The 57671-nt window shown below is 35.3% G+C and carries 52 protein-coding genes and 2 pseudogenes (2 of these 54 cut by a window edge); 29 read left to right on the top strand and 25 right to left on the bottom strand.

Features of this window, described 5'->3' with window-relative positions; genetic code table 11:
* The 3 genes in view from EG242_RS05420 to EG242_RS05430 are tightly spaced (at most 11 nt apart) and all read right to left on the bottom strand, a layout consistent with a single transcriptional unit that may run on beyond the window.
* Nucleotides 1-502 carry the start of a TraG family conjugative transposon ATPase gene (locus EG242_RS05420; protein ID WP_124898885.1) on the bottom strand. Its footprint begins 2003 nt before the window's first position, so only the first 502 of its 2505 coding nucleotides appear in the window; its start codon is at nt 500-502; the stop codon falls past the left edge of the window.
* Nucleotides 499-828 (bottom strand): DUF4133 domain-containing protein, encoded by a 330-nt coding sequence (locus EG242_RS05425; protein WP_124898886.1) that lies wholly within the window; start codon nt 826-828, stop codon nt 499-501. The genes EG242_RS05420 and EG242_RS05425 overlap by 4 nt, the downstream gene beginning before the upstream one ends.
* Nucleotides 829-839: 11 nt before the next feature.
* Nucleotides 840-1145, bottom strand: a complete 306-nt coding sequence (locus tag EG242_RS05430) for a DUF4134 domain-containing protein (protein ID WP_124898887.1) — start codon at nt 1143-1145, stop codon at nt 840-842.
* Nucleotides 1146-1374: 229 nt separating this feature from the next.
* Between EG242_RS05430 and EG242_RS05435 the strand changes: the two genes are divergently transcribed.
* The 4 genes from EG242_RS05435 to EG242_RS05450 all read left to right on the top strand — a co-directional run bounded on the left by EG242_RS05435 (nt 1375) and on the right by EG242_RS05450 (nt 5310).
* A complete protein-coding gene (locus tag EG242_RS05435) occupies nt 1375-1719 on the top strand; it encodes a YciI family protein (protein ID WP_124898888.1) in 345 nt (114 codons plus the stop codon).
* Nucleotides 1720-1774: 55 nt separating this feature from the next.
* A complete protein-coding gene (locus tag EG242_RS05440; RefSeq protein ID WP_124898937.1) occupies nt 1775-2953 on the top strand; it encodes an RNA polymerase sigma factor in 1179 nt (392 codons plus the stop codon).
* A 123-nt stretch (nt 2954-3076) separates the two neighbouring features.
* Entirely contained in the window at nt 3077-4900 is a 1824-nt protein-coding gene (locus EG242_RS05445) for a hypothetical protein (RefSeq protein WP_124898889.1), read from the top strand.
* Nucleotides 4901-4914: 14 nt separating this feature from the next.
* Complete coding sequence (locus EG242_RS05450) at nt 4915-5310, top strand: hypothetical protein (RefSeq protein ID WP_124898890.1); 396 nt, start codon at nt 4915-4917, stop codon at nt 5308-5310.
* Between the two features lie 69 nt (nt 5311-5379).
* On the opposite strand, the gene EG242_RS05455 is transcribed toward EG242_RS05450, so the two are convergent.
* From EG242_RS05455 to EG242_RS05475, 5 genes and pseudogenes are all read right to left on the bottom strand, one after another.
* Complete coding sequence (locus tag EG242_RS05455) at nt 5380-6015, bottom strand: conjugal transfer protein TraD (RefSeq protein WP_124898891.1); 636 nt, start codon at nt 6013-6015, stop codon at nt 5380-5382.
* A gap of 2 nt (nt 6016-6017) precedes the next feature.
* A pseudogene (locus tag EG242_RS05460) lies at nt 6018-6272 on the bottom strand (DUF3408 domain-containing protein); the annotation flags it as partial.
* A 20-nt stretch (nt 6273-6292) separates the two neighbouring features.
* On the bottom strand, nt 6293-6574 hold the full coding sequence (locus tag EG242_RS05465; protein WP_124898893.1) for a DUF3408 domain-containing protein: 282 nt from the start codon (nt 6572-6574) through the stop codon (nt 6293-6295).
* 11 nt (nt 6575-6585) lie between these two features.
* The gene (locus EG242_RS05470) at nt 6586-7023 is read right to left on the bottom strand and encodes a DUF3408 domain-containing protein (RefSeq protein WP_124898894.1); all 438 of its coding nucleotides are present in this window, start codon (nt 7021-7023) and stop codon (nt 6586-6588) included.
* 4 nt (nt 7024-7027) lie between these two features.
* Nucleotides 7028-7795 (bottom strand): ParA family protein, encoded by a 768-nt coding sequence (locus EG242_RS05475; protein WP_124898895.1) that lies wholly within the window; start codon nt 7793-7795, stop codon nt 7028-7030.
* Nucleotides 7796-8546: 751 nt separating this feature from the next.
* On the opposite strand from EG242_RS05475, the gene mobA reads away from it, so the two are divergent.
* From mobA to EG242_RS05490, 3 genes are all read left to right on the top strand, one after another.
* Complete coding sequence (mobA, locus tag EG242_RS05480; protein ID WP_124898896.1) at nt 8547-8981, top strand: conjugal transfer protein MobA; 435 nt, start codon at nt 8547-8549, stop codon at nt 8979-8981.
* Between the two features lie 8 nt (nt 8982-8989).
* Complete coding sequence (mobB, locus tag EG242_RS05485; protein ID WP_124898897.1) at nt 8990-10282, top strand: conjugal transfer protein MobB; 1293 nt, start codon at nt 8990-8992, stop codon at nt 10280-10282.
* A 612-nt stretch (nt 10283-10894) separates the two neighbouring features.
* Nucleotides 10895-11074 carry a hypothetical protein gene (locus EG242_RS05490; RefSeq protein WP_124898898.1) on the top strand — a complete coding sequence of 60 codons (180 nt, stop codon included), beginning with the start codon at nt 10895-10897 and terminating at the stop codon, nt 11072-11074.
* 457 nt (nt 11075-11531) lie between these two features.
* Here EG242_RS05490 and EG242_RS05495 read toward each other — a convergent pair whose 3' ends face one another.
* Nucleotides 11532-12533: a hypothetical protein gene (locus tag EG242_RS05495; RefSeq protein ID WP_124898899.1), complete on the bottom strand. Its 1002-nt coding sequence runs from the start codon at nt 12531-12533 to the stop codon at nt 11532-11534.
* The gene (locus tag EG242_RS05500) at nt 12530-12916 is read right to left on the bottom strand and encodes a hypothetical protein (protein ID WP_148090572.1); all 387 of its coding nucleotides are present in this window, start codon (nt 12914-12916) and stop codon (nt 12530-12532) included. Before EG242_RS05500 ends, EG242_RS05495 begins: the two co-directional genes overlap by 4 nt.
* A gap of 182 nt (nt 12917-13098) precedes the next feature.
* On the opposite strand from EG242_RS05500, the gene mobC reads away from it, so the two are divergent.
* The 15 genes from mobC (at nt 13099) to EG242_RS05565 (ending at nt 32615) form a co-directional block, all read left to right on the top strand.
* Entirely contained in the window at nt 13099-15096 is a 1998-nt protein-coding gene (gene mobC, locus EG242_RS05505) for a conjugal transfer protein MobC (protein WP_124898901.1), read from the top strand.
* A 769-nt stretch (nt 15097-15865) separates the two neighbouring features.
* Nucleotides 15866-16090 carry a hypothetical protein gene (locus EG242_RS05510; RefSeq protein WP_124898902.1) on the top strand — a complete coding sequence of 75 codons (225 nt, stop codon included), beginning with the start codon at nt 15866-15868 and terminating at the stop codon, nt 16088-16090.
* Between the two features lie 81 nt (nt 16091-16171).
* Complete coding sequence (locus EG242_RS05515; protein ID WP_158608845.1) at nt 16172-16894, top strand: GLPGLI family protein; 723 nt, start codon at nt 16172-16174, stop codon at nt 16892-16894.
* Between the two features lie 13 nt (nt 16895-16907).
* Nucleotides 16908-19544, top strand: coding sequence for a carboxypeptidase-like regulatory domain-containing protein (locus EG242_RS05520; RefSeq protein ID WP_158608846.1), 2637 nt, complete (start codon nt 16908-16910; stop codon nt 19542-19544).
* A gap of 299 nt (nt 19545-19843) precedes the next feature.
* Nucleotides 19844-21334, top strand: a complete 1491-nt coding sequence (locus tag EG242_RS05525; protein WP_124898905.1) for a Fic family protein — start codon at nt 19844-19846, stop codon at nt 21332-21334.
* Nucleotides 21335-21769: 435 nt separating this feature from the next.
* Nucleotides 21770-21928 carry a hypothetical protein gene (locus tag EG242_RS14920; RefSeq protein WP_203227682.1) on the top strand — a complete coding sequence of 53 codons (159 nt, stop codon included), beginning with the start codon at nt 21770-21772 and terminating at the stop codon, nt 21926-21928.
* A gap of 136 nt (nt 21929-22064) precedes the next feature.
* Nucleotides 22065-22226 (top strand): hypothetical protein, encoded by a 162-nt coding sequence (locus EG242_RS14820; RefSeq protein WP_158608847.1) that lies wholly within the window; start codon nt 22065-22067, stop codon nt 22224-22226.
* 100 nt (nt 22227-22326) lie between these two features.
* Nucleotides 22327-23634 carry a hypothetical protein gene (locus EG242_RS05530; protein WP_124898906.1) on the top strand — a complete coding sequence of 436 codons (1308 nt, stop codon included), beginning with the start codon at nt 22327-22329 and terminating at the stop codon, nt 23632-23634.
* A 14-nt stretch (nt 23635-23648) separates the two neighbouring features.
* Nucleotides 23649-26054 (top strand): TonB-dependent receptor, encoded by a 2406-nt coding sequence (locus EG242_RS05535; RefSeq protein WP_124898907.1) that lies wholly within the window; start codon nt 23649-23651, stop codon nt 26052-26054.
* Nucleotides 26055-28250, top strand: a complete 2196-nt coding sequence (locus EG242_RS05540) for a peptidase domain-containing ABC transporter (RefSeq protein ID WP_124898908.1) — start codon at nt 26055-26057, stop codon at nt 28248-28250.
* A 65-nt stretch (nt 28251-28315) separates the two neighbouring features.
* Nucleotides 28316-28753, top strand: a complete 438-nt coding sequence (locus EG242_RS05545) for a hypothetical protein (RefSeq protein WP_124898909.1) — start codon at nt 28316-28318, stop codon at nt 28751-28753.
* 94 nt (nt 28754-28847) lie between these two features.
* Nucleotides 28848-29933, top strand: coding sequence for a serine hydrolase domain-containing protein (locus tag EG242_RS05550; RefSeq protein WP_124898910.1), 1086 nt, complete (start codon nt 28848-28850; stop codon nt 29931-29933).
* Between the two features lie 254 nt (nt 29934-30187).
* Nucleotides 30188-31456 (top strand): aminotransferase class I/II-fold pyridoxal phosphate-dependent enzyme, encoded by a 1269-nt coding sequence (locus EG242_RS05555; RefSeq protein ID WP_124898911.1) that lies wholly within the window; start codon nt 30188-30190, stop codon nt 31454-31456.
* Nucleotides 31457-31565: 109 nt separating this feature from the next.
* Complete coding sequence (locus EG242_RS05560) at nt 31566-32165, top strand: TetR/AcrR family transcriptional regulator (RefSeq protein WP_235830368.1); 600 nt, start codon at nt 31566-31568, stop codon at nt 32163-32165.
* Between the two features lie 84 nt (nt 32166-32249).
* The gene (locus tag EG242_RS05565; protein WP_124898938.1) at nt 32250-32615 is read left to right on the top strand and encodes a DUF1304 domain-containing protein; all 366 of its coding nucleotides are present in this window, start codon (nt 32250-32252) and stop codon (nt 32613-32615) included.
* A gap of 32 nt (nt 32616-32647) precedes the next feature.
* Here EG242_RS05565 and EG242_RS05570 read toward each other — a convergent pair whose 3' ends face one another.
* The 3 genes from EG242_RS05570 to EG242_RS05580 form a co-directional block, all read right to left on the bottom strand.
* The gene (locus EG242_RS05570) at nt 32648-38071 is read right to left on the bottom strand and encodes an N-6 DNA methylase (RefSeq protein WP_124898913.1); all 5424 of its coding nucleotides are present in this window, start codon (nt 38069-38071) and stop codon (nt 32648-32650) included.
* On the bottom strand, nt 38058-38495 hold the full coding sequence (locus EG242_RS05575; RefSeq protein ID WP_124898914.1) for a DUF1896 domain-containing protein: 438 nt from the start codon (nt 38493-38495) through the stop codon (nt 38058-38060). Before EG242_RS05575 ends, EG242_RS05570 begins: the two co-directional genes overlap by 14 nt.
* 110 nt (nt 38496-38605) lie before the next feature.
* A complete protein-coding gene (locus EG242_RS05580; RefSeq protein ID WP_034727136.1) occupies nt 38606-39193 on the bottom strand; it encodes an MT-A70 family methyltransferase in 588 nt (195 codons plus the stop codon).
* 179 nt (nt 39194-39372) lie between these two features.
* Here EG242_RS05580 and EG242_RS05585 point away from each other — a divergent pair, with 179 nt between their 5' ends.
* Both EG242_RS05585 and EG242_RS15210 read left to right on the top strand, forming a co-directional pair.
* Nucleotides 39373-39549: a histone H1 gene (locus tag EG242_RS05585; protein ID WP_034727134.1), complete on the top strand. Its 177-nt coding sequence runs from the start codon at nt 39373-39375 to the stop codon at nt 39547-39549.
* 71 nt (nt 39550-39620) lie between these two features.
* On the top strand, nt 39621-39812 hold the full coding sequence (locus EG242_RS15210) for a DUF6597 domain-containing transcriptional factor (protein ID WP_397258076.1): 192 nt from the start codon (nt 39621-39623) through the stop codon (nt 39810-39812).
* Here EG242_RS15210 and EG242_RS05590 read toward each other — a convergent pair.
* From EG242_RS05590 to EG242_RS05600, 3 genes and pseudogenes are all read right to left on the bottom strand, one after another.
* Nucleotides 39772-40050 (bottom strand): annotated as a pseudogene (locus tag EG242_RS05590) (class I SAM-dependent methyltransferase); the annotation flags it as partial. The gene EG242_RS15210 and the pseudogene EG242_RS05590 sit on opposite strands and share 41 nt — an antisense overlap.
* 55 nt (nt 40051-40105) lie before the next feature.
* Complete coding sequence (locus EG242_RS05595) at nt 40106-40588, bottom strand: dihydrofolate reductase (RefSeq protein ID WP_124898915.1); 483 nt, start codon at nt 40586-40588, stop codon at nt 40106-40108.
* A gap of 8 nt (nt 40589-40596) precedes the next feature.
* Nucleotides 40597-40932 carry a 2TM domain-containing protein gene (locus tag EG242_RS05600; RefSeq protein WP_124898916.1) on the bottom strand — a complete coding sequence of 112 codons (336 nt, stop codon included), beginning with the start codon at nt 40930-40932 and terminating at the stop codon, nt 40597-40599.
* A 176-nt stretch (nt 40933-41108) separates the two neighbouring features.
* On the opposite strand from EG242_RS05600, the gene EG242_RS05605 reads away from it, so the two are divergent.
* From EG242_RS05605 to EG242_RS05620, 4 genes are all read left to right on the top strand, one after another.
* Complete coding sequence (locus EG242_RS05605) at nt 41109-42314, top strand: ISL3 family transposase (protein WP_124898917.1); 1206 nt, start codon at nt 41109-41111, stop codon at nt 42312-42314.
* Nucleotides 42315-42575: 261 nt separating this feature from the next.
* Nucleotides 42576-43430 (top strand): SDR family oxidoreductase, encoded by an 855-nt coding sequence (locus EG242_RS05610; protein WP_124898918.1) that lies wholly within the window; start codon nt 42576-42578, stop codon nt 43428-43430.
* Between the two features lie 2 nt (nt 43431-43432).
* Nucleotides 43433-44020, top strand: a complete 588-nt coding sequence (locus EG242_RS05615; RefSeq protein WP_034727126.1) for an ASCH domain-containing protein — start codon at nt 43433-43435, stop codon at nt 44018-44020.
* A gap of 95 nt (nt 44021-44115) precedes the next feature.
* The gene (locus EG242_RS05620) at nt 44116-44292 is read left to right on the top strand and encodes a histone H1 (protein WP_124898919.1); all 177 of its coding nucleotides are present in this window, start codon (nt 44116-44118) and stop codon (nt 44290-44292) included.
* A 35-nt stretch (nt 44293-44327) separates the two neighbouring features.
* Here the strand turns inward: EG242_RS05620 and EG242_RS05625 are convergent, their stop codons facing one another.
* The 7 genes from EG242_RS05625 to EG242_RS05655 all read right to left on the bottom strand — a co-directional run bounded on the left by EG242_RS05625 (nt 44328) and on the right by EG242_RS05655 (nt 53175).
* A complete protein-coding gene (locus tag EG242_RS05625; RefSeq protein ID WP_124898920.1) occupies nt 44328-45206 on the bottom strand; it encodes an ORF6N domain-containing protein in 879 nt (292 codons plus the stop codon).
* Complete coding sequence (locus EG242_RS05630) at nt 45206-47290, bottom strand: type IA DNA topoisomerase (protein WP_124898921.1); 2085 nt, start codon at nt 47288-47290, stop codon at nt 45206-45208. Before EG242_RS05630 ends, EG242_RS05625 begins: the two co-directional genes overlap by 1 nt.
* 6 nt (nt 47291-47296) lie before the next feature.
* Nucleotides 47297-48781 carry a DUF3945 domain-containing protein gene (locus EG242_RS05635; protein ID WP_124898922.1) on the bottom strand — a complete coding sequence of 495 codons (1485 nt, stop codon included), beginning with the start codon at nt 48779-48781 and terminating at the stop codon, nt 47297-47299.
* Nucleotides 48782-48879: 98 nt separating this feature from the next.
* Complete coding sequence (locus EG242_RS05640; protein ID WP_124898923.1) at nt 48880-49161, bottom strand: helix-turn-helix domain-containing protein; 282 nt, start codon at nt 49159-49161, stop codon at nt 48880-48882.
* Between the two features lie 25 nt (nt 49162-49186).
* The gene (locus EG242_RS05645) at nt 49187-49540 is read right to left on the bottom strand and encodes a helix-turn-helix domain-containing protein (RefSeq protein WP_124898924.1); all 354 of its coding nucleotides are present in this window, start codon (nt 49538-49540) and stop codon (nt 49187-49189) included.
* 265 nt (nt 49541-49805) lie between these two features.
* The gene (locus EG242_RS05650) at nt 49806-50657 is read right to left on the bottom strand and encodes an RteC domain-containing protein (protein ID WP_124898925.1); all 852 of its coding nucleotides are present in this window, start codon (nt 50655-50657) and stop codon (nt 49806-49808) included.
* Between the two features lie 511 nt (nt 50658-51168).
* Complete coding sequence (locus EG242_RS05655) at nt 51169-53175, bottom strand: N-6 DNA methylase (protein ID WP_235831876.1); 2007 nt, start codon at nt 53173-53175, stop codon at nt 51169-51171.
* 155 nt (nt 53176-53330) lie between these two features.
* Between EG242_RS05655 and EG242_RS05660 the strand changes: the two genes are divergently transcribed.
* A complete protein-coding gene (locus tag EG242_RS05660; protein ID WP_124898926.1) occupies nt 53331-54254 on the top strand; it encodes an Abi family protein in 924 nt (307 codons plus the stop codon).
* Nucleotides 54255-54964: 710 nt separating this feature from the next.
* Here the strand turns inward: EG242_RS05660 and EG242_RS05665 are convergent.
* Both EG242_RS05665 and EG242_RS05670 read right to left on the bottom strand, forming a co-directional pair.
* Complete coding sequence (locus EG242_RS05665) at nt 54965-56185, bottom strand: MFS transporter (RefSeq protein ID WP_124898927.1); 1221 nt, start codon at nt 56183-56185, stop codon at nt 54965-54967.
* 28 nt (nt 56186-56213) lie between these two features.
* A protein-coding gene (locus EG242_RS05670) for an ATP-binding protein (protein WP_124898928.1) crosses the window boundary here: on the bottom strand, nt 56214-57671 show its 3' portion. The gene runs 1014 nt beyond the window's last position; 1458 of the gene's 2472 nt are visible here — the last part of the coding sequence; the start codon falls outside the window, past its right edge; the stop codon is at nt 56214-56216.

A 57671-nucleotide genomic window follows, 5' to 3' on the forward strand; every position in this document is an offset into this window, starting at 1 on the left:
TGAAACCGCTATCATTTACGATACGCTCAAACTGTGCTACTGCTTCCATAAAGCGGTGTATGGCTTCTTTATCCCTTATTTCCTTTGGAATAAGCGAACCTTTGCAAAGCGAACTGAAGTTGCTTTGCATACGCATACGCTCTTTGGTCGTTTTGGTCAGAAACAAATAGCAATAGTGATTAAGGAATGGTCGCTCATTGAAATGGCGTTGATAGGACTTCGCTAAAAAGCTTTGGTTATCCGCTGCCAAATCGGGAGCATAATTTTCCTTGATGTACCAGTCTTGTTTGTGGATGACCGTAAAGTCCGGCAGGGTTTTGATTGCCTTATGCCAGGCGGAATGGATTGCTTCGTATTCCGCAGAAGCTACGGTAAACAGTTCCGGCAAACGCACTTCAAAACAAGCGGTAATATCTGCATCTTTGGAAAGGATGCAGTTGTTTTCTACTGCCAGGAGTGGAAACTTACTTTCCAGTGTGGTGGTCTTTGATACATTTCTCATACGGCTTTCGTTTTAGAAGTGAATTTTAAATAGCGGTATACGGGTTTACGGCAGATGATGTAGCGGGGATGCCTTTTGTTGGTAGCTATTTTCATCAATCCATGCTCACCGTATTTGCTATTCAGTGAAAAGGTCTGCCACACAATCAGCGAAGCACCACCGGCACCGAGGAACAGGCAGACGTAAGAATTTACGCCGGCCATATACAGTATCATCACGAGAATAAGCGTACCGAGAAGACCCCCTGCAAAAATGAACAGGTACTGTGCTTTCAGTCCTTTAAATTCCACCGTTCTTCCGATGCCTTTGTTGATATTGTAATTCATAAGGCAAAGGATTAAAGGAAGAATGAACGCAGGATGGTAGCCGCTACGATTAAGAAAATACAGGCTCCGAACCACGAAGCTGCCGTTTTACTCGTGTCGGGATCACCTGAGCTGAATTTGTTGTACACTTTAACCCCTCCGATCAATCCGACGACGGCACCGATGGCGTAAATAAGCTGGGTTGCGGGATCGAAATAGGAAGTTACCATTTGGGTAGCTTCGTTGATACCTGCCGAACCGTTTCCCTGTGCGAACACGCCAATTGCTGACAGCATAACCACGGCTGTCAGCAAAACTTTTTTTCTTTGTTTTTCCATAATTGAAACACATTAATTTGTTACGTTTATCCCACACCTTGCGGGCTTTCGGAACAAAGGTGTTTCGGAAATCAAAGCACTCTGATAAAGTGGCTGTCAAAGGCATCATTTGGCTGTCATTGGCTTTATAGTGATTGTTTTTTTAACTTAGCATTGAAAAAAACGGGTTGTTTTGTCCCCAATTATAAAAGTCAATCGTCATTAGGTTGAACATTAAAATTTTTAAACAATGAAAGAATTTGCATTAATCTTCAGACTGAAAGACATTGCCGACTTTAAACCATCTCCTGAACAGATGCAGGAACGTATGAACTGGCTGGCTGGCATTGCCGCTCAAAACAAATTGGTGGACAAAGGCAATACGCTTTTGCCTGTTCCCGGAAGTGCTAAAACCATTAAAGCTGATAAAGCAGTTACGGACGGACCTTACACCGAAATCAAAGAATTTATCAGCGGTTATATTGTTGTGAAAGCCGACAGTATTGATGAAGCCGTAGAAATGGCAAAAGCCAATCCGATCTTTGAGCAGGTTGGAGGAAGTATTGAAGTGAGAGAAGTTTTAAAACGTGATTAGTAAAAATTCACATAAAGAACTTTTACCTCACTTATTCCGACAGGAGTATGTGAAAATGACGGCTGTTTTATGCCGTCATTTTGGCTTACGCCATATTGAGATTGCTGAAGATATAGCCAGTGAAACTTTTCTGAAAGCGTCCGAACATTGGGCAATAAACGGCGTTCCCGAAAACCCTACTGCGTGGCTTTACACGGTTGCCAAAAATAAAACCAAAGATTACTTTAGAAATTTATCGGTTTTTGAAACTAAGATCAAAAACGAACCGGTAATCAATATTCAAAACGAACACGATTTTGAATGTAGTCCGGAATTTATTTCCGACAGCCAATTGGCAATGATTTTTGCGGTCTGTAATCCTGTAAATTCAAATGACAGCCAAATTTCATTGGCACTCCAAATTCTTTGTGGGTTCAGTGTAGAAGAGATTGCGAATGCTTTTCTCACGAAAACAGAAACGATTAAAAAACGATTGCAACGGGCAAGAACCAATCTTCGGAATGATAATTTTGAAATCTCGAGATTGAACGTAACTGAAATAAAATCAAGATTAGAAACGGTTTTAAAGACCTTGTATTTATTGTTCAATGAAGGATATTTTTCAAAAACCAATGACAAGCAAATCAGGATTGGGCTTTGTTCCGAAGCTACAAGACTGGCTTTGGTATTAACAGAGAATCCGTTGACCAATACAGTTAAGGTAAACGCTTTGCTGGCTTTAATGTGTTTTCAAAGTTCACGACTGGAAGCGAGAACGAATGATAAAAATGAAGCTGTTTTGTTTGACGAACAAGACAAAAACCTATGGGACAAATCGCTTATCGAAAGAGGAAATTATTATTTGGTAAACGCTACCAACGGAAACGAAATTTCAAAATATCATTTGGAAGCAGGAATTGCTTACTGGCATACAACCCCAACGGACGAGAATAAATGGCAACATATTTTACAGCTTTACAATCAGCTTATTTTAATGGAGTATTCACCAATTACAGCGTTGAACAGAACTTTTGCATTTGCTAAAGTGTACGGAAACCAAACAGCCATTGGTGAAGCGGAAAAAATAAACCTGGTTGATAGTAATTATTATCACGAATTGTTAGGATACCTATATTCAGATACCCATAATGAAAAAGCTATTTTTCACTATGAAACAGCTATCCATTTGACTAAATCTAAAACGGAAAAGCAAACATTGAAAAAGGAAATCCAACGGCTGAAGGGCACTTTTTAATAAAAATCCCTATTCAAAGAAAAAAGAGTAAAATAAATCCGTACAAGATATTGTTTTCATATATTTGCATAATATTTCTTCGATTAAAGAAATAAAAAACAACCTAATTATTATTAATCTTATATGAAAACAAAAGCACATTTTAAGCTGTTTTATCTCGCAATTTTAACTCCAATATTTTTATTGATTGGATGCGAGAAGGAAGATTTTCTAGACGACCTTTCTGAAAAGAACACATCAACAGAACTGAACAGTTTTATTGGAAAAAAACTAGAGAATCCCTATAGTGTTACTAATATGCGTAAGGCATATAATAACCTAATGAATAACAGTAAATCTAAACAAAAAAATGATCAGGCAATTGGTAATGAAAGTGACATCAAAGTAACTGATTTGTATGTGAGATTTTTTATAGAAGATGCAGATCAGTTGGAAAAGCTTGAAGCGGATTCTTTAAATTTTTCAATTCTTCCGCTTGATTATGAAATATTGAAAGAAGGAGATCTTGAGATAGAAGAAAAAGATCTTGAAGGAGAAGGTTACTGGTTATATACATCTGTACCTGTAAGGTATCAATTACCCGGAGAAATAAAACATGAAATTCTTGAAGAATTATTTTTACCGGAACTGGAAGATGATCAGGATGAAGATGAAAATACCAGACAAAGAAGCAATTATTTGAAATCGGCATTTTCTGCTTCATTCTTAGAAGAATTAGAGGATGAGTCTTTAAGGCTAACGGGAAATTTAGAAGAGGCTAATGAGGAATCTGATAACTCAATAAAAGCACGAAAACCCAAAAGACGTCCACAAGGACATATAAGAGTGCAAAATACAACTACAGGAGCAATTGACCCTGTAATTGGTGTAAAGGTAAAAGTTAGAAGATGGTTTAAATGGGGTAAAGGCTACACAGACAATAATGGCTTTTACAGTGTTGATAATACATTCAGAAGAGATGTGAACTATGAGGTTGTATTCAAGAATTCAAGAGGATTTAAAATATGGCCATCTATGATCAGTGTTTCTTCTGGTCGTTATAGCGGCGGTAAGCACGGCAGTGGTGGTCATAGTATTACGTTCTCTACCAATTCTAAAGGATGGCGTTTTTCAACTGTAAATAATGCAACTGTACATTACAATAACTATTGCGACCAGTTCGGTATTGGAAAACCACATAATAATTTAAGAATTGTCGCTCAGGACAAAACAGGTTCCAGCTCTGCACCCATGTTAAGAAGAGTATGGGGCAAGGTTGGGTTTACAACCAATTCGCAATTGGTTACTTTTCTTTCAAAAGCCAATGGTATAACGATTGCCGCTAATAGTTTGTGGATTGTAACAAAACTTATTTTACCAGATGTGATTATCAAAGCGGCTCCTTCACAGGGTACAGCAGGGGTTTTTGAAACAACCTTTCATGAATTGGCTCACGCATCACATTGTAAGCAAGTTGGTAGTGCTTATTGGATTAAGTATATCAACTATATTATTACTTATGGAGCCTATGGCGATGGACACGGTATGAATAATGGCGTAGTAGCTGTTGGTGAAATGTGGGGATACCATATGGGATATTTTTTAACTTTACAGCATTTTGGTAATAATAACCCGATTGTTAGACCAGTAGCAATGGAAAATTTCACGCCTTTTTCTAGACCTGACAACAGAGATATTGTGAGACCAAGAGATGCCACAAATAGAATATTTAGAATGGAAGGTTGGATACCTGTGGGCATTATCCATGACCTGATGGATAATAATGCTGATGTGGTCAGAGCGGGATTTACAGATAATGTGAGTGGATATACTCTTTCACAAATATTCGGAGCTTTACAAGCTAATGTACAGACACCCCAGGCATTCAGAAACCGTCTTTTATCAAACAATGGAAACTGGCAACAAACACAGGTAAACCAATTGTTTGAAGCTTATTTTTATAACTAATTAAATTAAAATCAATGAAAAAATTAAAATTATTGTCAATAATAGCCATTGTTACTTTTATTTTTTCTAGTTGTGATCCCGAGTATTGTTCTGATTATTCTATTTATAATAATACACAGAATGATATTGAGTTATTCTTTTATGGGGAAGAGAATTCAAATAAGTTAATTGAGAAAGGAGAACAATTCATGCAATCATCTTTTTGTGGTATGGGTAAGTCATATTTGGAATATTATCTAGTTGATTCTGTTCAAATAAAAAGAGATGGGGTGCTTAGAAAAACTTACTATCCGTCTGACGAAGGGAAAAGTATATATAAAACACAAGACCGCAATTTTTGGAAACTTGTTCAAGCTAATGGTAACTACAGTAAGTTTGTTTTCGAAATAAACGAAGAAGATTTACAATAAAAATGTAATCATATATATTATTGAAAATCATATAAAATAAGTTGCTAATTTTTAGCAACTTATTTTATTTCATACAAACTCCCCAATATCAAAATCCTCTAAATCATTTTTCCGCAAAGTGGAAGAACCAGTTTCCGTTTCAGATGAAAGGGTACTGTCCAAAAGCTCGGCAATTCTTCTGGAAGCACCCTCCATTGAACTTTCCAACAAGCTGAATAATTCGGTCCCCTGTAATCTTTGAACTATATCTACCGCTGTTTCCTTTTGGGCTGGTTCCAAATTTTCTTTTTGAAGCAACACCCCCACGGAACTTAGTTCTTCAAAGGTAACCCCCTGGGCATAACCGTTATCACTGCCGGATATTCCGTACCTGTTCCATTCTTCTTCCTCTTCCTCCAAATCAGGCATATTACTGAAAACTTCGTCCAGCTCTTCCTGCGGAATTTGAATATTGACTTCTTCGTTCTCATCGTATTCAATGTCTAAATTATCAGGATTTATCTCAGATTCCTGAATTTGGCTTTCATTGGCAGTGTTTGGCTGCGAATGGCTTTTTACGGGCTTTGGTTTACCCATAATTTCGGGCAAATCGGGTGCGGAAGATGTAGTGTCTTCTTTCTTATAGGTTATCTTTTTAATGACGATTTTCTCACTCACTAAAAGAATGATAACCATAAACAGGCATATTACTATTGCAATTTCCATAATCAAAGAATTGGTTTAAAATGTTCATTAAAATAATCGGTAATGTCGTTCCCATACTCCTTGAAATGGTGTTCAAGAATATTATCAATGTAAGCGTAAAGCGTTATTTTTTCTTCCCTTGTTAATTGCACAATGCGAAGCAGTCTTTCGTGATATTCGGGGCGGATATAAACAACTTTACCGTTACGTCCTGATGGAAAGTGATTAACTAAAAATTTACTGCTGTATGGCTCTGTATTCTTAGGTTCCGTATTCTTTTTAAATAGATTTTTCATGTTCAAATGCTTTTAAAAATGGATTTGCTACTCTTGTTATATTCTGCGATAATTTCATCGGAAAACAGCTCAAAGTGATGCTTTAAGATGTTGTCCAGATACGCATACAGCGGGATTTCTCCTTGACCGACAATCTTTGCTATCCGCATAAGTCTTTGATGGTATTCGGGGCATACGTAAATGAACTTATCGCCTCTTTTTTTCATAGCGTTCCTTTTAAGAAATTTAGAAGAATAGGTTTTTCCGCTCTTCTTTGCTGTGGTTGTTTTATTGTTCTTTTCCATAATTGATATGATTAAATGGGTTTATATTTATCGTTATAGCTTTTGGTAATCTGCTCGGCAAATTCCTGAAAATGGTAATCCAGCAGATTGTCTAAATAGGCGTAGATGCTGATTTTGTCTTCGCCGATCACTTGTATAATACGTGTCAGCTTTTCGTGAAACTCCGGTCGGATATAGACCGTTTTTCCGTCACGGGCATTGGTCTCCGACTTTTTGAAAAATGTATTTTCATAATCAGTTTCATTAGTCCGTTTAGTTCTGCTCTTCTCCCTGACTACAGGTTTCTCCTTTGTCGGTTCTTCAACTTTATCCTCTTCCTTTTCAACTGCTTTGGCAGGCGGTTCGGGCGGAAGCTTTAATCCTTCTTTTTTTACGCCATCAACCATCAGGTTCATCATCAATTCCTCATCGATGTCGGGTGTCGCTTTTCTTTTATTATCTTTTTCCATACGTTTATAATTTGATAATTTTTAAAAATTCGTTGATGAATAGATCCAGCTGGCAGGCTTTCATCAGGCGTTCGTCAGGCGGTATTAAAGTCGAGCGAAAAATGGTTTTACTGTTCACTTCACTTTCTTTACGAAAACGGGTGCTGTTCTTAATCCGGCTCCGCATCAGGCTCAATCCCAATTCGTCGATAAGGTTGTCATATACATTGTATAAAGGCGTGCTTTCCCTGCCATCCACCTGGTTCCAGAACAGGTTAATGCTTTCTATGGAAGTTTCTCCTTGTTTCATAATTATATTCTGCAATAGCTGCGAGAAAACAAGTGTACTTTCCATAACAACACGGTCAGCCGTAATGGGTGTAAAAATGTGGTGCATTCCTGCCAGTGCTTTTAGTATGCCGGGTGTGTTGACGGTTCCGGGCAGATCAAAGAATATTACATCCACAGGAACGGAAGAAGCATTTATAAATTCGCGAGCTGCATCCAGTACACTATCTGCCTTGTGCTGCATAATGGAATAGGCTTTCTTGTTGATAGTAGTAAATTGTTTGTAAGCCAGCTTTTTCAAAGCCTCATTATCCATTACCATTTTCAGATCACGGTCTTTCATTTTCATCAGACTGTGTTGCGGGAAATCCGCATCGAATACGGCTACATTATAGCCCAAACGATAATGCATCGTACTGGCAACAAGCGTTGTGAAAGTGCTTTTGCCTACACCGCCTTTTTGGGAAGAAAAGGCGACAAATACTGTTTTGTGTTTTGCGTTCATATTTTAACTGTTTTTAATTATTTATATACTCATCTACTTATTTCTGTGCATCTACAGGTAGTTACGTGTGTATTCTTGCACCTGTGTATGTTTATCTGCAATTAGTTAAGCAGGTACTTGATTACCTCTGTGCCAAACTGTTTATGTACCTGAACACTCATCTATATAGCTATTTAGATAAGTGGGTTTGCACAGGTTCACCTACCGATATATCTACCTGCCTACTTGTATATTTACTTGCCTTTGTCAATACCTCACTACATAATCAGGTATCTGAACAGGTACTTCTTCACGTCTATATACCGATACTTTTCTGCATAGCTGATTGCGTACTTATGTTGTTACCTGCATAGCTAACTATGTCGTTATGCCTGTTTGTAGGTACAAAGAAAAGCAGGTATTTATCTGCTTTTATCAATGTGGCACTGTTTGGCTGTCAAAGGCAGTGTTTGTCCAAATACGGTATAGCAATACTCTGTTAAATAGGCTTTTACTTTGTAAAATGAATTTTACTAACAGATTTATGCAAGCATCTTTTGACAAAATGGAAGAAATCGGGAACGGCACGGGGTCGTTTTTCCCCGCTACTTTTAATCCGTCCCGCAGGGCGGATTATTGTGTTCAACAGAACACGGCAAGTTGTGTTCTCAGCATCTCAAAAGTATTTTTCGATGCAGAACAACTTGCCCTGCCGGGGGCTGAAAAACACTCTCCGAAGTCGAGGTTTTGTGTAGATTAAAATGGATTAATTATGAACGAGAACAACAAAAGAAAAGTGAAGAAGACCATAGGTCGTCCACTTAAAACAGATCCTGCAATATTCCGGTATTCCCTTTCCTTAAACGAGGAAGAAAACGCCCGTTTCCTTGCCCTTTTTGATAAATCAGATATGCAGGTTAAGGCACATTTTATCAAGTCCTGCCTCTTTGACAAGACGGTAAAGACCATTCAGATTGACAAAGGAACGGTTGATTTTTATATGCGGTTGACATCGTTTCACACCCAGTTCCGAAATGTTGGGGTTAACTACAACCAGATTGTAAAGCTATTGTACAAGAATTTTTCGGAGAAAAAGGCATCTGCTTACCTCTTTAAACTTGAAAAACAGACGACTGAAATGGCGATGTTATGCCGACAGATCATTGAACTGATTGATGAATTTGAAGTAAAAAACCTGAAAAAATAGAGGTAATAATGATAGCAAAGATTGGAAGAAGTGCAAATTTATACGGTGCATTGGCATACAATAATCTAAAAGTTGAGCATGAAAACGGACAGATTTTGCTTGCCAATAAGATTATTGAAACCGCAAACGGGCAATATTCCGTTGCACAATTAGCCCAATCTTTTGCTACTTACCTCATTGCTAACCGCCAGACTGAAAAGCATACGATACATATTTCCTTAAATCCTGACCCGAAAGATACAGTCAGTGATGATAAATTTCGGCAAATGGCAGAACAATATATGAGGGAAATGGGTTATGGTGAACAGCCTTTTGTCGTATTCAAGCATACGGATATTGACCGTACACATATTCATATCGTATCGGTCTGTGTGGATGAAGAAGGTAAAAAGATTTCGGACAAATTCGAAAAAATGCGGTCAATGAAGATATGCCGGGAACTTGAAAAGCAACACGGATTGATACCCGCAACGGAGAAAGAGCGTAATCTGAATGATAAGATTTTTCGTCCGGTAGATTATAAAGCAGGCGACGTAAAAAGCCAGATCGCTTCAGTAGTACGACACTTACCTAACTACTATAAATTTCAAACTTTGGGAGAGTACAACGCTTTGCTTTCACTATTTAATATCACTACCGAAAAAATAGAAGGGGAATTAAGGGGAAAACCTAAACAGGGTTTGCTATATATTCCATTAAATGAAAAAGGCGACCGAGCCGGACATCCGTTCAAGGCTTCGTTATTTGGTAAAGATGCAGGACTTCCTGCGTTAGAATTGCATTTTGCGAAATGCAAAACAGATTTGAAAGACCATCCAACCCAAAAGACTTTACAATCTGCCGTTACTATTGCTCTGCAAACTACAAGTGATGAATTGAGTTTTAAAAAACAGTTAGGGGAACAGGGCATTAATGTAGTAGTACGGAGGAATGATAGAGGTCGTATTTATGGAATGACCTTTATTGACCATAATTCCAAAACAGTTTGGAACGGTTCACGTTTAAGCAAGGAACTTTCTGCCAATACATTTAATGATTACTGGAACAATAACATCAAACCGGAAATAAAAGAGGCAGTACAACCTCAGCCTAAAGTATCGCAATCTAACAATACGGAAGATTTGCCTGATGAAAAACCTCATCAATTATTTGACTTCGTAAACACGACCAAACACGAAGACGGTTTAATAGAAGGGTTAGGCGGTTTGCTTATGCCTGAAACACTAAGCGAAGATTATGAAGCACAGGCTTTTGCCAATAAGATGAGAAAGAAGAGAAAACGAAAAAGAGGTCAGAAGTAAAATAAATGTATTGATATTTTACATTCAGAACTTTATATACAGCAATAAAACAGAATGGTTCTTTTTAACAAATAATGACAATAAACAATTTTTCAGTTAAGGGTAATATTGTTTCATATTTTATGTCAAATCATTAGCTGATAGATTAAGTCTTAATTAGACCACAATTCAACAAATTTAAAATATTTTGTTGCATATAATATTAAATAAAATCAAAAATAGTATTTTATTTTTTATAACACTTCCATATTTTCTACCAAATATCAATTGTAATTTTTGAATCAAAAATCTTTATAATCAATCAATTACTCATAAAGAGAAGTCTAATTAAGACTACATTTTATACAGATTGATTTCATGGAACATTTAAAGACAATACACATCGGTAACTATATATCTACCCGATGGAAAGAAAAGGCTCTTTCGATGGAGCGTACCTGTAAATCAGGGAAAATAGTAACATTTGAAACTGTTTTAAAATAGAATTTAAAGGATGTAAAACTTTAAAATCCAATATTTTTAACTCCAAACAATTACCTTTTTATTATTTATATTTCCTCGAAAAGAGAAAAATAAATTCAGTATATTTATCAAATAGAAAAGTAATAAAGCATGAATTGGAGTGACCCTAATGAAACCGAAGAAGAATACTTAGCTAGAAAGGATGAAGAAGTAAGAGCTTCCACGGGGGTAATGCTTATGCTTATAGGCTTTTTGGTGCTGTTTTTAAAGATTGCAGCTGTCTTTGGTATATTTTTTATGCCGGATATTTACTATCTCAAAAATTGCTGAAAGGAGAAACTAACCAATTCAAAATATGGGGCTTGTCTTTGATCTTTGCCTATCTTATACTTTGTATAGTTTATTTCCTGAAGGGTATTATCATTGGATTGCGGGCAAAGAAAAATACTTTATGGATATTGCCCTGGATTATCTGTATAATCTTATGTTGCATCTTTCCGGCATTTGTTATCAAATCGATAGTTGCCGGTATGTTTCACATTACAAAACGTCAGGATGTATGGTGTCTTGCACTTAGCTGGGGAGCATTTCTATTTTCTTCATTCTACATTTATGGTATTTATCAATTTAAAACGCCTTCGGCTCCAAAATTTTTGTATTGGAGCTATGCTTTAGGATTGAAGCTTTCGGTATGATGGTACAGAATACATTTCTAAATATCGATTAATGATGTAAATTTATGAATATGAAAAACGGACTACAAAAGAGTCCGTTTTTTATTGTTAATTTAAGGTAACTCACGATTCCAATGAGATATATCCATTAAAGAGTCATCATCACCATCTACCACTAAAAAAGAATTTTCAAGCGGAAATACGGCTTGTTTTAGTGAAGAAACTTTATCTACGGTTTCATCAAATATCCATATTTGATCAGGTCTTGTGTAGGCTTGAAAAAAGTGATAATATATATAACGTAAATTGGTTTCAGAAGGATTTATTGATTCTAAAGTTTTAGATGTTTTTTTTAACCGCTCTATTTCTACTTCCTGTCCGTCATATGTTTCCATCCCAACATGAATAACGCTCTCGGATTCCGTATTAAATTGTTTAATAGCACCCATAATCTGTGTTTTTGTGTCGCGGGCTTTAGCTGTAACTGCTTCTGGTGCCATACTTCTACAATTCACACCAAAAGCATTTGCAATTTCTGCGATATATAAATTATTAGCTTCTCCTTCTCCTACACGAAAAAAGTTACCAGAAAATCCTGAAGTAAATCCTGAATAGTCAACAGCTTTTTGAGCAATCAAATCGCATAATTGAGGTGAATTGTTTTTTACAAAGTTCTTTTCAAGATACTTGTTTATTCTATTTATATCTATAAACGAAGCATAAATAGTAACTTCATTATTAGAAACTATTAGTCCAGCTTTCTTTATTTCCTGAATTTTATTAAGAAGTAAATCTTTTAAATATGTATCGGGAAGTGAAATAAGCTCTACATGAAATACTAAATCAAGTAAAATGTTATACTTTAAAAGCTCCTCTCTCAAATACGAGACCATTTTTAGCCTTTTTTCAGTTTCTTTATAGGTGTAATCTGCTGTTTTTCGTTGTCTTTTACATTCTACCTGTAATTCATTATTATTTTTAGATGCCAAAATATCAGGCGATTTACCACCTTTCCCTTCTTCTAAGAATTTTACCTGCCAACCGTTTCTTACCCACAATAAAGCAGTTAATATCTCAAATAAAATAGCATCTGCTTCTGCTCTTCTTTTTTTCAAAAGATCTCTAACCTTTTTTTGGATACCTTCATATTTTTCACTTCATTGAGGTTCATACCTAAGCGTTTGAAAATCGGTATTATCCTAGCTCCCTGAAAATATTCATACTTATGAGGTTCATACAGTAAGGTATGTACAAGATACAGATACCAACCTATCTGATCATTATTATCTAATAATAAAGTTCCTTCTGTTAGTGGTTCAGAGAACGGATTTGATATTCTAAAATCATAACTTAACTTGTTTTCAATCGCTTCTTTTCTTTGGTTCCAATCTTCATCTGATAAAAAACTTCTTAACCAAAGAAATGCATTAATTACATCCTGATCTTCATATTTGAAATTTGGAAATTCTGAAACTGGTATTCTGTCAATCATTTTCATTTTTGTTTTAAATTAAAATCTTCATATCTAGGTTTATTTCTTATTGCAAATTTATAAAATTCGTTATGTATGCTATTAGAGTTTAACGACAAACACTGCCTTTCACAGCCAATGACCGCCACATTCTTATAGCCACTAAATACAACCTCTAAATTCACGCCCGAACATTAATTTTTATAAAAGTGCAGGGAGAAGACGATTTAAGAGGTTTAGCCAAGATAATGGCATTTATGCGTGCAGTAAGTATCCTTTTGGTACTGATGCATCTTTATTGGTTTTGCTACGGTTTCTTTTTAGAACGTGGCTGGACACTGGAAATCATCAATAAGATATTAGGCAATTTTGACCGGACGGCAGGATTGTTTTCGCACACACTTTACACCAAAGTTTTTGCAATTATACTGCTGGCTTTGAGTTGCCTCGGAACCAAAGGCGTAAAGAACGAGAAGATAACCTGGACTAAAATATATGTGGCTTTAGGAATTGGTTTTGTACTGTTTTTTCTCAATACACCACTATTAAAACTTTCGCCAATTGTTGGCACGTTCTTTTACATTCTTACACTTGGTCTGGGCTACATCGCTTTGCTGATGGCGGGTGTTTGGATGCACCGATTATTAAACAACAACCTGATGGACGACGTTTTCAATAACGAAAATGAAAGCTTTCAGCAGGAAACCAAACTGATGGAGAACGAATATTCCGTCAATCTTCCTACAAAATTCTATTACAAGAACAAATGGAACAACGGTTGGATAAACATCGTCAATCCATTTAGAGCAACCATAGTTTTAGGAACACCCGGCTCCGGAAAATCGTATGCCATTGTAAACAACTACATCAAACAGCAGATTGAGAAAGGCTTTAGTATGTACATCTACGATTTTAAATTTGATGATCTTTCCACCATCGCTTATAATCATTTATTAAAACATAGGGATAAATATAAAGTACAGCCACAATTTTACGTCATCAATTTTGATGACCCACGCAAGAGCCACCGTTGTAATCCGCTTAATCCGGATTTTATGACGGACATATCCGATGCTTACGAAGCGGCTTATACCATCATGTTAAACCTTAACAGGTCGTGGATCCAGAAGCAGGGGGATTTTTTCGTCGAGTCACCAATTATACTATTGGCTGCCATAATCTGGTATCTGAAAATCTATGAAGATGGTAAGTATTGCACATTCCCACATGCCATTGAATTGCTGAACAAAAAGTATTCGGATGTTTTCACTATTTTGACTTCCTATCCTGATTTGGAAAACTACTTATCACCGTTTATGGATGCCTGGCAAGGCGGAGCACAAGACCAGCTTCAAGGACAAATTGCATCGGCTAAAATTCCGTTATCAAGAATGATTTCGCCAAGTTTGTACTGGGTAATGACCGGAGATGATTTTTCATTGGACATCAACAATCCGAAAGAACCAAAGATTTTGTGTGTAGGGAACAATCCAGACCGTCAAAATATTTATTCCGCAGCTTTAGGATTGTACAATTCAAGAATTGTAAAGCTCATCAACAAAAAAGGGCAATTAAAGAGTTCGGTAATCATTGATGAGTTACCCACAATCTACTTCAGAGGACTTGACAATCTGATCGCCACAGCGAGAAGTAATAAGGTCGCAGTTTGCCTGGGATTTCAGGACTTTAGTCAGCTAACAAGGGATTACGGCGATAAGGAAAGTAAAGTAATTCAGAACACGGTAGGTAATATTTTTTCCGGTCAGGTAGTTGGAGAAACAGCCAAAAGCCTATCGGAACGTTTCGGGAAAGTATTGCAGAAGCGTCAGAGTATGACCATTAACCGCAATGATAAATCTACTTCTATATCCACACAATTAGACAGCCTTATTCCGGCTTCCAAAATTTCAACGCTCACACAGGGAATGTTTGTAGGTTCGGTATCGGACAACTTCGATGAACGAATAGATCAAAAGATTTTCCACGCTGAAATCGTAGTAGATAATGAGAAAGTAGCCGCAGAAACGAAAGCCTATCAAAAGATACCGCAAATTCTATCCTTTGTTGATGAACAGGGCGAGGATAAGATGAAACAGCATATAGAAGGCAATTACAGACAGATAAAATCGGATATTCTGCATATAGTGGAAAATGAATTGGAACGAATCAAGAACGATCCGGATTTACAGCATTTGGTGCAGGAGTAATTCTATGTTACATAAAAATCACTAATACTGATTATTTATCTCGAAACAGGGAATTTAGCTGTATTAATTTTTGTAACTATGATACACGTTGACTTTGAAGAACAATACCGTCACACAGCAGACTAAGTTCTGATTACAGGCAGTATCAGTCTATTTTCCCCTGATTCATATTTTACAATACTCACCTAAAAGGCAATTCAATAATACTATTGAGTTGCTTTTTTATTTGTCTTAAAACAATACTTTCTACTACTACTTATGATCTGCAAACACCTTAAGTGTTTTTAAATTTCTCTATTTAATGAAATGTTTTTAATAATAACCACCTTATAAGTGTTAAAATTTAAAATTTTTATTTATGTGTTTTTTATCAAGAATACATACTGTAAAACATTGTAAATACTCGATTTTTATACAATAAAAAACTTGTTGGGTGCTATCCTGTCATCATTCATTTTTTATCGTATTCATTTTTATGTTTGGTGGATTAAAAATAATTTGTTTTCTTTGATTAGAGAAAAATAATAAAAAATTGACGTTTCAAAAACATCCATTGATTCAAAAGTGACAACAATATTATCGGCATTATGTCAGAAAATAAATTACCTGAAGATTGTATGCATTCGTTAAAAACCAGACACCTGAACTGTGTAAGTTTTAAAGAGTAAAAGAAAGGGTTTGCTACCAATGTAGAAAATATACAGGTAATAAGGTTGTCAGAACCGCAAAACTGACCAATCAATTATTATTAATTTTTATTTTATTCAAAATGAAAAAGTTATTATTTACATTGGCTTTAGCAATTACAGGAATTTTTGCTCAAGCAAACACTACAAACTCATCAAATCCTAAAATTGAGTTGACCAACAACATGGTAGTTTCTGAAAATGTGCTTTCAGGTGAGGAAGCTAGAGAGTTAATCTATTTGGGGGTTTACGATGTGTACGTTGATGGTGTTTACATTGGTACTTACCATGTGTATTTAGAAGTTTAGTTGATAGACTTATTACTTATTTAGCCAACGTAGAGAAATATGAAATTTTTCTACGTTGGTTTTTTCCAAAAATTATTTATTATGAGAAATTTATTATTAATACTTATTACAATGGCAAGCTTAAACGCAACGGCACAATCCGTAACAGTACTTTACGAAGAAAGAGCCAATATAGAGAATCAGTTGAAAAACGTTACCGACCCGGAAACACGGAAGCGTGTTTCTGCCCACTTGTCAAAAGCAACTAACTACACACTTTACTATGAAGATGGTGTTTCATTTTATATTCAGGAACAACAATCAGATTCAAAAAATGAATTAAGCCTAAAGGAAGACACTGAAACCAAGAAGGTTGAGATAGGAAAAAACAGTGGCGGATTGTATAAAAATCAGAATACGAATGAGTACCTGCATGAAGCGGATGTTTTAGGTAAGAAATTTCTAGTTACAGACAAGTTGGTAAAATACGATTGGACATTGACAGATGACGAGAAAACAATTGGTTCCTATAAAGTAAAAAAAGCTACGGCAAAAATTAATGGTGAAGATATTATCGCCTGGTACGCTTCTGAACTTCCCGTACAGGATGGACCGAAAGACTACTACGGATTACCGGGGCTTATCATTGAACTTATTGCCGAAAAGAAAACCTATCATGCCATAAAAGTTACTAAAAATAACTCAAAGCTTAGTATTACCAAACCCTCAAAAGGTGAAAAGGTAAATAAAGAAAAATACCTTAAAATTTTGAATGAAAAAGTAAATGAATTGAAACAAGGAATTGGCAATTCGTTAAGACCTTAAAAACATAGAAAGTGTGAAGTATATCTGTTTTGTTTTAGTTTTCTTTATTCAGCATTTATGCTATTCTCAAAACATTGTTATTGAGGGTATTGTTGTGGATAATTTCGACTCACCGGTTTCTGCGGCAAGCGTACAGTTGACCGATACACTTACCAATAAAACCATATCTTATACCAGTACTGATAGTAAAGGGAAGTTTGAATTATCATTTTCAAACAACAAGGACTATTTACTTACAGTAAACCACCTTTCTTTTGAAGAATATAAACAGGAGATTAAATACGGGAATACTACAACCCGCTTAAAAATCATATTACAGGAGTCATTTGAAGAGCTCGAAGAAATTGTAATCATTTCACAGGCTGCGGTAGCTAAACAGAACGGAGATACTATAAGCTATAACCTAAAGTCATTAACAACCGGCAACGAACAAAAACTGAAGGACGTTATCAGTAAACTTCCCGGACTTGAAATAAATGACAATGGTAAGATCACGACAAATGGTAAGGTGATTAATGATTTAATGGTAAATGGCAAAAAAATCTTTGGGGATAACCATCAGATGGCAACTGAGAATATAAATGCTGAAATGTTAGAAGGAATTGACTTGCTCAATAACTACGAAAGCTTTGAGGCAATTAAAGAGATTGAGGGTAGTGACAAAACCGCACTAAATATTAAAATCAAAGAAGAATACCTTGGAAGAATTACAGGAAATGTAGATGCATATGGTGCATATAAGGAAAGATACAAAGTCCATAGCAATCTTTTCAGGTTCGGGACAAAATCAAACATTACTGCCATTGCCGATCTTAATAATACCGGTGAACAGGCACTATCATTAAAGGATTATGTAAACATGAGCAAAAGCATTAAACAGGATTTGAGAAATAATGATGCTTCTCTTTCCAGTTTTATAAGCCTGCCATCCATACCTGATTTTCTTCTGCAAAATAACAACGTAGAAACTAAAAAATCAGAATTTGTTTCTTTCGATTTTGCATACAATGCCAGTAGTAAACTTTCGGTTAATGGATTTAGCATATTCGACTTTACAAAATCTAGTGAAGCAGTCTATTCTCAAAAAACATTTTTAAATCCAGGTCAGCACATAACAACATTTGATAATCAAACGGCTACCAACAGATTCTTTTTTAATCAGACCAAACTGAACCTTGATTATAAACCTAACAGAAACAGCCTCCTTAACTATTCTGTTATCTTTGATCCAAGCAATACTAAACGCAATAGGTATACTGGTAGTGAAGCATTAGGAATGAATTCTGTTTACGAAGAAGACAACAATCGTTTTAATTACACCTTTGGACATCAGTTGAGCTACATTATACGTATAGCGGAAAATAAGCTTCTTTCGTTTAACGCCTTTCAGGAACTAAAACAAAATGATGATGATTATTCACTTTACAGTAACCAGTTTTTATTTAACCAATCTATAAACAACTTAGAGCAGACCAAGGAATTAAAGAAAAATGAAATTGGGGTATTTGCAAAGTACACACAGAAACTTAATCAACATATACTTAGAGTCAATTCGGGTTACTTTTCAACAAGGAATCGGTATTCTTCAGATTTGGTAATTAATGCTCCATTGGCAGAAGCATTACGAGTGGATTTGGACTATCAGTTCCTTGATGCGTCTGTTATGAAAAAGACAGGATTTTTTCAATACCGTTTTAAAGCCGAACTGCGAAATTCTACTACTAAAAGTAAAGATGAAAAAGAAAATGTATTCCAATTTTATCCATCTGCACAATTAAAACTTGCATTTTCGCAGACACATAATCTTACTTTCTCATATAACAGAACCCTTGATTTCCCAAAAATTGAAAACCTGAACGATTTCTTTTATGCCAAGGATTTCAGAAATTTGGTAATGCCCTCCCATATAGCTTTTTCAGAAGTTTTCACACAAAATATCTTTTCGCTGAATTATTTCAGATTTGACCTTTATCACGGAACTGTTTTTATGGCTAATACGTCATTAACCAAAGCTGATAAATCAGTAACAACAAATACGTTAAACTACTCGGATTTTAATGAAATAGAAAACACTATTTCACCCTCTTATGTAAGCTGGAATTCGAATGTAAGCTTTGAGCAGCGTATCAGTGCTTTGAAAAGCAAATTCAAAGTAAATGCAGGACATATACTGCTCAAAAATTACAATTTTATCAATCATTTAGAGAATGAGAGCCGCACCAATATTTATACAGTCAGAGTTTCTATAATCAGTAACTTCAAAAATGAAATATTTAATTACGAAGCCGGTATTTATTTCTCTGAACAGAACGCTGAATACAGCTTATTTGATAACCAAAACAATATAAAACGTCTATCTCCCTTACTAAACATAAATGGTCGAATAAAAGAAAATTTCAGATATTACATCAACAATTCTTACGAAACGTTCAAAACCACCTCTTCAGACAGAAGCTTCTATGATCTTGGATTCAAACTTCTTTATGATAAGAACGAATCTAAATTTCGCTATTGGATAGAAGGTGTAAATATTCTGAACATGAACAATCCGGAAATTATTGATATTACTTCGGGTAATAACCTGTTTTCTATGGATGTGATAAGAAGAATGTCCGGTTATATAGGGATAGGGGCTTCTTACGAATTCTAAAAATCACCTGACAATCTGAATGTAGCAAGCAAAAGTATCTCCTCCTTTAGTAGTTACGCTAAAAAATAAGTGCCGTAAGGCAGCTCCTTTCCGTTATTGGTTTGTCCTCACCATTCTTTTAGACTTTCTTTATAATCATTTTACTTTTTTTAAGAAGTAAAATAATCTGTTTACTGCACCGATATCCGTTTTACTGCAAGACACCTTGCAATCATAAAACACAAAAAAATAATCATTTTACTGCAAATAGATTTATTTTTAATACTTTTACATCGTATAAATATAAATTACTGCAAAAAATGGCACAACAGGCAGCAGGTTTTCAATGGTTAGTACAGCATTTGGGATTCAGCCAATACAAGCTGACACACCGCTCTTATATCGGAACAAGAAACAAAACAGAAGTTGCTCTGGACGGAGCAATAGAGGAAACATACGGACCCAAATATGCTCCTGCCGAGGACAGCATAACAGCCCATCTTGAATTTGCTCTCAAATACGACGACCTGAACCTTGATCTAATCCAGGCAGTGTTTAGCAGTATGGATAAAGATGAGCTTCGCTCTTACATCCTCAATAATCCTTCGGGCAGGTATTCCCGACGGATCGGTTTCTTATACGAATGGCTTACCGGAGAATTGCTGGAAGCTGAGTTTGAAGTAAACGGAAACTATATAGACCTGCTGGACAGTAGCAAATACATTACGGGAACCATTCAGAAAAACAGCAGATGGCGTATTAACGACAATTTGCTTGGTGGGGTTGATTTTTGCCCTGTTATACGCAGGAATGCTTCTATAATAGAGTTGTTACAGATGGATTTCCGTAAAGAAGTAGATAATCTGAAAGCAGAATATCCTCCGGAAATTTTTAACAGGGCTACACAATACCTCTACCGGAAAGAGACAAAATCATCTTATGAAATAGAGAGCGAAAAACCTACACCCGACAGGATGAACAGGTTTGTAAACCTGCTCTATGAAGCAGGCAAGGAACCGGCAGATAAGGTACTGGAAGAGCAGTATCTTACCGTGCTGCAAAATGCCATTGTAGATCCGAGGTACAAACAAAATGGGTACCGTGATTTTCAGAACTATATCGGGCAGAGCAACTACCGCCTGGAAGAAATCTACCACTATATATGTCCGCAACCGGCTATGGTGCACCCTATGATGAGCGGACTGGCACTTGCAGAGCAAAAGACCCGGGAGCTTTCGCCTGTTATCAGAGCGGCTATTGTATCTTTCGGCTTTGTGTTCATTCACCCGTTCCTTGACGGCAACGGACGTATCCACCGTTTTCTGATACACGATATGCTCATACGCGACGGCTTTGTAGGTAAAGATGTCATCATACCGGTATCGGCACACATGGTCAACAATCTGCAAGCTTATGATGCTGTATTGGAAGCTTACTCAAAGCCCCTGATGAAAAGGATACAGTTTACTAAAAACGACAAGGGAGAGTTGGTCATTACCAATCCCGAAGAGGTAAAAGCCTATTTCCTTTACCCTGATCTTACCCTGCAAACCGCATTTCTTGCCCAAGCCATACAGGAAACCATAAGGCACGATCTTTCAGAGGAATTACTATTCCTCGACAGGTACGATGAGTTTAAAAAAGAGCTTTTGCAACTGATAGATATGCCCGATAAAAGAGCCAATGAGATAATTGTCTTTATTCATCAGAATAAAGGAACATTTCCAAACCGTAGAAAAAAGCATTTTTCCGAAATTACGGAAGAAGAATTTCAAGAGATAGAACGTATCTATCAGAGCGTTTTTTCCTGATTTTTTCTCAATAAACAACATTTAAAAAAAGCAACTCAATAGCATTATGGAGTTGCTTTTTTTATTACCAAACCTTTATTTTTATCAATATCCTGTTTATTTATTCTTTATTCGAGGAATATTTTAAGCTGTTTTTTGTCAATAATATAATTCTTTTTAAGAGGTAAAAAATATACAAAAAGGTCATCAAATCCCTTGAGTACTCTCATATTTTTATTAAAAACTTGGTATTTCAGCTTATTCCATATAGCTCATTATTACAATTTTGCAATCAAATGTTTGGTCAATTAAAATTAATTAGTTTTCTTTGATTAGAGAAAAATAATAAAATTTAAAAATAAGAGGATTGTTTGTGCCTCTTTAAAAATCACAAAACGTCTAAACAAAGAGGGCGAAGGTTCTTTGTGTTTCGTTTAATCTTCAAAATTCTTTATTATGGAAGAGAGAAAATTCAATCCAGAAGAATTCTTAAGAGCAAAAGTGGTTTCTCCGTTAGAGCAGGAAAAATTAGTAGGTGGTATTGCCGCTGCTGAGGATCCTGTAATTGTTGTTTCAACAATTGTTACGATAGTTGTAAGAACCGTAACTCCTTAATATTCGAACCTCTAAATTCATAATGAAATTAGATAAAAATAAGAGGATTGTTTGTGCCTCTTTAAAAATTACAAAACGTCTAAACAAAGAGGGCGAAGGTTCTTTGTGTTTCGTTTAACATTCAAAATTCTTTATTATGGAAGAGAAAAAATTCAATCCAGAAGAATTCTTAGGAGCAAAAGTGGTTTCTCCGTTAGAGCAGGAAAAATTAGTAGGTGGCATTGCTGCTGCTGATGATTCTGTAACTGTAGAAACTGTTGTTACCACTGTTGTGAAAGTCGTAACAGTTACTCCTTAAGATTAAAGCTTTTCATTATTCTAATGAAATAAGCTAAAATGAAGATTACCCCTTTATTGGGGTAATCTTTACATCTAAATATAAATATCAAATAAATATTATGAATACAGTAATTACAACATCTGACTCACCAATGGCACAACCTGAGTGGTGGGATAATTTTTTAACCGTCAGTAATAATCTTACAAGGACAACCATATCCAAAAATGCTTTTTCAATAGAGGATGCTAATATTTTATCTACGGAAATTTTAAACGTTTTAAAACAACTATGCAGATTAAGAACAAACAAATATGGATACAGAGCCTACATTGATGGAAAAATTGTAGGAGACGATAAACTTAACTATATATTTGACAATCCTCCGCTTGAAGGAGAAGATGTTGTGAAATACGCTGAACGTGTTTTTTCAAATAAGGAGTTCGGAATGATAATAAATGGCTGTGAAAAATTCTCCGATCCTCTTTCAAGAAAACTTTTACAGTTACTAACTCCTTTAATTGAAAAAGTTGGCATCCCTTTAACAGGCCTTAGTGTTCATACATTTGTAGGAAATTATGCATACACACCTTTAGGTATTCATAAGGATCATAGAGGTGAAAACGTTATTCATTTTCATTTGGGACCTGGCGGTAAAGAAATGTACAACTGGACAGATGAGGTATATGAAGAAATAGATGGAAAAAGAAAAAATGAAGATAAAGAATATGAAGATTTGATTCAACATGCAGAAAAATTCCCTTTTGAATCTACTGATATTTACTTCATGCCGTGGGATAAGTATCATTTAGGAAAAACAGATGGATTGTCAATTGGCGTCACAGTGTGGTTCAATAATCCTCCCAAAGCAAAACTATTCGATAGTATTTTTTCTTCATTAACTAAACAGTATATGATTACCGATGACAGATTGAAGGAAGTCTTCTCACCTGTTAAAGATCCTAATAGTCAAGAAACATTACATGAATTACTTGGGTTATTTCAAGATGAAGAAAATCTACTTGATCTTCCTTTTTCGGAGCTTTTCAAATTATTGCATGATGATTTCAAATTAGCTTTATTTAGTAATGCTGGATGGAAAACAAGAACAATTTCGTTATCCGATGAAAATTTATATGATGTAAATAATTATGAAACCCTAAGAGATACAGTGTTGAGATTAGTTGAGCCTTTTAAAATCTACTTTAGGAAATCACTAGACGAGAGTGAAATAATTATCTTTGCTAGAGGATCTAAACTAAAGTTTCGCTATCATAAAGGAATTGAAACGTTACTAGAACTACTAAATTCTGGAAAGGAATTAGAAACAAAGGAACTCCTAAAAGCACTTCCAAATGAGTGGCCAGATTCAGTTGGCTTATATATCCTAAGTCTTCTTTATGACAAAAGAACTATTGAAATTGTATAATTAAAAAAAAAACTATGCTGCTGAAAAAGATTTTATTTATTATCACCCTTTGTTGTATGTGTTCTGTCAAATTAATAGCTCAGGATAGTACATATCAAGTGTCAGGGATATTACAAGGAGACGACGGTTTCCCGATAGACTATTCTGAAGTTTCTGCAACAGATTCCACAGATGTAGTAGTTCAAAGAGTCTTAACAGATTCATTAGGTTACTTTAATATAACCCTAAAGAAAGGGTTTTATAAATTGTCATCCAATAGATATGGTTCTGTTTTATTTGAAGAAGAAATAGATGTAATAAACAATTTGGATTTAGGAATAATAACTGTAAATAGTTCTACTGTTTTAGAAGGAATAACTATTACCGCAACCAAGAGACTAATTGAAAGAAAAGTTGACCGTTTTGTATTCAATATTGAAAATAGCCCACTTCTCTCAGGAGGAAACGCATTTGATGCTATAAAAAATGCACCAGGAGTTTACCTTGGCAATAACGAATCCATTAATATAATGGGAAAGTCAGGAGTAAAAGTCATGGTTGATGATAGAGTATTACATTTAAACCCAAATGAACTTACAGCTTTTTTGAAAAGCATGGGTGCGGATAATATAAAATCTTTAGAGGTAATCACAACCCCTTCATCTAAATATGATGCACAGGGGAATGCTGGAATAATTAACATAATCACTAAAAAGGGAAGGCAACCTGGATGGAACGCTAACGTAGGACTTACCGGCTATCAAGGAAAATATAGTAGGTTAATTGGTAATGCAGGATTTAACTACAAAAGTGACAGGATTGATTTTATTTCAAATTATGCTGTTGGTGATGTTCGTTCTTTCGAAGAAATTGAACAAACTAATAGTTTTGTCAACCCTAATACAGGGGATATAACTAAATATTCTTCTTTAAATTATGAAAAACGTAAGGAAGTTTATCATACTCTTACAGGGCAATTAGATGTAAAATTAAGTGAGTATTCTAACATAGGTATTTCAGGGAATCTATATTCTAATAATAGCCCAAGACCTTCAGACAATGAAACAGAATCGACGAACAACACTTCTTTTTCTTCTTATAATGATCATAAGTTAAATCTTTTCAATTATGCTATAGATTTATATTTCAACCAAAAACTAGATACCTTGGGAAAGGTAATGAATGTTAATGCAAGTACATCAAATTTTAAGGTTGATGACAAGCAAAACCTTACGAATAGGTTTTATACAAACCAAGTTTTCGAAAATGAATCCAAACTAAGAAGTTTCTTTGATAACAAAACAAAAATATACTCAGGAAATATAGATTTCAAATTACCTTATAATAAGTTCTCTTTAGAAACAGGAATAAAGATGGCTCATACTGAAACGGAAAACGACTTCCTATTTCAGAAATTTTTATCCGGTCAATGGGAGAACAATAATTCATTAAGCAATCAATTCGATTACAAAGAAACGAATACTGCCGGTTACTTCTCATTTAACAGTCAGCTATCTGATCAAATGTCTTTTCAAGTTGGTTTAAGAGGGGAATATACTAGAACAAAAGGTTTGTCAAGAACTACAGGAACGGAAACAGATTACAATTATTTTCAATTATTTCCAACAGCGTATTTTCAATATAAACCAGATGAGAAAAACTATTCATTGAATTTGTCATATTCCAGACGTATCAGTCGTCCTTCTTTTGATTACTTAAATCCATTTATATCCTATCAAAGTCCACTTTTCTCAAATGTAGGAAATCCATTGTTAAGACCTTCATTTACTAATTCTCTGGAAATAAGTAGTATATTTAATAATAAATATATTTTAACAATATTTGGAAATACTACCTCAAAATATTTTTCAGAATTCCCTATACGAGTAAATAATACAGATGAAACACGTTATACATTCGATAACATTGGAAAAGGAAATAACATTGGTATACAAGCTATTATACCAGTTAAAGTAACACCATGGTGGGATATATCTAATACATTTTTGGTAATGAATCAAAATTATAATTTATCTTATGAAGATATTGAACAAAAACTTAATAAAGTATTTTGGCTTCTAAATACCTCGAATACTTTTAAGATTAATGAAAATATCTCCGCAGAGTTGTCTGGAAGATACCGTTCTCCATCAATTCAAGGATTTTACCAAATTGGTAATTTCTTTGATATGAGTGCTGCAATCAATGTTAAGTTACTTCAGGATAAAGCAACATTATCATTTTCAGCACACGACTTATTATACACAAACAGAAGTATCGTTAATATACAATACCCTAATCAAGATTTAGGGTTTACAAGGTATAATGATACTCGATTATTTAAGTTGTCATTTAGATATAAATTTGGAAATACGGACTTAAAAAACAAACAAAAACAACAAAGCGGAAGTATAGACGAACAAAATAGAGCAGGTAAATAAATGAAATTAAAGTTCATCTCTCAACATGACCAAATGGACTGCGGTCCAGCTTGCCTAAGTATGATTGTGAGATATTATGGAAAAAAATGTTCACTTCAATACATAAGAAATAAATCCTTTTTAAATAAAGAGGGAGTCAGTGTTGCGGGGATTAGTCATGCTGCAAGATCAGTTGGATTAATACCTGGTGTTTTTAAATTGAATTTACAAGAGCTAGAAGAAATTTCAAAGCAAGGACCATCTATCTTACATTGGAATCAAAATCACTTTGTAGTATTAATTGACATAAAACACAAACGAGGTAAACGTGTTTTTAAAATAGCTGATCCTGGATACGGAATTATGTCAGTTAAAGAAAGTGAATTTGTAAAGCATTGGCTAAATACGAATGAAGAAGGTATAATGATTACTTTTAAGTTATCAGAAAATTTTCATAGCATCAAGTGTAATTACGATGGTCTTAACACTTTAAAATATATTAAGGGGAAACTCAAAACATATCGCTGGCGGATAATCACAATCTTTATTGCGGTCTTTATTACAAGTTGTTGCACTTTAATTTTTCCCTTTATAACCCAAGCAGTTGTTGATAAAGGAATTAGCCAAAAAGACATTAGTTTGGTTGCAAGCTTACTATTGGCACATGCATTTATATTTATTGGTGCAACAGTAGTGGATGTTATAAGAAACTGGATAACACTATATTTAGGTACAAAAATAAATATAGAAATAATTTCTGATTTCTTAAAAAAAGCACTTCGTCTTCCAATCTCTTTTTTTGACTCTAAACAAAAAGGAGACTTTAATCAAAGGATCTTAGACCAGCAACGAATAGAAACATTTTTAACCACGCAGAGTATAATTACAATTTTTTCGATTGTTAATTTCGTTGTATTCCTTGGCGTCCTACTTTATTATAGTAAAGTTATTGTATTGGCATATTCTCTACTTACTGTATTGGCAGTAGTTTGGTCGTTATTGTTTATTAATAAACTAAAGACTTTAGATTACAATAAATTCCAGCTACGATCTGAAAACCAAGACACAATATATGAATTTGTAAATGGTATTGAAGAAATTAAACTCAATAACCTAGAAGAGTACAAAAGGTCTATTTGGGAAAAAGTACAATTAAAACTTTTTGGAGCAAATATCAGAGTTTTAAAGACAATTCAGTTTCAAACAATAGGATTTGATCTCATTAACCAATTAAAAAATATTCTTGTGACATTTCTTTCTGCAAAAGAGGTAATTAACGGAAGTCTGAGTCTAGGAGCAATGCTGAGTATAGCCTTTATTGTTGGTCTTATGAATTCTCCTATAAGTCAATTAATAACATTTATAAGAGGATATCAAGAAGCAAAACTGAGTTTAGACAGGCTAAATGAAGTTCAAAACATATCAGAAGAGAGTGAAGTTAATGAAGTTCAGAAGGGATTAGTTCAAAAAGTAATAAAAAGAGATATTTGTGTAAATAAATTGTATTTCCAATATGGAAGTCCTACATCAAAAAAAATACTATCAGGACTATCCTTTACTATCCCACACGGAAAGGTTACAGCTATTGTTGGTGGTAGTGGAAGTGGGAAAACAACACTATTAAAATTATTATTAAAATTTTATCAACCTACTGAAGGGGAAATTTTGTTTGGGGAAGATAGCTTAAATAGTTTTGACCCGAATGAATGGAGAGCTCAATGTGGTGTTGTACTCCAAGAAGGTTACATTTTTTCTGATACAATTAAACAAAATATTATTTGTGGAGAGGAAAATCCTAATATAGAGAAACTTAAAAACGCTGTTAGATTAGCCAATATTGAATCTTACATCAACGAATTACCGTTAGGTTTTAATACTAAAATTGGTGCCGCAGGAAATGGCTTGTCTGGTGGACAAAAGCAACGACTTTTAATAGCAAGAGCAATTTATAAAAATCCACGTTATATTTTCTTTGACGAAGCCACTTCTTCTTTAGATGCAGAAAACGAAAAGATTATTCATGATAATTTACAGTCTTTTTTTGTTGGGAAAACAGTTGTTGTAGTTGCTCACCGACTATCTACTGTGAAAAATGCTGACCAAATTATTGTTTTAAAGGATGGTGAAATTGCCGAAATAGGGACACATGGAGAATTAATTGACAAAAAAAGCGTGTATTACAAATTAATAAAAAATCAATTGGAATTAGGAACTTAAATAGAAAAGCATTTCGAAATTAAGTTACCTTATCTTGTATTTTAAATTTTTTAAACTATATTATTATGAAAACATTTTTAATCTTTTTAATTATGACAACAATTACAATTAATGCTCATTCACAATCCACTTCAAATAGTGAAACAACAAAAACATACTCTAAAATTTCTGAAAAAAAGGAAGAGATTACTAAAAATAAGACCCTTTACAAGAAATCAACAATCTCTGTTGAGTATGATGGAGGTGATAATAATACGTATGAATATTCAATGAACTCACCCTCAGGTAACGAGTTAGAGATTAGCATCAATGATAATTCTAATGAAATTACTTTTTTCATTTTTGAAAATGATGATAATTCCAAAAGTAACGCTGACATCAAGTCATTTAGAGAATGGAAGGGTGTATATAAAAATGACATTACAATTAAAGTAAAAACAAAAGAAAAAGGAAAAAAATATAGTTTTTCTTTAATTATAATGGAGAAAATAGAAAAGAAATAAATAATCAAGTGGGTATCACTAACTGAGAGCATTGAAAAACGAATATTATAATTTAGTAAAGAATCAATTGGAGTTAGGCAGTTAAATAAAATGTATGAGAAGGTTTAGTGAGAAGTTTACACAAAAAATCATTTACTCAATGATGTTGAAGAAATTCTTTCTTCCCATATTTTTATTAGTACCCCTACTTGTATTTGGGCAAAATGACATTCAAGAAATCGTAAACAGCGAATTTGAAAAAGGATATTTCAACGGCACTGTTTTCTATGCAGACGGAAAGCATTCTGCAAAAATCAATAAAGGATTTTCTAACATTCAGTTTGATGTAGCAATTGATAATAATACTCGTTTCCAGATTGCTTCTGTAACCAAATTATTTACATCACTTGCAGTTTTACAGCTTCAGGAAAAAGGACTGATTGATTTTGAAGATAAAGTCGGAAAATACATTCATAGTCTACCCAAAAACTGTAACGACATAACTATTCGGGATTTAATGACACATCATTCGAGATTGGAAAATGAACCAGTTAGTGCAGTTATGAATAAGTATTCTTTAGACGATTACATCAGGAACTTTGTAAAGAAAACGTCAAGCGATACGTTGAAATTCAACTATAACAATGTCGATTTCGTTTTACTCTCCAAAGTCATCGAAAGCATTACAAAGAAGACGTTTACAGAATCAATCGAAGATATGATTATCCAACCGCTGAAACTGGAAAACACAGGATTTGTAAGCGAAAACGACATCATCAAAAACTTAGCTTATGGCTATCATAACTATTCGTTTGGAGAAGGCGAAAAAGACGAACCTCTTTTTAACGACAGAAGATATATTTCTAATTATTACGGAGCAGGTGGAATGTATTCGACTACCGAAGATTTATACCAACTTTTATTAGCTTTAAAAGACAACAAACTGATTTCAGAAAAATCAAAAAATGAATTTCTTCTCAAACCGCAAACCGATGATTTTGTAGATTGGCTTTCCGGCAAACCTACATTTGGATTTTACTTTGACAACAAAAAAAATGTGTACAGAAGAAGCGGAAGCATTGACGGATTTAATTCCGAAATCATCGTAAACAAAGTTTTTGACAAAGTTTTAATCATCTTTTGTAATACCGATACCGCAGATTTGATGAGATTAGCAAACAAGATATATTTTAAAAAGTAAAAGAATCGGATTAAATAACCTTACAGCAATTAAAAGCGAATACTGCAACTTAATATGAATCCATTGGGATTTGGCGGTTATATATTACCCCGAACAGAGATAAATAAAAATATTTCGTATTGTTTTTTCTCATCAAAAATACTTATTTAATGTTTATATCAGTAATTTAAGGTTGAATTTTATGTTCTTTTATTTCCCCGTAAAAGGAAAATAATATAAATTTATACCTGTTAACTTTTTATAAAACATTAGGCATGGATATTGACTTTACTAAAGCAAGTTTTAAAGATTTTGAAAACATTCCAGATCTTGACATTTTTGAAAGAGCAAAAGCTCACGAGGGATACCTGAACTACCTGCGTGAAAACGAATTTATGAACTACCGTCTGCTTGCCACTTCGGGCTGTGGTCCCGAAATAGAACTGGCGGAAGATGGTTACATCAAGAAAGGAGATTACATCAGCTTTGTCTGCAACGATTATCTGGGCTTTACCCAGCATCCCGAAGTAAAAAAAGCGGTGATTGCCGGTATTGAAAAATACGGAACAGGTGCGGGAGCTTCGCCACTTATTGGAGGCTATTTTGATTACCACAAAGAGCTGGAAGATAAAATATCCGCTTTCTTCAAACGTCCGCAAGGTTCGTCAATTGTATATACTACCGGTTATACCTCAAACAGTGCTTCTCTGCTTTGTCTGCTAAAAAAAGAAGATATTGCTATTGTGGATATGGCTGTCCATTCTTCCGTATATGAAGGTATCATGGGTACTACAACCAAAAGATTTATTCATAACGATATTGAATCGCTGGAACGGATTCTTTCACATGCAAAGGATAGTTACAGAACCAAGATGGTCATCATAGACGGAGTTTATTCGCAGGATGGCGACATTGCCAAGCTGAAAGAAATATTAGAGATAACACATAAATACAGTGGTGTATTATTGGTAGATGATGCACATGGTATAGGTGTTCTGGGAGAAACAGGAAGAGGTGCCATGGAATATTTTGATGTACTGGATCAGGTAGATATCATCACCGGTACATTTAGTAAAACATTTGGTAATGTAGGCGGTTATTTGGTGGCTAATAATCCTGATCTGATTTCTTATTTACAGTTCCAGTCACGTCAGTATGCCTTTTCAGCATCAGCATCGCCCAACGTAATCGGTGTAAGCCGTGCCATGGACCTGATAGATGAAGAACCACAATGGCAAAAGCAATTATGGGAAAATATTAATTATTATAAAAAAGGACTTTTGGATATTGGTCTGGAAATCGGAGATACCGAATCAGCGATTATACCGGTAAAAATCGGAGATGTTTACAAAAACAGCCTTGCCGGGAAAATGTTGCTCGAAAATGGTGTCTATACCAATCCTATCATGTATCCCGCAGTATCATTGAAAGATTCACGCATACGGATGAGCCTGATGGCAACCCATACAAAAGAACATCTTGATAAAGCGCTGAATGTATTTGATTATGTCAATAAAAAGTTAGATATTGCAAAGTCTGTATAAAAGAGAAATAATGGGACGAAAGAAAAAAACTGAAATAGAAAATACAGAAGATACAACCCCTAAAACAAGAAAAACCTTATCAGGTCCCCTTCGGGACAAATCCAGAACAATGGCAAGGATGGTAGCTGCCGTAGGGAAAGTAATTCAAAAAAAGGGCTATCCGGGGCTTACTGCTCCCAACATCGCTATTGCTGCCGGTGTGGATAAGAAATTAGTATGGACATATTTTGGTGGAATTGACAATTTGATTGAAGAATACGTTCGTCAGAAAGATTTCTGGAAATTTGCAGCAAAGGGATATATAGATGATTTGTTGAAAAATCCGGAGGATATAGGCAAAAATGAAATTGAAGGTTTATTACAAAATCAGTTGGATGTTCTTTTAAAAGACAAAGTGCTGCAAAAGATTATCCATTGGGAATTGGGTGAAACCAATAAAATGTTACGAAAAATAGCTGACCGACGTGAAGACATTGGTGAACAATTATTTTCACTTATCATGCCTGATTTTGAGAAATCTAATACTGACCTGAGAGCTCGTTTAGCTTTGCTTATTGGTGGTATCTATTATCTTTCGTTACATGCTAAAACCAATGGTAGTGCGTTTTGTGGGATTGACATCAACGAAGATCCCGGAAAGGAACGCATCGAAAACGCCATAAGAGATATTATTTTTGAAGCTTACGAAAAAGCGGGAGTGAATAAATAGATTTAGAAATCCGGCTTTAAAGTCGGATTTTCCTTTTTAACATCAAATATCATACTACAGACACTATTTTAAATGGAAGGAATTATAGGAACAATAGCCAAAGTTGTGATTGGTTTGGTCGCTTTGGAACATCTTTATATTTTATGGATAGAGATGTTTGCCTGGGAAACAAAAGGCAAAAAAACATTTAAAACGTTACCTCGCCACCTGTTTCACGAAACAAAGGGCTTGGCTGCCAATCAGGGGCTTTATAACGGTTTTCTTGCAGCAGGATTATTCTGGTCGCTTTTAATATCGGATATTATTGTATGGCAACATAATATTGCTTTGTTTTTTCTGATATGTGTTTTTGTAGCGGGTACTTTTGGATCTGTTACTGCATCAACGAGTATATTTGTAAAACAGGCACTACCTGCATTAATAGGTATTGTACTCGTACTGCTGAGTTAAAAAAACATCTTGATAAGAGGTGTGTGGCTTTCTTACAACACACCTCTTGGCAAGTGAACACCTTTTGTCCGTACTATACTTTCCGAAACTTTTGGAGCCTCTTCCTTTTTCTCTGATTTTTCAGCCTGCTCTTCTTTCGTTTCCGGTGCGATAGACAACATAATCTTTCTTTCCACCGCAGCCAATTCCGTTTTGAGTTCGCTTAGTCGGGTTTCTTTGTTCCAAGTTCCGTTTACGATTTCCTGAAGTACAGGAAGATCTTTTTTCAGTTCTGATATTTTCTTTTGTTCCTGCTCTATATATCCAGGCAATTTTTCCAATGCCTTTAGAAAATTCATCGCTGCCGTTTCAGGATCCTTTGCCATAACACCATTGTTGTAGGTGTATTTAATATTGCCTTCGCCCTGTATCAAAAAACGGTTTACACGGATATCCACGCCCTCTTTTTCAGAAACCTCTGTTTTGACCAATAACTGAAATCCATACAGACTGCCTATTTCCTGATAGTCACCACCAGTGCGGGCTTTATCCGCTATCTGATTGAGCTTTGCACCAATCTGTTTCACATCGGCATTTGCCGACAAACCCTCCAACTGAACAGGATTGGCAATACTGTCGTCCGAATGTTTTTGTATCCGCTTTTCTAAATTATTCCAGTCAAGGCTCATCCGTTCCAATCTGGATTTTGAACCTTCCAGCATGGAAGTAACATCTTCTAACTTGTGTTTAGAACTGTATTTTGAACGGTTGAATGCCTGCTTTTCGCTTTCCAGTCCGGCAATCTGTTTTTCCAATTTCGCTTTTTCCAATAAGTCTGTGTTTCCCGAAAGAATCGCCACGTATTCAGAGAAATTCATTCCAGTTTTTTCATCCATTGCACCTTCATCAATCGTACGTTTGCCCATGCTGTTACTTTTTAGCTGACCGATGAAAACCTGCTTGTTGTAAAGTGTATTGAATTTATAGCTGTCCAATGATTTCTCAACTGCGTAGATGAAAATATCTACTTTGTTATCTGCAAAGAACTTGGCAATCTCATTCCCTTTACGGATGGCTCGTCCATCCCTTTGGGCAAGGTCTGATGGTCGCCAAGGGATGTCGAGGTGGTGGACGGCAACCGCACGCTTCTGTGCGTTCACACCCGTACCCAACATTTCTGTAGAGCCGAACAGTACCCTGATCTTGCCCTCATTGACATCGCTGATAAGCTGCTTACGCTGTTTTTCGTTTTTGGCTTCCTGTATAAATCGGACTTCGTGGGCAGGAATACCGTGGTCTTCAACCAGCTTGCGTTTAATTTCCGAATACACATTCCATTCACCCGGCTTGTAGGTTCCCAGATCGGAGAAGACGAACTGCGTTCCTTTCTGTGCATTGAACTTGTTATAGTATTTGGCAATGTTTGCCGCACAATGAGAGGCTTTATTGTCTGGATGGTCTTCATACTTACGGTTTATCATCCGCATATCGAGTGACATCTTACGGGCATAATCCGTTGCAATCAGCATCTTTGCCTTTTCTTCACTGGGGGATAAAGGCGGTCTTCCCAACAGTTCGGCATTACCTGTTTTGGCGAACTCCATCAGCTTTTTGATGAATACTTCCTGTTCCGGTGTTGGTGGTATATTGTATAGTATCTCGTTCTTTTCGGGACGGTCAATACCAATATCTTTTGCAGTACGGTAATCCGTAATTTCAGAATAGAACTGGGCAAGTTCCGGCACTTTGATAAAGAAGCGGAAACGCTCTTTGGATACAATATTGTTGGCTACCGAAAATTCATAATCGGTAGTTTTTCGGGCATAGATGGCTGCCCAGGCATCAAAGCAATTGATGCCCTGTTTTTCCAATGCCTGTGGTCGCAGGTATTTAAAAAGCAGATATAATTCCGTCAGCGAGTTACTGATAGTCGTACCTGATAGAAAGGTAGCTCCCAAATCTTTTCCGGTGCGTTCCTGAATGGTACGGATGGCAAACAGCAGGTTCATTGCCCGTTGGCTCCCTGCCATATTACCTAATCCTGCAACCCGCTCATGGCGGGTATTAAACATCAGGTTTTTAAAGCGGTGGCTTTCATCAACCAACAAATGATCAATGCCCATCATTTTAAAATCTACCACATCGTCCTTACGGTTTTCAATATCGTGTTCCAGTGTTTTCAGCTTCACTTCAAGGTTCTGCTTACGTATCTGTACGCCTTTGAGCATTCCCCTTGAAATCTCTTTGCCCTGTGCTTCCAGAGCGTTAAGGTTGTCCTCTACATTCTGTAGTTCGCCTTCCAATATCTCTTTCTGCATTTCGGGCGATTGGGGTATCATCCCGAACTGATCGTGCGTGAGTATCACGCAATCCCAATCGTTATTTTTAATATCACCGAAAATTCGTTGTCTTTTTTGTGGGGTAAAATCTTCTTTTCCAGGATATAGGATTTTAGCATGTGGGTAGGCTTTACGGTAAGTTTCCGCTATCTCGTGTACATTGGCTTTCAATCCCAAAATCATCGGTTTATGTACCATTCCCAACCGCTTCATTTCCTGAGCAGCCGTACACATAATCAAAGTTTTCCCGGCACCAACTTCGTGGTCACAGATGGCACCGCCGTTGAGCTTTATCATCCATACGGCATCCTTCTGACTTGAATACAAATCTTCAATGCCCAGACCTTTTCTGTCCAGTCCGGGGAATTCCTGATGGCTTCCGTCATATTGCGGACGTACAAAGCAATTGAAGGTATCGTTGTATTGGTCGGTCAGCCTTTTCTTAAATTCATCATTCTGTGCGTGCAACCAGTCTGTAAAAGCAGTGCGGATTTCATCAATCTTGGTATTTGCCATCTGTATGGCTTCCATATCCCGTACCTTGACCTCTTTGTCATCTATCGTGACTTTTTTAGTTATGTCAGGCGTGGTGTTGACCAGAGCATGCTTCAGCAAGGCAATCCCGTCATAGGTACGGCTTTGCGATTTAATGGCATACTTATCCCAGATATGGACGTTCTTACTACTGCAATTAATATTGAAATCGTCCGTAGTTTCAGAATAATGGATACGGACATCCGTATCGAATAAATGGGAAGCGAAGCGGGCATAAATTCCCGTAGGTATCCAGCGTTCACCTAAATTAAAATCCAGTTCTTCAAATTCGATACGCCTTGGTCGAGCCTCTTCCAAAGCGGTAAGGCTTTCTTTTGCTTCTCTGTCTTCAGGGTAATTCTCTACATAGTTGCGTACATCGCTTGCTTTTTCAACCACGTTTCCGGCAATCCATCTTTCGGTTATTTCATAACCCTTCTGTAAAGGATCGTAATAGATACGCCCATGCAGGGCATTCTTCAGCTCATCTGCGGGCATTCCGCTGATCTCCGACATATAATCCAAATCAACGGTTCCATATCGGTTGAGCGATGCAGATAGAGCTTCATCGGGATTATCAGTTGCAAGCGTAGTGATAGAAAAACTTACCGGACGGTGGAATATGTCCGATTTGTGTACAACACCGCCTACTACGCGTTCCAGATAGGGAATTTCCTTTCCGGCACTATCGGTTTTGATGAGCTTGATATTATCAGCACTGTTCAGGTTGTCGTATTTTTTTACAAAAGCGTCGTATAATGTGTTGAGCTTTTCCCGCTCGTCTTTATGTTCGGTTTGCTTTTCAGCTTCTTTCTGGTAGAGATCAATATAAATATCACGCAGGTTGATATAGGCTTCCATTCTTAATTTTTGGCTTTGCGGAATAGCCAAAGGGTGAAACACAGCGTTTTCTCTGTAAACATTTATATTTTTCAGGTAGCCAACCGCCCCTTTGAACGATACAAGGCTATCGTTTCTGTGGAAAGCCTTTAACGGTTCGGTGTATGGTTCCGGTTCCGTCGGCAAAACCTGTATTGGGGTTTGTTCCGATTTGCCGTTACCGTTCAGCCCTGAAAACAAATCTCCTATAATGGCCGCCTCTCCGTTTGAAGGTGTCTCCGCTTTTGAAGTAATTGGGGTTGGCGTATAGGTTTGCTGCATTGTTCCATTGAACAGATTGCCCTGATAGCTTTTTCTTAGCGGTTTCTTTTTCGTGGACGGTTTCTTTTTGACCGTTGGTACTGAAGGAACCATTGCAACGGGTTGTGGACTTTCAAAAAGGTCGAACAAGTTCAGTTGTACCTCCTGCTTGGGAGCTACATCTTTTGATAAAGCTGGTTTAGGTTGTTTCTGCAAAGGTTGCTTTGCAACTTCCGGTTGAATAATTGGTTCAATTTTAGGTGCAGGTAGCGGAACCTTTGCTTGTTGTATTGGTGCATCCTGTTTTTTACCGTTGTATAAGTCAAGGTTCAGGTAGTTCCCGAAATCTTCCCTGAGCAATTTTGTTACATCATCCGCAATACCTTGGGCACCTCCGCTGTGCAGAAAGATAGGCTGTTTACGTCCGTACTGGTCTGTGGATTCAATAATTTCATCAAAGACCGTACAGGCTGAATACATGACCCAGGCATTTATTTTTCGGTCGTCTTTGGCATCGATGGATTGACAGAAATCTTTTTCGTTTTCTGTGAGTTCCTGCTTGCTCTTATTCTTTTGTAAGATCACCAGGTCACTGCCTACTTCCGTTCCGGCATGGTCAGTAAAGAGATTGCTTGGTAACCGGACAACCGATACCAGATTGTTTTCTTTCATCAGTGCCTCACGTATCGGCTGATTGGCAGGACTGTCCAATACACCTTGCGATGTGATGAATGCCAGGATACCTCCATCACGCAACATATCGCTTCCCTTCAGAAAGAAATAGTTGTGAATGGCTTTTGCCGCTAAAGCTTTTGCCGGATCATTACCTCTTGTATAAGAAAGATCAAAAACGGAAGCCGTACCAAAAGGGATATTGCTGGTAACCAGATCATAGCTTTCTTTATCTGCTTCAGGTATGTCCTCAAAACCCCGAACGTGTGTATTCACATCCGGGTAAATATGTTTCAGAATTTTTCCGGTAAGCAGGTCTTTTTCATAAGCAGAAATATCCCGTATGGCTCCAAAGCGTTCCTTGAACGTTTCTATAAATGCCCCTGCACCGGCAGAAGGTTCCAGCATTTTATTGACGGTAATACCGTTTTCTTTCATTACATCTGCCAATGCTTTGATCAGCGGCGGAGGCGTGTAAAAGGCAGTAAGCACCGAGTTTCGCATGCTGTCCACATAGCGGCGGTATTCTTTTTCGTCAGCGGAATTTTCTCTTAAAAGCTGGTGCAATTCTTTTGTAGCTTCAAAGAACTGGTGGTCTGTTTTTCTCCAATTGTTGATGTCTATTTCGTTCGCCACAGGGTTCAAAACGAACTTTAGACCGCCAAATCCGCTGTATTGCATCATTAGCAGTCTTTCGCCCGATGTGGGTGTCCGTTTCTCCTTCTCCAATTTAAAAGCTATTCTTAGGGCATCAATGTTCTGTTGGAGATGTTGGCGTTTACTGAAGCCCATTCTCCTCAACCCATATTGCGATTGCTCCGGTTATTTCAGTGTAGAGCAGGTCAAACTCATAACCGTATGCGAAATCATCGGTTAGTTGGTAGTTGGTGAAAACGGGTTCGCAAACAGGAAACATTTTTAGTGCAAATGGTCGCAACTCTTCATCTGCCATTATGGTATCAAACTCATTGCAAACCACCTGAAATACGGTATCGAATTTGGAGAAGTGCAAGCCTTCAAAAAGAATGTAATTGGCAATTTTGTTGCATTGCTCAATCGAATTTCCTGACTGAAATGCACCCTCGTAAGCATTGGCAGCCCACGATGAACGCTGCTCAATAAATTTCTGGTCGTGTGCCTTTTCGGGGAAGCTGCTGTTTAGTAGTTCTTGCAGTCGTAATCTGAAATACGATAGGTCTTTTTGCTGTGTATCCATACTATAATTTTGTTTTGAATTTTGCGTAAAGCCTAAAATTATAGCAGTAGGTAAGACCCTTTAAAGATGTGGCAGGGTTTGGCTTTGAGAGGTAGGATTTGGCGTAATGGTTATTCGGGGATTTCTATGGAATTATCTATTTCATTGCCGAATACGTCCCAACCCTCAAAAGTATTATCGTTATCCTGCATCGGGCTTTGCCTTGCAAAGAGCTCCACTCTGTCCACTTCTCCAAACAGGCGGACAATACGTTTTCTTATCTCATCGGGCTTCTCTGAATGCCTGCCCCGTGGAGATACAAGTACCTGCGGGACATCTTTTGCCTGACGGGTAAGGGGCTTACCTTTGGTAAACAACAGAACTATTTCCGCATTGGCACGGGTGTAATAACCCATTCCGGCAAAAATGGTTGCATTGTTCCGGTTTGTCTTTATCCACGTAAAAGCGACGGTCTTGTAGGTAAATCCCCAGGCTTTTCCGAGTTCCAATGCCTGCTCCAAACAGGGAAAAGTAGCCCACATAAAAAGTATACAATTGGTTCCGGCAATAGCCTGTATATTCATCCCCTTTAAAAACTCAGGACTTTGGGTCTGATAATGACTTTCCGCACTTCTTCCGGCTCCTTTCTTGCTCCATACCTTGTATTGCCACGGTGGGTCGGCATATATGACATCGTATTTCTTTGCTTTCACATGCATTGCTTTCCAACTTTAATAGATACTTTTTCAATTACGATGGCTAAAGTATCAAAGGGAAAAAGAGAAGCTATGAATGTGGCAGGGTTTGGCTTTGAGGGGCGGTATTTGGCGTAATGGATAGTATATTATAGCGTTAAAAGAGTATTTTTGTGCCTTACAAAATTTAATTCACCATCATAATGAATGAACTAATCGAAAAAATCAATGCAAGCTATGAAGCGTTGAAAGCTGATGCAGAATTACAAGCAGAAAAAGGAAACAAAGCGGCTGGTACGAGAGCACGCAAAGCATCCCTTGAATTGGAGAAACTTTTAAAAGAGTTCAGAAAAGCCTCTTTAGAAGCATCTAAAGGCTAAAACAAAACCCTCCTAAATCTGGAGGATTTATTTAGTATAATTGTAATGATGCAGCAAAATGAACAGGTAAAATGAACTATCAACAAATATATCCAACAGCACCCCTGCGGAAATACGTTCGCTATTTTTGGATATTGGAAGACGATAGTTTAGACTTTTCTCAAAAAACGTTCAAGATAATGTCGGACGGCTTGCCCGGACTTATTTTTCAGGAAAGCAAAAAAGCATTCCAGCAGAAATATCAAGGCCGATTATTTTTTTAGCATTGGTTTTGGTCATCAAAATGGCTAAATCTCCAGTTCCAGTTGCAATATCAAGAATCGTTTCTGGATTTTTATCCGAAACCATTTTCAATACTTTTTTTCGCCATTTCACATCAATACCAAAAGAAATAACACGGTTCAAACCGTCGTAATTTCCAGAAATATTGTCAAACATTTGGGCAACTTGCTCTTTTTTTCCTAAATCAGAATCTTTGTATGGAGTAACGCTTTTAGACATTTTTTAAAAATTTGAGCAAAGATACTGCTAATTAGTCAATTTGAAACTTTGAGGTTTATTTTCTGATAAAAGTTTGAAAAGTAAAATCGAAATTATGTTTTTCGTCTTTTGGATGAAATTCTTCGTGCTCTAATTTCCAATCTTCGGATTTAATTTCTGGGAAAAAAGCATCAGCTTCAAAGGTTGAATGTATTTTCGTAAGTTCGATTTTATCTGCAAAAGGCAAGCCGAGATTATAAATTTCGCCACCACCAATTATAAAAATATCTTCGTTTTGAGGTGCTTTTTCAATGGCTTCTTTCATGTTGTCAACTACAATACAACCTTCTGGATGGTAATTTTTTTGTCGAGTAATGATGATATGAGTTCTATTTGGTAATAGTTTTGGAAAACTTTCAAATGTTTTTCGACCCATTATGATGTGATGTCCCGTTGTGAGTTGTTTAAATCTTTTGAAGTCATTTGGCAAATGCCAAACCATTTCATTGTCTTTTCCAAGTGCATTGTTTTCTGCAGCTGCAGCAATCATTATAATCATTTCGGGATTTATTTATTAGAAACTTGTTCGTTAATTTTGGTTTGCAATTGCTCTAATTTTCGTTCTTGTCGCTTTACAAGTCGGTCAATTTGTTCTCTTTCCCAGTTTTTATTCATAAATCGATCGGTAATATAAACCTTTATAAAATGCAAAATGAGGAGAAAAAACCAAACTGTTATAGCCCATGGATACCATACGTTAGGCATGCCAAATTCAAGCAATTCGTTGGCAACAAACATAAACAAACTACCAATTAAAAAAAATACGAAATGATAATAAAGCGTCTTTTTTTGTTTGATGCGTTTTCGTGCATATTCATATAATTCTTGTTGTTCTCTTTCCATTTTTATTTATTTTTTATTTAAAGATATAATTTATTTTGGAAAAAACACTTCCTATTTTATTGAAGATTACACAGTAAGAAAAGGTCTTTTTATTTCATAAAACGGCATTACTAAATATTTTGTGAATCAAATATAAGATAAATATTCTTTACTTTGTCAAATAAAAGCGATTAAAAATGGAATTTATAGACTTTTTAGGAGAAGTGTTGGGCATAACTAAGGATTTTGCCGTAACCAAAATTGAGAAAAACGAATTTGAGAAAACGATTAACATTCATATAGAATATTTACCGAAGACTTATTCAAAGAATGGAAAAGAATATGCAATTTATGACTGTACTCCTGTTCGCAAATGGCAACATTTAAACTGGTTTGAATACAAATGTTATTTGATTGGTTCTTTGCCTAGATACATTGCTGAAGATGGAAAACCAAAGGTTATCGACATTAATTTTGCTCCACCTCAAAAAGGCTATACGCACTTGTTTGCAAGAGAAATTATTTACGCACTAAAGAAAGTACGAGTACAATCAACCGTTGCAGATTTATTCAATACAACTGATTATATCGTCAGAAGTATAATGGAGTCGGCGGTTGGGAACGGATTAGAGGAACGCGGTTTAGTAAAGGATTTTAAGAACATCAGTTTAGATGAAAAGGCTTACACAAAGGGACATCATTATGCAACCATTTTGATAGATGGTGATACCAATACTGTGTTGGATATGGTCGAGGGAAGAAAAGAAAAGGATACTAAGAACCTATTTATAAATGTGAGTGGGGAAACTAAGCAACTGCAGCTAAACAGAGTGAATATGGATATGTGGAAGCCATTTTTGAATACGATAAAATCTATCGCTCCACAAGCTACAATAGTGCACGATAAGTTTCATTTATTCAAGATGTTATCGGAAGCTATTGATAAAACAAGAAGGAAAGAGGTGAAAGACAATCCCCAACTAAAAGGACAGAAATACACCGTTTTGAAAAATGCTGATAATAGAACAGAAAATCAGCAATCTATATTTGAACAATTGATAAAAGACAATTTAAAAACCTCTCAAGCGTGGCTAATACGCGAGAATTTTAAAGGAGTGTTTACCGATAAACAAAATGCCGAAAGCAACTATAAACAGTGGAAAGAAAATGCACTAACTTTTTCAATTCATGCAGTAAATAAAGTTATTGCTACATTCGACAGACACTTAAAAGGGATAATTAATGCGATAATCACTAGCACTTCTAGCGCAAAACATGAAAACAAAAATGGAGCCATTCAATCAGTCATTGCAAAAGCAAGAGGATTTAGAAATTTTGAACGATTTAGGATAAATATACTGTTCTATTTTGGAAATTTAAAACTCGTTCCACAAAATATTTAGTAATGCCATTTTTAAAAATAAATACAATAGAAAAACAGGGCAATAAGATACTGCCTCAATAAGAAACTATTTCCTTTGTATATGCTAATCCGACTTCTTCATACTGCGAATATAAGCAATTTACGTTTATCCTCGAAAATGACGATTGAAGTTGTCGTACTCAAATTTACTAAACTCCTCTTCCTCACAATTCCTCCGGTTGTCGGTTTTATCCAATTTTCAGTAAAGCAAGGTTGTTAATTTTACAGAAAAATTAAAGTTATGATAGCCATTACAGGAGCAAACGGAAATTTAGGCAAATCGACCATTCAATTTTTGTTACAGAAAGTCGCACCGACCGATATTGTTGCCATTGTCAGAAACCCCGAAACGGTAAATGAATTTAAGGAAAAGGGCGTAACCACCAGACAAGCGGATTACAACGATTACAACACACTTAAAGAGGTCTTCAAAGGTGTAGAGACAGTATTGCAAATATCCACCATCGGAGTGGATATTGAAACAGCCAAACAGCAGGAAAAGAATGTCGTAAATGCAATAGTGGAAAACAACGTAAAGCACATTGTTTATACAAGTATGGTACAAGCCCGACCGAACACCGTTTTTCAAGGAACGGAAACACAATACCATACGGAAGAACTGATAAGGAGAACAAATATCCCTTATACCTTTTTCAGGAACAGCATGTATATGGAAGCCATACCCGAACTGATTGGAAATGCCTTGCAAACGAACGAAATCCGTTATCCATCGGGAAGCGGAAAAGTAAGTTTTGTATCACGGACAGACATAGCGGAAGCCATTGCAAACGTATTAACGGGAAATGCACATGGAAACCAGACCTATGAAATAACAGGTAACACAGCATATTCATTTGATGAATTGGCAGGGGTGATAAGTAAAGAAAAAAGTATAACCGTAAACCACGTTGATATTTCGGATGAAGTTTTCAGAGAAGAACTGATTAGCTATCAAATACCTGTCGAAGTCGTGGATTTATTGGTCAGTATGGCCAACGGGATTAAGATAGGCGAATTTTCACATGTGGACAGTACACTTGAAAAATTGCTTGGTAGAAAGTCATTTGATTTGAACAAGTATGTAAAAGAATTATAATTATGCTATTTAAGGGAGTACACCTGCAAGGTATTAAATCGGGAGAAATCACTTTGGCATTTCGTAAGTGGCAAAAGGTTTCCGTTAAAACCGGAAGCCTTTTGCATACATCTGTTGGTTTGCTCGAAATCGGCAAGATTGAAGCTGTAAGCGAAAATGATATAAGCGACAAAGAAGCAGTACAGGCAGGCTTTACGGAAAAAAAGCAGTTGCTAAAATCATTTACCCACAACAGCACAGGAACTATTTTTAAAATATCCGTTCGTTATCATGCCGAAGACCCACGAATTAAGTTGAGGGAGCAAACAGGATTGTCAGAACAGCAATTTGAAGAGTTAAAAGGTAGATTAGAGCGTTTAGACCTTTACAGTAAACAAGGTCATTGGACTGAAAAAATCCTGTTGACGATAAAAGACAATCCCAATTTACACGCCATAGGTATTGCAAAATTGACAGGCTTTGAAAAAGAATGGCTAAAACTAAATATCCGAAAACTGAAAAATTTAGGCTTGACCATAAGCCACAATGTAGGTTACCGGCTTTCTCCATTAGGAGAACATTTCATCGAAGAGCTAAAAGGCGAACAATAAAAACTTCCGCTAACATACAAGTCCGAATTAACATAGCAAGACAGTGAAATTATTTTTTTCTATTTTTGTGTTGAAATTTTTAATCCATTACCATAATGAATGAACTAATCGAAAAAATCAATGCGAGCTTTGAAACACTGAAAGCAGATGCTGAATTACAGGCTGAAAAAGGTAATAAAGCAGCAGGAACAAGAGCTCGTAAGGCTTCTCTTGAATTGGAGAAACTTTTAAAAGAATTCAGAAAGGCATCTTTGGAAGCTTCTAAAGCTTAAAACAATAAACCCTCCAAATTTCGGAGGGTTATTTGTTATAGATTTAAAAGTTGAAGCATTCTGGCTACTTCAATATCCATTCTCGAAAAGGCAAACCATTTTTTGCCAAGGTCTTTGAGTGATGCCCCGATATGATAAAGTTCGGTATCATCAATAATTAAAAAACGGTCGTGAGCATCGGAAAATAATTCAATTTCAATCAGCGGATATTGGCTATTGTATCGTTGTAAATCCAACCTTAACTGATTGCTGATGTTTTTTGTGTAAATCACAGCGGTAACACCATCATTACGTTTGCCTAATAAAGTAAGTACCGTATCATCCACATAATTATCCAACAGGATAATGGAGGTTTTTGCACTTCGGATAATATCGGAAACAAAGGCATAGGCATCAAAAATTTGTCCGTTATAGAAAACACCTTTTTCGCAGTGAAGCTTGTCGCTTTCCAAAGCCTTAAAGATTTCTTCAAATTTTTGGTCAGCTTCTAATTGCCTTAGTTCTATTTTATCTAAGCGATGAAATAAAGCAGCATTACTGATTAGCACTTTTCGCATTTCTACGAAAGCATTCATTATTTCAATACTCACTCTAATAGCAACGGTACTTTTTAATACACCGGAAAGCATTGCTATTCCTTGTTCCGTAAATACAAAGGGTAAGTATTTTCGGTGTTGACCTCTTCCTATGTTTAAGGTCACAAATTGTGACCTTAAAACTTCCCATTCTTCGGAAGTGAGCTGAAAGCAGAAATTTTCGGGAAAACGCTCTGCATTACGTTTTACTGCCTGATTGAAAACTTTGGTTTCTACCTGATAGATATTGGCGAGATCGGTATCCAGCATTACCTGTTTCCCTCTGATGCTGTAAATTCTGTTTTCTATTTCTTTTTGAGGAATAATATTGCTATTCATTATTTCCGTTTAGGTTTATTCTTTTCAAATTCAAAAGAGGTACTGTAATCATCATTCAATACGATATAAGCATCGAATTTCTTTCCGGCTTTGCTTTTCATTCCTTTGATGAGATTAGTTTTTCTGTTATCGACAAGGTTTTCAATATCGGCTATGCTGATTTGTACACCACAAATGTTACGGAACTGAACCCAGCCACATACTTCATCTGAACATTTCACAATCTTATCACGGATAATCAATTGTTGGCTTTTGCATTTCGGGCAAACCAATTTAGGTAGATTGCTTTGAGCAATGGAAGTTTGCAGTAGTTCATCGGTAATTGTGGAAGCGTATTGCTCCATTTCCTTTTGAAACGCTCCTGCATCCGCTTCGTTGTTTTCTATTTTCTGCAATGCGAGTTCCCATTCGGCAGTCATTGCCACGTCCACAATTTTTCTTTCTTTAACCAATTCATATACCTGCAACCCTTTTTCTGTAGGGATTAATGATTTCTTTTCCCGCTGAATATAGTTACGGGTAAACAAGGTTTCGATGATGGCGGCTCTTGTAGCCGGAGTGCCGATACCGATATTTTGCAAGGCTTCCCGTTCATCTTCATTTTCGATTTCTTTTCCGGCACTTTCCATAGCCGATAAAAGTCCCGCTTCGGTATAAAGTACTGGCGGTTTGGTTTTCTTTTCAAGAACTGTAGCATCATTTATTTTAAGTTCATCGCCAGCTTTCAGTTCGGGTAGGTCTTGGATAGCTTCGGTATCTTCATCAGAAAAACTGCCTTTAATGGCTCTCCAACCTGCTTCGATAATCTTACAGCCTTTTGTGGTAAAATCATAATGGGTTACCTGTAAAGTAACATCAGTTATCTCTTTGGTGCAGGCTTGTGAAAGGGCTTCAAGCAAGCGAAAGGCAATCATATCATAAATTGCATTTTCCTTTACATTTAATGCTGATGGTGTTTTGTCTGTAATTAGTAACCCGTGATGGTCTGTTACACGCAAATCATTTACGATGCGTTTATTAAAACGTCCCCATTTCATTTTGGTTACAGCTTGCTTACAGGTTTCTCTGTCTTGCAAGGATCTTACAAGATTTGGAATTTCTGCCCACATATCTTCGGGAATGTGTTTGCTTCCTGTACGTGGATAGGTAATAAACTTCTTTTCGTAAAGGCTTTGAGCAATATTAAGCGTTTCTTCAGCTGACAGGCCCAGTTTTTTATTGGCTTCTTTTTGCAATCCCGTAAGGTCAAACAATAAAGGTGGTTGTTCTGTAACGCTTTTGGTTTCTACGGATGTAACTGTCGCATTATTGCTTCGTTGAATGGATTTTAGTGTGTCATCAGCCAATTTTTGATCTTCCCATTTAGTTTTGGAAAGACTTTTAAAATCTATCAGTTCTTTGTGGTGCAATAACTGTATCTGCCAGTATTTCTTTACTGAGAAATTTTTGTTTTCCAGATAGCGTTTGCATATCAAAGCCAATGTAGGTGTCTGAACTCTACCAAGCGAATAGATACCGTTTCCTGCGGCTATAGAAAGTGCCTGTGTAGCGTTGATACCTACAAGCCAATCGGCACGGCTTCTGCCTTGTGCTGCCTGATACAATCCATCAAATTCTTTTCCGGATTTCAGATTATCAAAGCCTTGTTTGATGGCTTTTTCGGTAAGTGAACTAATCCAAAGCCTTTCAAAAGGTTTATTGGATTTGAGATATTCATAGATATAGCGAAATATGAGTTCGCCCTCACGACCTGCATCTGTAGCTACAATAATGCTATCACTCTTATTAAAAAGCTGTTCAATAATTTTCAATTGTTTTAATGCTCCTGTATCGGCGGTATAGCTTTTGTCTTTTTTGACTTTACGAACGGTCAGTATAAATGGATTAGGCAATATTGGTAAAGTTTCTTTTTGGAATCCTGAAATTCCATAATCTTCCGGCATTCCCAATCCGATTAAATGACCGAATGCCCAGGTAACAAAATAACCGTTACCTGTCAGGTATCCGTCCTTTTTATCGGATGCTCCCAACAGGCTGGCTATTTCTCTTGCTACACTTGGTTTTTCTGCAATGATTGTCTTCATATTTGTTTACATTTTTCTTCCTTTGGATTTTGCAGGAGCTTTTGGTTTTTCTTGTTGTTCCTGCTGCTTTTTGTCTTTTGGAGTTTGCTGTCCTTTTTGTAAAGGTTCTTTAAGGTTTTTGGTCGCTTCATTGGTTTTACCTTCAGAATTAACCGCAGTTTGTGTTTTATGGGCTTCGGTCGGTTGTGTACGTTCCTTATATTGGTTAGGAAATTCAAATCCTGTTTTTCCACTTTCCTTATTGTAAGTGATGTACCCGTTGTATTCCTTACCTTTTTTATCGACTAAGCCACTGACATAAATTGTTTGACCGTCTTTGAATTTGTTGTACTGCTCATTGTCCAGTTCTTTACCTCTGAATGTTTTCGGAGCTTCCTGTGATTGACCTTGCTCTTTAGCTTGTGATTGTTGAGTGCTCTCTGTTTGCTTGTTTCCCTGAGCTTGCTGATTGGTATTGCTTCTGTCAAACATAAATTCGACATAACGTTTGTCCGCATTGAACTGTACCGTTGCGTCAAACTCAGTTCCTTTTTTAGAAATCATTCCTTCTAACTGAAGTGGTTTTCCTTCCATCAGCGTTTGCTTCTGGGTATCGTCCAATTTTACTCCTTTGATTTCATCCGGGATTTTTATAAAATCCGTACGCAATGCAACCAATTCATTAGTCAATCTGTCCACACTGACAATGGAGGGCATCATTTCTCCTGTTTTGGTATTTTTCAGATCAACCACACGTCCCATATTACCAGATTCAAGCAGATTTTTTTTGTCTTCATCGGTGAACTTATGCCCAAAAAATTCAAAGTTAAGATTGGGTTCTTTACGAATACCGTGTACCGCAGCTACTACTTTTCCTTCCTGATTTGTTTGTAAGGATAAACGAGCATCCGTACGAACAATAGCACCATCAAGGTTCACGCTTACAGGAACGAGTTCGTTGGTTTTATACCCCTTTAATAAAGGATCTAAAAGGTTCATTTTTTCAAGGCGTTCTTTGCCTAATCCGAGATTGTTCATGGTTTCCCAATCAATCTGTTCCGGCTTAAAGCGGTATTCGCTTGTTTCCGGTGTTGTTTGTGGTGTTGTTTCCATATTATTTTGATTTTCTTGTTTACTGTCTTGTTGCGCTACCGTTTTCACCTCATGTTCCTTCATTACTTTTTCACCTTCGGGAGTTGGCTTATCTACCTGCTTCTGCATTTCATTTGCCATATCAATAGCGATAGGTGCAGGAACTTTGAAAAAGGAAAAGTTTGTAGGGTTCTTTAACTGGCTGAGAAAATTGGAAAAGAAGTTGGAAAAGAAATCGCCACTTTTGTCTACATGCATAAATTTACTTTGATTCTTTTTGTCAGGATCAACGGTTACCATTTTTCCATTTTCATCGATGCTCTTTACAGCCTGGATTTTCTTTTTCTCTTTATCCAGAACCAGCAGTATGTCCGATAATTGTTCCGGGACGTTCTGTTTGTCTATTGTTTGCTCACTCATATCTTTAATATTTTGAAGTTCAGTGCCGAAAGTAAAAGAAGTATTGGCTGTTTTGCATCAAGTGGCCGTCAAAGGCAGCATTTGGCGTTCATTGGCGTTCATTTAGTAAAACTTTCCCTGATGAATTGATGTACATCGGATAATTTGTAATACAATTTACCGCTGATAGTATAATAGCGTAGCTTGCCAATTGTACGGTAACGTTGCAGGGAGCGATTACTTATTTTAAGCATCTGCATTAAATCCTGATTATCGAGCAATTCCTCTCCATCAATACTGTTGCGTTGCTTTTGTAAATCATCAATATGTTCGCTAAGCATATCAAAGCGATCCATAATGCGTTCCATCCATGCCAAAAATTCCATTCTATCAATATTCATAGGGATATTCTTTAAGGGTTTATACCTATCTTTTATCTGCCTTTAGTTTTCTGCCTTTCTCGATATAGCTTTTTCCTTTTGCCATAAGCTCCTCAACATATTCATTGCTGCTTTGTATAGCATTGGCATTGAGCATATCCTTTATAGCTCCAATGGTGTAGAAATACTGACCGTAGATTTTTGAATAAGCTATTTCACCTTTGGTACGCATACGCCATAAAGTCTTTTCACTGATATGCAGGTATTGGCATACCTCATGGTTGTTAAGCCATAAATCATCATAACTGGTATTATCTAATCTTTTCAGATACTCGGCAATGGCATTGATACGACTGTTAAGCTGTTTCCATGCTTCCTCTTCGATAGTTATTATTTTCATCTTACAATAGTTTATAATGGCAAAATTGAAGAGTACTTTTTGAAAAATCGTGCAAGGAAAAGCCAAGGATCAAGCAAGAAATAATGTTAAAAATGAATATTTAACAAATTTTAACTTTTTTATTATCGATTGATATAGAGGTTGTTGAGATTGTATTTATCTCATTTAATAATTTGGATATTGGTAGTATATATCTAACTACTTGGCAAGAAAAAACGGGTGGATTTAAACAAAACCACCCGTTATCTCTGTAAAATGCACTTCATTAAGATTCTTTATCCATATATTGCTCAAGAGAATTTTTAAGATGATTCAGAAATGAAGCTCTATCTCCTGCACGGTCCTTCATTCTGTGAAAAGCATGATGAATGTCTCCAAGTTGCACATTGAACAGTTCCTGGGCTATTGCGCTTAACTTTGTTAAACTAATACGTCCATTTGAAACTGATGCTGAAGCATACAATGCATAAATCAATTCAATAAGGGCACTCTTAGAATCTGTCCAGTGAATATCACTATTATCCAAAATAAGATTTACAGTTGACGGTCCTTCCTGTGCATTGTTGCAAATTTTTGAATTCAAATAAAAGTATAGATTTTCGTTTGCTATGATTCTTGCAGTTTTATAATCATAGTAAGTAGAAAAATGAGTGTCAATCTCAAAAACAAAGCTATTTAGACCATCATAGAAATTTATATTTCCTAATCTGAAGTAAATATTATCTTTATCAACTCTACCTGATTTGTAATACCGATAAAAATCTGATATAAGAATGTGGTCTTTGAATTCTTTATTCAACTTTTTCATTTGGTTTGAATAATAGTTTAAATAAAGTTGACCATCACTAACGGGGCAGGTAGTTTCAATTCTTGATACCTTATTGTAATATACAATTTTGCCCAAAATCTGAGGTTTAATTCTTTTGAAGAAATCTATTTCTTCATTTTCTTTAGCGAAACCATGTTTTAATACATCCATCTTTAGTTGATGGAGTAATTCTTGTAGGTAACCTATCATTTTATAACACTCTTCAATAATGTTATCCGTAGATAAGGCAACTTTTCTTTCTTCTTTTTGTATCTGTGACAATACATCTTTGTAAATAAATTTAGCCATGATAAAAACATTTAAGTGAATAATATTTCAAACACTTAACTTAATTTTATTTTCCTTGATTGGAGATATATTTATATGTTTTTTATGACTTTACTATTTTGAATTTTAATCAAAATCAATATAAACCACAATTATATTTGATTTTAAATGCTTTGTAATTACTTTTCAACATTATGTTTTTAAAACAACAATTCCTCAATCGAGGAATATATTTTAAAGAATAATTCTGTCAGTAAAAGACTTATGCTCATAGTAATTCTATACAAACGTTAGTTTTTAGAAATTACATGAATAAATGATGGTGGTTTTCGGAATAGAAATAGAGTAATTGAGGAGGGGACATTTTTCCTTGATAAAATGAAAATCCGGATTAATAGAATTTATTCTAAATTTTATATCTTTGTGTATTGATTTACAAGGAAATTGAAAGAGCTCTAATGAATTTAGAACCATTACCAAATCGTTACTGATAGCGATTTTTAATTTCTTAATCTATTATCTATAAGCTACTTTAGCTTTTATTAAAGTTTTTATTTAAAAAATCATATTTTACTTCACGTTTACCATATAAATCATAATGAAATACTTGTCCTAATTCATTTGCTTTTTTGTTTCCTGTTTTAACAAAAAGATTAATGGAAACCCCTTGCATAATATCAAAAACATTTTGATCAACAGAACCATCAGGTGCAGTTTCTTTCTTTTTAGAATTACCATGTAAATCGATGGTATATATTTTATCAAATTCATTTAATAAATTCCAACGCATACCTCTAAATGTGGGATTATCTAAAAAGCCATGAGGATTGATAAAAGCCATGACACCATTTCCATTTTTATTGATGAAATATTGTGCAAAACGTATAAATTTCACATAATCATCATTAATCCATTTAGGATTACGTTCTTTTAATTTTTCTTTCCCACCAGGTTCTTTTTTATAATCTTCCATTAAGTCCATAATCCATTTTCCTTTGTTGGCAGATTCACCACTATAAGGAGGATTACCGATGACCACCATTACTGGAGTATCACGTTTTAGAGCATTAGCTTGAGCACTTTCATCCGAAAGCCAAGAACTAAATAATGTACCAGAATCTTTATGAGCTTCTTCTAAAGAGTTGGTTAAGAAAATACGAAAACGTTGGTCGTCTGTACTTTTATAACCAGTTTCTTGTAATAGCATATCCATTTTTAAATGTGCCATAGCATAAGAAGCCATTAATAACTCGAATCCATTAAGACGAGGAATTAAATCGTCTTTTACATATTTTGACCACATACCTTCCATCCCTTTAAATTTAGAATGAATATATTTCACAGTTTCAGCTAAGAATGTACCTGTCCCTGTTGCAGGGTCTAAAATCTGTACACGATGTACTTCTCTTTCTTCTTGTTTATATCCTGTAGCCGAACGCTTATCAGGATTTTGTGTATTTACTTTAATTTTTGTTTTTGAAGTATCAGCAAGTCCACGCGGTAAATTAAATTCATCTTTAAGAATATCATCAACAGCACGAACAATAAAATTTACTACTGGTTGGGGTGTATACCAAACCCCACGTGCTTTACGTAATTTGCTGTCGTATTCAGATAAAAAGGTTTCATAAAAATGAATAATTGGATCTTCCATTTTCGTAGATTTTCCAAAGTTTTTCATGATCTTAGCTACATCAGTTGCTAAGAAAATTGAAACTAATTCATCTACTATCCAAATTAGACGATCATCTAAATCAAAACCTGCTATATCGTGAAAAAGCTTACGTAAAAAAGGATTTGATTTCGGTATTAATTCCGCAGCCTCTATACGTGAAAACGTTTCTAACGTTGGATCATTATAACGTGCAGCAAACATTCCGTAAGCAATAGTTTGTGCATAAATATCTGCGAATGATTTATTATTAATATCATGAATTAACATTCGTTTGAATGTTTCCATTTGATTTTTTAATTCAGATAATCTTTCATTTTCATCATCGTCATTTAATGATTTTTCAATAACATCAGCCATTAATCGTGCTTTACCTGCTAATAATTCAGCTAAACGTTGTGGGCTTTTGATGGTTTGAGAAACAGTTTCAGCAAAACTTTTAATTAAATTCAAAAAAGAATCAAAGTTTTCGGGCTTTCCAATTATTTTTCCGTCTAATACCTCGGCTATAGTAATTGTAGTTGTTTTTTCACCCTCACGATAAAAATCAAACTGCATATAATCGGTAATAATCAAATTTGACAAACCATTTCTGTACCTATCAAATTGCTCTTTTAACGTTTTTGAATCAAGCTTAACACCAATATCTTTTGCTTCGATATAACCTACAGGAATATTTGCTTTGCCTTTAGTTAAAACATAATCAGGCGCACCGCATTGTACTCGTGCAGGCTCGTTAGTAACAAGTATGTCACTTGGTAAAATATTTGCTAAAAGTGTTTGTAAGTCACCTCTGTAGGAATGTTCCCGTGCATTTCCGGTTTGAAAAAGACGATTTATGTTTTCTAAGTAGTTTTGAATGGTCATAAGGTTTTATAAATGTTTTATAAGCTTATAAAAATACAAAATAATTCAAATATGTTAAAATTCAATTAATCAAACTATCAACATTTTTGGTCAATAACTTTAAAAATATCAAACAATTAAATTTCTTACCTTTAACATTGGTTTTAAAGTAAAGAATGGGACAGATAGCTACAACAATTGAACAGCAGATTGAAAGATTAGAAAGTAGAGGAATGACTATTCCCGATTATGAGAAAGCAAAGGAGCATCTTTTGGATATCGGCTATTACAGATTAGGCTTTTATTGGTATTATTTTGAGAAAGATAAGGAGCATAATTTCTTTGATTACACAAATCTAGATGATGTTATTGATTTGTATTATTTAGATATTGACTTAAAAAATCTGTTATTAAAATATATCTATAGAATAGAGGTTCATTTTAGAACTCAATTAATTTATCACGCTTCAAATTGTTATCCAGATGTCCCAAACTGGTATTCAAATAAAAGAATTGTTGACAAAAATGTAGTTTTTCAGATAAGCAAATCTTATGATACACTTAAGTTTAAAAATGAAATTATAAAAAAACATCATCTAAAGTATCCTGCTGACAAATACGCTCCTGCATGGAAGACAATGGAGTTTTTAACTTTTGGACAAGTGCTTAAAATATATTCCAAATTAAAAGATGAAAATTTAAAAAAAACTATTGGTAGCTCTTATCAATTAAGAGAACCTCAAGTGTTAATTGATTACTTGACAACTATACTTAATATTAGAAATATATGTTCGCATAGTAATGTACTTTTTGATTACAATCAACCAACAGGAATTAACCGAATTCCAAATAAACAATTTCGTATTAAGTCTAGAAATACAACTAATCTTAATGCTTCATTGAGATTAATATTGTTTGTTTTGAGTAAAATATCAATGAATCGCACCAATGAATTAGAACTTTTGTTTTATTCAAAAGTTAATGAAGCAAAACAAAATGAAAAGTTAAAACAGATTATTGATACCCATATTAATTTGGATTTAACCGAAAATTTTATACCTTTGTATAACAAAAGTGCCCCTCTATACATTCTGCTATAGAGCAGCACTATAAAATAAGATACTGACCTCAGAATTCGTTCTGAGGTTTTTTGTATCTTTACATTATTAGAATAGTAAATAATTAGCGCGTAAGCTATCGTTATTGGTTATCAGAAATTGCAACCTTCAGATGCTAAATAAACCCGTTGGGTGTAATTATTTCTATCACATAGAAACATAGTTTTTTCTTATGTTTTTAAAAGATTATGATAGACGTTTTACTTTTCGCATAGCAAACTATATGAAAAATAGTATCATTTTCTATCCCATCTTTACGAATTAGTTATAATTCTATGCGTCTATGTGCTTATTTTTTTTGTTTTTTTATAAAAACACAATATTCCAAAAATTGGGAACGTCATTTAAAAGTATTGGTGATGCCTATCCTAATACAAAATTTATAGTTTGTGGAAGTTGAAAAAACAGAAGTAATTAAACGTCTAATTCTTTTATATGCTTCACAAAAATGTGAAGGCTTTTTTTATAACTTAATCATTCAATATTCTACTAAAAAACAGAAACCACCAATACGGTGATTTCTGTTTTTATTTCTTCTTGTCTTTAGGAAGATATTCGTTTGTTTTTTTAGATGTTGTGAACTTTTTGTAGCCAAATAAACCTAAAACTAAAGCAGCCATAACTAAATATACGTATTCCATAATAATGTAATTAATAAAAACAAATATAACCTTTTTACAACAAAATGACTATTATTTATTTTTTGAAAGTTTCATTAATGCCGGCGTGAAAAAAGAGCATATTCCTACAACAATTATTAGTAAACCAAGAATAATAAATGTGTAATTTATTCCAATACCATCGGCAATAAAACCAGTAAACAGCAAACCTATTATCGATGGTAATACCGAAAAACTGTAGTATAATGAAAATACCCTGCCTAGCATATTTTGCTGAACTTCTTCTTGAATAATAGTAGTAAAACTGGCATTGTATAACGAAGCTGCAATTCCGCCAACAGCAGTTAAAATTACAAAGACAATAAATTGTGCAGCCGATAACCAACCAGACCAAGCAAAGGTTACGCCAATAACAATGTGCATTAAATTTATAATAATTACTTTTTGTATTCGGGGTTTCCAAATCCCTAATAATCCGCCGCCAATAAGCATACCTACACCCCAAATAACTTCAATAATGCTTATTTCTAATTTATCACCTTTAAAATGATTAATGGTAAGTAGCGGAAAAAGTACGGCTACCGGCATAATACAAAACAAACCAATTATGGAATACAAAAACAAATACCATAAACCTTTCTTATGAGTAATTTCGTAAAAGGCAGATTTCATATCGTTCCAGATATGCAAAAAGGTAGTTTTGGTTCTTTCTGTTTTTTCGGGGTTTGGAATGTAAATAAATAATAGTGAAATAATGGCAAACAAGGCTCCGAAAATATCTAATAATAAAACATTTCCTATTGATAACATACCAATTGCAAAAGCACCTAAAGCCGGACCTGCAATTCCTGAAACCGATTGGATAATTTGATTGATACCTGCTATTCGTAATAATTCTGATTGTGGGGCAAGTAGAGGTACAGAGGCTTGCATGGCAGGCATGTGAAAGGCAGAACCCACAGAACGCAAACCTAACATTACGTAAATAAGCAGCATGCTTTCGTACCCTAAATAAAAACTTACAGACATGAATAGGGTGCACAATGCTACAAATCCATCGGCGAAAATCATGGTTTTTTTTCTATCCCATCTGTCAATATAAACGCCTGCAAACGGACCAATTAATGCTTGTGGTAAAAGTGCAGCAATGGCTGCAAATGCTAAAACTTCGGCAGATCCGGTTTTTAAACTCAACCAAATAATTATGGCAAAATTTACTGCAGAACTACTTATTAATGAAATAAATTGCCCAATCCATAAAATGATAAATTTTTTCTTCCAATTTTTATCCATAACCTTTGTTATTCAAATACCACGTTTTTTAGGCAATGGCTTTTTCTATTTCTTTAATTATTTGCAGTGTTTTTTGGTTGATAAATATAACAATATCTTGTATTTGTTGTGGCGATAAACTTTCTGTTTTTTGTTCTAAAAGTACTAGCTTATCTACAAGTTCATTAATATTTAACTGACGAAACATTGGAATCATTTTATGAGCAATTTGTTTAATTCCCTCTATGTTATTATTGTTACATTCGTTTTCTATTTCTTCTATATTGGTTTTTGTGCTTATAAAAAATGATTCTAATATTAGTTTAACTGCTTCTTTGTCGTTTTCTAATAAATTAAATAGATCGGTCAAGTCAAATCTATCATATTTTAATTTCATGGTTTGTTGGTTTTCTATTGGTGTTATTTCTACATCTTTTACTTTTATACGTAGAATTTTGTAAACGGTATTGTATAAAGTGTTTATATTAAAAGGTTTACGCATGTAATGATTAAAGCCTAATTTAGAATATTCTTGCTCGTCAAAATCAATTTTTCCTGTTAAGGCAATTACCGGTGTGTTTTTGTAATTCTCTAACGATCTAATATCTTCTATAACTTTTAAACCGCTGTAGAAAGGCATTTGCATATCGGTAATAATTAACTGGTATTGCTCTTTTTGCAGAATTTCTTTTACCAATTTACCGTTTTCTAATGTGGTTAGTTTTTTAACTTTATTTCCAAAAATTTCGTCGATTAATTTAAGCTGTAGCGGATCATCATCAATTACTAAAATCTTTTTATTCTGTAATTTTTTAGCATTGTCGTATTCATAATCGGTTCGGTTTTGTGTTTCCGAATTTACTTCAAACGGTTTTAACGGAATCTCAATAAAAAAAGTAGTTCCAACACCAACTTCGCTTTCAAAATAAATCGATCCCTTTAACAAACTCACCAAACGTTTGGTAATATTTAAGCCTAAGCCCGATCCGCCATAACTTTCGTTATTATTGTGCGCTTGTACAAATTCTACAAATAAATCGTCTTTATTAGTAACCTTAATACCAATTCCGGTATCAATAATTTTAATTTTGGCAATATTATTTTCTAAAACAGCTTCTATTTTAACTTCGCCTTTCTGTGTGAATTTTATAGCGTTTGATAATACATTGGTTAGAATTTGTTGAATTCTGAATGAATCTGATGTAAAATTGGCGTTTAGATTTTTATCGATATTAAATAATAAATCAATGTTTTTCTTGTCGGCTGTGTTTTTTAAATTATTTAAGATGTTGTGCAAAAGGTCGTTAAAATTAAATTTAACACTTTTAATTTTAATTTTATTGTATTCCAGATTTGAAAATAGCGACAAATCGTCAACCATTTTTTTAATGTATTCTGTTGATTGAATGATGTTTTTTAAATAATCTTTTTGCTTAATTGTTTTTAAGGTATTTTGTAATAATGCAGAAAACCCAAGCAGTGAATTAATAGGCGAAACCATATCGTG

This window comes from Paenimyroides viscosum, assembly GCF_003858535.1.
GTDB classification, from domain to species: Bacteria; Bacteroidota; Bacteroidia; order Flavobacteriales; family Flavobacteriaceae; genus Flavobacterium; species Flavobacterium viscosum.

What these genes read in the sequence shown, in the direction of transcription:
- EG242_RS05425 (WP_124898886.1), bottom strand. Translation starts at nt 828, where the DNA reads ATGAATTACAATATCAACAAAGGCATCGGAAGAACGGTGGAATTTAAA.
- EG242_RS05430 (WP_124898887.1), bottom strand. Translation starts at nt 1,145, where the DNA reads ATGGAAAAACAAAGAAAAAAAGTTTTGCTGACAGCCGTGGTTATGCTG.
- EG242_RS05435 (WP_124898888.1), top strand. Translation starts at nt 1,375, where the DNA reads ATGAAAGAATTTGCATTAATCTTCAGACTGAAAGACATTGCCGACTTT.
- EG242_RS05440 (WP_124898937.1), top strand. Translation starts at nt 1,775, where the DNA reads ATGACGGCTGTTTTATGCCGTCATTTTGGCTTACGCCATATTGAGATT.
- EG242_RS05445 (WP_124898889.1), top strand. Translation starts at nt 3,077, where the DNA reads ATGAAAACAAAAGCACATTTTAAGCTGTTTTATCTCGCAATTTTAACT.
- EG242_RS05450 (WP_124898890.1), top strand. Translation starts at nt 4,915, where the DNA reads ATGAAAAAATTAAAATTATTGTCAATAATAGCCATTGTTACTTTTATT.
- EG242_RS05455 (WP_124898891.1), bottom strand. Translation starts at nt 6,015, where the DNA reads ATGGAAATTGCAATAGTAATATGCCTGTTTATGGTTATCATTCTTTTA.
- EG242_RS05465 (WP_124898893.1), bottom strand. Translation starts at nt 6,574, where the DNA reads ATGGAAAAGAACAATAAAACAACCACAGCAAAGAAGAGCGGAAAAACC.
- EG242_RS05470 (WP_124898894.1), bottom strand. Translation starts at nt 7,023, where the DNA reads ATGGAAAAAGATAATAAAAGAAAAGCGACACCCGACATCGATGAGGAA.
- EG242_RS05475 (WP_124898895.1), bottom strand. Translation starts at nt 7,795, where the DNA reads ATGAACGCAAAACACAAAACAGTATTTGTCGCCTTTTCTTCCCAAAAA.
- mobA (WP_124898896.1), top strand. Translation starts at nt 8,547, where the DNA reads ATGAACGAGAACAACAAAAGAAAAGTGAAGAAGACCATAGGTCGTCCA.
- mobB (WP_124898897.1), top strand. Translation starts at nt 8,990, where the DNA reads ATGATAGCAAAGATTGGAAGAAGTGCAAATTTATACGGTGCATTGGCA.
- EG242_RS05490 (WP_124898898.1), top strand. Translation starts at nt 10,895, where the DNA reads ATGAATTGGAGTGACCCTAATGAAACCGAAGAAGAATACTTAGCTAGA.
- EG242_RS05500 (WP_148090572.1), bottom strand. Translation starts at nt 12,916, where the DNA reads ATGAAAATGATTGACAGAATACCAGTTTCAGAATTTCCAAATTTCAAA.
- EG242_RS05510 (WP_124898902.1), top strand. Translation starts at nt 15,866, where the DNA reads ATGAAAAAGTTATTATTTACATTGGCTTTAGCAATTACAGGAATTTTT.
- EG242_RS05515 (WP_158608845.1), top strand. Translation starts at nt 16,172, where the DNA reads ATGAGAAATTTATTATTAATACTTATTACAATGGCAAGCTTAAACGCA.
- EG242_RS05525 (WP_124898905.1), top strand. Translation starts at nt 19,844, where the DNA reads ATGGCACAACAGGCAGCAGGTTTTCAATGGTTAGTACAGCATTTGGGA.
- EG242_RS14920 (WP_203227682.1), top strand. Translation starts at nt 21,770, where the DNA reads ATGGAAGAGAGAAAATTCAATCCAGAAGAATTCTTAAGAGCAAAAGTG.
- EG242_RS14820 (WP_158608847.1), top strand. Translation starts at nt 22,065, where the DNA reads ATGGAAGAGAAAAAATTCAATCCAGAAGAATTCTTAGGAGCAAAAGTG.
- EG242_RS05530 (WP_124898906.1), top strand. Translation starts at nt 22,327, where the DNA reads ATGAATACAGTAATTACAACATCTGACTCACCAATGGCACAACCTGAG.
- EG242_RS05535 (WP_124898907.1), top strand. Translation starts at nt 23,649, where the DNA reads ATGCTGCTGAAAAAGATTTTATTTATTATCACCCTTTGTTGTATGTGT.
- EG242_RS05540 (WP_124898908.1), top strand. Translation starts at nt 26,055, where the DNA reads ATGAAATTAAAGTTCATCTCTCAACATGACCAAATGGACTGCGGTCCA.
- EG242_RS05545 (WP_124898909.1), top strand. Translation starts at nt 28,316, where the DNA reads ATGAAAACATTTTTAATCTTTTTAATTATGACAACAATTACAATTAAT.
- EG242_RS05550 (WP_124898910.1), top strand. Translation starts at nt 28,848, where the DNA reads ATGAGAAGGTTTAGTGAGAAGTTTACACAAAAAATCATTTACTCAATG.
- EG242_RS05555 (WP_124898911.1), top strand. Translation starts at nt 30,188, where the DNA reads ATGGATATTGACTTTACTAAAGCAAGTTTTAAAGATTTTGAAAACATT.
- EG242_RS05560 (WP_235830368.1), top strand. Translation starts at nt 31,566, where the DNA reads ATGGCAAGGATGGTAGCTGCCGTAGGGAAAGTAATTCAAAAAAAGGGC.
- EG242_RS05570 (WP_124898913.1), bottom strand. Translation starts at nt 38,071, where the DNA reads ATGGGCTTCAGTAAACGCCAACATCTCCAACAGAACATTGATGCCCTA.
- EG242_RS05575 (WP_124898914.1), bottom strand. Translation starts at nt 38,495, where the DNA reads ATGGATACACAGCAAAAAGACCTATCGTATTTCAGATTACGACTGCAA.
- EG242_RS05580 (WP_034727136.1), bottom strand. Translation starts at nt 39,193, where the DNA reads ATGCATGTGAAAGCAAAGAAATACGATGTCATATATGCCGACCCACCG.
- EG242_RS05585 (WP_034727134.1), top strand. Translation starts at nt 39,373, where the DNA reads ATGAATGAACTAATCGAAAAAATCAATGCAAGCTATGAAGCGTTGAAA.
- EG242_RS15210 (WP_397258076.1), top strand. Translation starts at nt 39,621, where the DNA reads ATGAACTATCAACAAATATATCCAACAGCACCCCTGCGGAAATACGTT.
- EG242_RS05595 (WP_124898915.1), bottom strand. Translation starts at nt 40,588, where the DNA reads ATGATTATAATGATTGCTGCAGCTGCAGAAAACAATGCACTTGGAAAA.
- EG242_RS05600 (WP_124898916.1), bottom strand. Translation starts at nt 40,932, where the DNA reads ATGGAAAGAGAACAACAAGAATTATATGAATATGCACGAAAACGCATC.
- EG242_RS05605 (WP_124898917.1), top strand. Translation starts at nt 41,109, where the DNA reads ATGGAATTTATAGACTTTTTAGGAGAAGTGTTGGGCATAACTAAGGAT.
- EG242_RS05610 (WP_124898918.1), top strand. Translation starts at nt 42,576, where the DNA reads ATGATAGCCATTACAGGAGCAAACGGAAATTTAGGCAAATCGACCATT.
- EG242_RS05615 (WP_034727126.1), top strand. Translation starts at nt 43,433, where the DNA reads ATGCTATTTAAGGGAGTACACCTGCAAGGTATTAAATCGGGAGAAATC.
- EG242_RS05620 (WP_124898919.1), top strand. Translation starts at nt 44,116, where the DNA reads ATGAATGAACTAATCGAAAAAATCAATGCGAGCTTTGAAACACTGAAA.
- EG242_RS05625 (WP_124898920.1), bottom strand. Translation starts at nt 45,206, where the DNA reads ATGAATAGCAATATTATTCCTCAAAAAGAAATAGAAAACAGAATTTAC.
- EG242_RS05630 (WP_124898921.1), bottom strand. Translation starts at nt 47,290, where the DNA reads ATGAAGACAATCATTGCAGAAAAACCAAGTGTAGCAAGAGAAATAGCC.
- EG242_RS05635 (WP_124898922.1), bottom strand. Translation starts at nt 48,781, where the DNA reads ATGAGTGAGCAAACAATAGACAAACAGAACGTCCCGGAACAATTATCG.
- EG242_RS05640 (WP_124898923.1), bottom strand. Translation starts at nt 49,161, where the DNA reads ATGAATATTGATAGAATGGAATTTTTGGCATGGATGGAACGCATTATG.
- EG242_RS05645 (WP_124898924.1), bottom strand. Translation starts at nt 49,540, where the DNA reads ATGAAAATAATAACTATCGAAGAGGAAGCATGGAAACAGCTTAACAGT.
- EG242_RS05650 (WP_124898925.1), bottom strand. Translation starts at nt 50,657, where the DNA reads ATGGCTAAATTTATTTACAAAGATGTATTGTCACAGATACAAAAAGAA.
- EG242_RS05655 (WP_235831876.1), bottom strand. Translation starts at nt 53,175, where the DNA reads ATGACCATTCAAAACTACTTAGAAAACATAAATCGTCTTTTTCAAACC.
- EG242_RS05660 (WP_124898926.1), top strand. Translation starts at nt 53,331, where the DNA reads ATGGGACAGATAGCTACAACAATTGAACAGCAGATTGAAAGATTAGAA.
- EG242_RS05665 (WP_124898927.1), bottom strand. Translation starts at nt 56,185, where the DNA reads ATGGATAAAAATTGGAAGAAAAAATTTATCATTTTATGGATTGGGCAA.